The sequence below is a fragment of the Shewanella sp. SW24 genome (genome assembly GCF_025653395.1).
In the GTDB taxonomy this organism is placed as follows: domain Bacteria; phylum Pseudomonadota; class Gammaproteobacteria; order Enterobacterales; family Shewanellaceae; genus Shewanella; species Shewanella oncorhynchi.
This window is the reverse complement of the sequence record NZ_JAKKSH010000021.1, coordinates 1-57671: the sequence shown is the minus strand read 5'-3', so window position 1 is coordinate 57671 and position 57671 is coordinate 1. Positions and strand designations below refer to the sequence as shown.

General features: G+C 44.4%; 43 protein-coding genes, 12 tRNA genes and 1 pseudogene (1 of these 56 running past the window's edge). 41 read left to right on the top strand and 15 right to left on the bottom strand.

Annotated elements, in window-relative coordinates; translation table 11 throughout:
• The 9 genes from L5M17_RS16405 to L5M17_RS16365 all read left to right on the top strand — a co-directional run.
• Positions 1-541: the 3' portion of a DUF2063 domain-containing protein gene (locus L5M17_RS16405; RefSeq protein ID WP_263148530.1), read on the top strand. The gene continues 206 nt to the left of window position 1, outside the view; the window shows 541 of its 747 coding nt (coding positions 207-747); its start codon lies beyond the left edge, outside the window; the stop codon is at positions 539-541.
• Between the two features lie 150 nt (positions 542-691).
• A complete protein-coding gene (locus L5M17_RS16400) occupies positions 692-814 on the top strand; it encodes a hypothetical protein (RefSeq protein WP_006082086.1) in 123 nt (40 codons plus the stop codon).
• 81 nt (positions 815-895) lie between these two features.
• Complete coding sequence (locus tag L5M17_RS16395; RefSeq protein ID WP_263148529.1) at positions 896-1264, top strand: YbaN family protein; 369 nt, start codon at positions 896-898, stop codon at positions 1262-1264.
• A gap of 268 nt (positions 1265-1532) precedes the next feature.
• Positions 1533-2084: an adenine phosphoribosyltransferase gene (gene apt, locus L5M17_RS16390; protein ID WP_263148526.1), complete on the top strand. Its 552-nt coding sequence runs from the start codon at positions 1533-1535 to the stop codon at positions 2082-2084.
• A 37-nt stretch (positions 2085-2121) separates the two neighbouring features.
• Positions 2122-5436, top strand: coding sequence for a DNA polymerase III subunit gamma/tau (gene dnaX, locus L5M17_RS16385; protein WP_263148524.1), 3315 nt, complete (start codon positions 2122-2124; stop codon positions 5434-5436).
• 223 nt (positions 5437-5659) lie between these two features.
• Entirely contained in the window at positions 5660-5989 is a 330-nt protein-coding gene (locus tag L5M17_RS16380) for a YbaB/EbfC family nucleoid-associated protein (protein ID WP_028759630.1), read from the top strand.
• 12 nt (positions 5990-6001) lie between these two features.
• Positions 6002-6601 (top strand): recombination mediator RecR, encoded by a 600-nt coding sequence (gene recR / locus L5M17_RS16375; RefSeq protein WP_006082081.1) that lies wholly within the window; start codon positions 6002-6004, stop codon positions 6599-6601.
• Between the two features lie 437 nt (positions 6602-7038).
• Positions 7039-7530, top strand: a complete 492-nt coding sequence (locus L5M17_RS16370) for a GNAT family N-acetyltransferase (protein WP_113940894.1) — start codon at positions 7039-7041, stop codon at positions 7528-7530.
• 232 nt (positions 7531-7762) lie between these two features.
• Positions 7763-7972, top strand: coding sequence for a hypothetical protein (locus tag L5M17_RS16365; RefSeq protein ID WP_263148521.1), 210 nt, complete (start codon positions 7763-7765; stop codon positions 7970-7972).
• Positions 7973-8379: 407 nt separating this feature from the next.
• Here L5M17_RS16365 and L5M17_RS16360 read toward each other — a convergent pair.
• The 4 genes from L5M17_RS16360 to L5M17_RS16345 form a co-directional block, all read right to left on the bottom strand.
• A tRNA-Met gene (locus tag L5M17_RS16360) sits at positions 8380-8456 on the bottom strand.
• A gap of 145 nt (positions 8457-8601) precedes the next feature.
• A tRNA-Met gene (locus L5M17_RS16355) sits at positions 8602-8678 on the bottom strand.
• 156 nt (positions 8679-8834) lie between these two features.
• Positions 8835-8911, bottom strand: a tRNA-Met gene (locus L5M17_RS16350).
• Positions 8912-9056: 145 nt separating this feature from the next.
• A tRNA-Met gene (locus L5M17_RS16345) sits at positions 9057-9133 on the bottom strand.
• A gap of 257 nt (positions 9134-9390) precedes the next feature.
• On the opposite strand from L5M17_RS16345, the gene rlmKL reads away from it, so the two are divergent.
• From rlmKL to rmf, 5 genes are all read left to right on the top strand, one after another.
• Complete coding sequence (gene rlmKL, locus L5M17_RS16340; protein WP_263148520.1) at positions 9391-11520, top strand: bifunctional 23S rRNA (guanine(2069)-N(7))-methyltransferase RlmK/23S rRNA (guanine(2445)-N(2))-methyltransferase RlmL; 2130 nt, start codon at positions 9391-9393, stop codon at positions 11518-11520.
• On the top strand, positions 11513-11767 hold the full coding sequence (locus L5M17_RS16335) for a glutaredoxin family protein (RefSeq protein WP_168827464.1): 255 nt from the start codon (positions 11513-11515) through the stop codon (positions 11765-11767). The genes rlmKL and L5M17_RS16335 overlap by 8 nt, the downstream gene beginning before the upstream one ends.
• 1 nt (position 11768) lies before the next feature.
• A complete protein-coding gene (locus L5M17_RS16330; protein ID WP_173497384.1) occupies positions 11769-13694 on the top strand; it encodes an ABC transporter ATP-binding protein in 1926 nt (641 codons plus the stop codon).
• A gap of 28 nt (positions 13695-13722) precedes the next feature.
• Positions 13723-15555, top strand: coding sequence for a DUF3466 family protein (locus tag L5M17_RS16325; protein ID WP_173497385.1), 1833 nt, complete (start codon positions 13723-13725; stop codon positions 15553-15555).
• A 187-nt stretch (positions 15556-15742) separates the two neighbouring features.
• Positions 15743-15919 (top strand): ribosome modulation factor, encoded by a 177-nt coding sequence (gene rmf / locus L5M17_RS16320; RefSeq protein WP_006082074.1) that lies wholly within the window; start codon positions 15743-15745, stop codon positions 15917-15919.
• 107 nt (positions 15920-16026) lie between these two features.
• Here the strand turns inward: rmf and fabA are convergent, their stop codons facing one another.
• Entirely contained in the window at positions 16027-16542 is a 516-nt protein-coding gene (fabA, locus tag L5M17_RS16315) for a bifunctional 3-hydroxydecanoyl-ACP dehydratase/trans-2-decenoyl-ACP isomerase (protein WP_198574003.1), read from the bottom strand.
• Between the two features lie 74 nt (positions 16543-16616).
• Positions 16617-18350, bottom strand: a complete 1734-nt coding sequence (locus L5M17_RS16310) for an AAA family ATPase (RefSeq protein ID WP_113940941.1) — start codon at positions 18348-18350, stop codon at positions 16617-16619.
• Between the two features lie 221 nt (positions 18351-18571).
• On the opposite strand from L5M17_RS16310, the gene L5M17_RS16305 reads away from it, so the two are divergent.
• The 11 genes from L5M17_RS16305 (at position 18572) to L5M17_RS16255 (ending at position 26735) form a co-directional block, all read left to right on the top strand.
• Positions 18572-18662 (top strand) — tRNA-Ser (locus L5M17_RS16305).
• Positions 18663-19208: 546 nt separating this feature from the next.
• Positions 19209-21206: a methyl-accepting chemotaxis protein gene (locus L5M17_RS16300; RefSeq protein WP_263148517.1), complete on the top strand. Its 1998-nt coding sequence runs from the start codon at positions 19209-19211 to the stop codon at positions 21204-21206.
• Between the two features lie 178 nt (positions 21207-21384).
• Positions 21385-21475, top strand: a tRNA-Ser gene (locus L5M17_RS16295).
• Between the two features lie 748 nt (positions 21476-22223).
• A tRNA-Ser gene (locus L5M17_RS16290) sits at positions 22224-22314 on the top strand.
• Positions 22315-22793: 479 nt separating this feature from the next.
• Entirely contained in the window at positions 22794-23438 is a 645-nt protein-coding gene (uvrY, locus tag L5M17_RS16285) for a UvrY/SirA/GacA family response regulator transcription factor (RefSeq protein ID WP_006082070.1), read from the top strand.
• A 103-nt stretch (positions 23439-23541) separates the two neighbouring features.
• The gene (gene uvrC, locus L5M17_RS16280) at positions 23542-25374 is read left to right on the top strand and encodes an excinuclease ABC subunit UvrC (RefSeq protein WP_263148515.1); all 1833 of its coding nucleotides are present in this window, start codon (positions 23542-23544) and stop codon (positions 25372-25374) included.
• Between the two features lie 44 nt (positions 25375-25418).
• Entirely contained in the window at positions 25419-25967 is a 549-nt protein-coding gene (pgsA, locus tag L5M17_RS16275) for a CDP-diacylglycerol--glycerol-3-phosphate 3-phosphatidyltransferase (RefSeq protein WP_028759642.1), read from the top strand.
• Positions 25968-26181: 214 nt separating this feature from the next.
• A tRNA-Gly gene (locus L5M17_RS16270) sits at positions 26182-26257 on the top strand.
• 44 nt (positions 26258-26301) lie between these two features.
• A tRNA-Cys gene (locus L5M17_RS16265) sits at positions 26302-26375 on the top strand.
• 49 nt (positions 26376-26424) lie between these two features.
• Positions 26425-26511: transfer RNA gene (locus L5M17_RS16260), tRNA-Leu, on the top strand.
• A gap of 137 nt (positions 26512-26648) precedes the next feature.
• Positions 26649-26735: transfer RNA gene (locus tag L5M17_RS16255), tRNA-Leu, on the top strand.
• 468 nt (positions 26736-27203) lie between these two features.
• On the opposite strand, the gene L5M17_RS16250 is transcribed toward L5M17_RS16255, so the two are convergent.
• Positions 27204-28787, bottom strand: a complete 1584-nt coding sequence (locus L5M17_RS16250; RefSeq protein WP_263148514.1) for a glucan biosynthesis protein G — start codon at positions 28785-28787, stop codon at positions 27204-27206.
• 452 nt (positions 28788-29239) lie between these two features.
• On the bottom strand, positions 29240-29953 hold the full coding sequence (gene pepE, locus L5M17_RS16245) for a dipeptidase PepE (protein WP_219235326.1): 714 nt from the start codon (positions 29951-29953) through the stop codon (positions 29240-29242).
• 435 nt (positions 29954-30388) lie between these two features.
• Between pepE and htpX the strand changes: the two genes are divergently transcribed.
• Positions 30389-31252: a protease HtpX gene (gene htpX / locus L5M17_RS16240; RefSeq protein WP_006082065.1), complete on the top strand. Its 864-nt coding sequence runs from the start codon at positions 30389-30391 to the stop codon at positions 31250-31252.
• 124 nt (positions 31253-31376) lie between these two features.
• Here the strand turns inward: htpX and L5M17_RS16235 are convergent, their stop codons facing one another.
• Positions 31377-32312, bottom strand: a complete 936-nt coding sequence (locus tag L5M17_RS16235) for a LysR family transcriptional regulator ArgP (RefSeq protein ID WP_219235328.1) — start codon at positions 32310-32312, stop codon at positions 31377-31379.
• 125 nt (positions 32313-32437) lie between these two features.
• Here L5M17_RS16235 and L5M17_RS16230 point away from each other — a divergent pair, with 125 nt between their 5' ends.
• Positions 32438-33055 (top strand): LysE/ArgO family amino acid transporter, encoded by a 618-nt coding sequence (locus tag L5M17_RS16230; RefSeq protein WP_028759646.1) that lies wholly within the window; start codon positions 32438-32440, stop codon positions 33053-33055.
• Positions 33056-33300: 245 nt separating this feature from the next.
• Here the strand turns inward: L5M17_RS16230 and bcp are convergent, their stop codons facing one another.
• Positions 33301-33768: a thioredoxin-dependent thiol peroxidase gene (gene bcp / locus L5M17_RS16225; RefSeq protein WP_113940881.1), complete on the bottom strand. Its 468-nt coding sequence runs from the start codon at positions 33766-33768 to the stop codon at positions 33301-33303.
• A 3-nt stretch (positions 33769-33771) separates the two neighbouring features.
• Positions 33772-34323: a glycine cleavage system protein R gene (locus tag L5M17_RS16220; protein WP_028759648.1), complete on the bottom strand. Its 552-nt coding sequence runs from the start codon at positions 34321-34323 to the stop codon at positions 33772-33774.
• A gap of 172 nt (positions 34324-34495) precedes the next feature.
• Between L5M17_RS16220 and dapA the strand changes: the two genes are divergently transcribed.
• The 10 genes from dapA to nadE all read left to right on the top strand — a co-directional run bounded on the left by dapA (position 34496) and on the right by nadE (position 48569).
• On the top strand, positions 34496-35380 hold the full coding sequence (gene dapA, locus L5M17_RS16215) for a 4-hydroxy-tetrahydrodipicolinate synthase (protein ID WP_263148512.1): 885 nt from the start codon (positions 34496-34498) through the stop codon (positions 35378-35380).
• 3 nt (positions 35381-35383) lie between these two features.
• Positions 35384-36481: an outer membrane protein assembly factor BamC gene (gene bamC / locus L5M17_RS16210; protein ID WP_198572357.1), complete on the top strand. Its 1098-nt coding sequence runs from the start codon at positions 35384-35386 to the stop codon at positions 36479-36481.
• 368 nt (positions 36482-36849) lie between these two features.
• Entirely contained in the window at positions 36850-37932 is a 1083-nt protein-coding gene (locus L5M17_RS16205) for an efflux RND transporter periplasmic adaptor subunit (RefSeq protein WP_263148511.1), read from the top strand.
• Positions 37929-41024 (top strand): efflux RND transporter permease subunit, encoded by a 3096-nt coding sequence (locus tag L5M17_RS16200; RefSeq protein ID WP_131523289.1) that lies wholly within the window; start codon positions 37929-37931, stop codon positions 41022-41024. The genes L5M17_RS16205 and L5M17_RS16200 overlap by 4 nt, the downstream gene beginning before the upstream one ends.
• 181 nt (positions 41025-41205) lie before the next feature.
• On the top strand, positions 41206-43119 hold the full coding sequence (gene htpG, locus L5M17_RS16195) for a molecular chaperone HtpG (RefSeq protein ID WP_028759653.1): 1914 nt from the start codon (positions 41206-41208) through the stop codon (positions 43117-43119).
• Positions 43120-43303: 184 nt separating this feature from the next.
• A complete protein-coding gene (locus L5M17_RS16190; RefSeq protein WP_263148509.1) occupies positions 43304-44167 on the top strand; it encodes a co-chaperone YbbN in 864 nt (287 codons plus the stop codon).
• Positions 44168-44307: 140 nt separating this feature from the next.
• Complete coding sequence (gene adk / locus L5M17_RS16185; protein WP_028759655.1) at positions 44308-44952, top strand: adenylate kinase; 645 nt, start codon at positions 44308-44310, stop codon at positions 44950-44952.
• A gap of 112 nt (positions 44953-45064) precedes the next feature.
• Positions 45065-46069, top strand: coding sequence for a ferrochelatase (gene hemH, locus L5M17_RS16180; protein WP_263148507.1), 1005 nt, complete (start codon positions 45065-45067; stop codon positions 46067-46069).
• A gap of 163 nt (positions 46070-46232) precedes the next feature.
• Positions 46233-47537 carry an inosine/guanosine kinase gene (locus L5M17_RS16175; protein WP_028759658.1) on the top strand — a complete coding sequence of 435 codons (1305 nt, stop codon included), beginning with the start codon at positions 46233-46235 and terminating at the stop codon, positions 47535-47537.
• Positions 47538-47738: 201 nt separating this feature from the next.
• Entirely contained in the window at positions 47739-48569 is an 831-nt protein-coding gene (nadE, locus tag L5M17_RS16170; RefSeq protein ID WP_263148506.1) for an ammonia-dependent NAD(+) synthetase, read from the top strand.
• Positions 48570-48686: 117 nt separating this feature from the next.
• Here nadE and L5M17_RS16165 read toward each other — a convergent pair whose 3' ends face one another.
• Positions 48687-49187, bottom strand: coding sequence for a DUF6942 family protein (locus L5M17_RS16165; RefSeq protein WP_263148505.1), 501 nt, complete (start codon positions 49185-49187; stop codon positions 48687-48689).
• A gap of 221 nt (positions 49188-49408) precedes the next feature.
• On the opposite strand from L5M17_RS16165, the gene L5M17_RS16160 reads away from it, so the two are divergent.
• Both L5M17_RS16160 and L5M17_RS16155 read left to right on the top strand, forming a co-directional pair.
• Complete coding sequence (locus L5M17_RS16160; protein ID WP_263148504.1) at positions 49409-50938, top strand: alpha/beta hydrolase; 1530 nt, start codon at positions 49409-49411, stop codon at positions 50936-50938.
• A 311-nt stretch (positions 50939-51249) separates the two neighbouring features.
• Positions 51250-51326: transfer RNA gene (locus tag L5M17_RS16155), tRNA-Pro, on the top strand.
• A 353-nt stretch (positions 51327-51679) separates the two neighbouring features.
• Here L5M17_RS16155 and L5M17_RS16150 read toward each other — a convergent pair.
• The 3 genes from L5M17_RS16150 to L5M17_RS16140 form a co-directional block, all read right to left on the bottom strand.
• Positions 51680-52906 (bottom strand): DUF819 domain-containing protein, encoded by a 1227-nt coding sequence (locus L5M17_RS16150; protein ID WP_263148503.1) that lies wholly within the window; start codon positions 52904-52906, stop codon positions 51680-51682.
• 38 nt (positions 52907-52944) lie between these two features.
• Entirely contained in the window at positions 52945-53826 is an 882-nt protein-coding gene (locus L5M17_RS16145) for a LysR family transcriptional regulator (protein WP_028759678.1), read from the bottom strand.
• A 123-nt stretch (positions 53827-53949) separates the two neighbouring features.
• Positions 53950-54978 carry a porin gene (locus L5M17_RS16140; protein ID WP_028759679.1) on the bottom strand — a complete coding sequence of 343 codons (1029 nt, stop codon included), beginning with the start codon at positions 54976-54978 and terminating at the stop codon, positions 53950-53952.
• 227 nt (positions 54979-55205) lie between these two features.
• Between L5M17_RS16140 and L5M17_RS16135 the strand changes: the two genes are divergently transcribed.
• Positions 55206-56975: a flavocytochrome c gene (locus tag L5M17_RS16135; RefSeq protein ID WP_105252708.1), complete on the top strand. Its 1770-nt coding sequence runs from the start codon at positions 55206-55208 to the stop codon at positions 56973-56975.
• A gap of 557 nt (positions 56976-57532) precedes the next feature.
• Positions 57533-57671 (top strand): annotated as a pseudogene (locus L5M17_RS16130) (IS4 family transposase); the annotation flags it as partial.

The window sequence follows — 57671 nt, the reverse complement described above, 5'->3', positions numbered from 1 at the left end:
CAGTCAACATGATTGCCAATCGCCCATCTTTATCGATATCGCGGGTGAGTTTTTAGATTTTTTACAGCAGGAATATCAGCCCACGGCAAATGATCCTGTTTTTATGCTCGAATTAGCGCACTATGAATGGCTGGAGTTGGCCGTTGCGGTCGCACAGGCGAGTGGGGATGAATCTCAACTTAGCCTAGCGCAAATGTCGACGCAGGCTTTATGTTTGTCGCAGACGGCGAGGGTGGCGCAGTATCATTTTGAGGTGCAGCACATTCGTCAGGATTATTGGCCGCAGCAACGACTCGATACGCCAGTGTTTTTTTGTCTCTATCAAGATGCCGATTGTGAAGTGTGCTTCTTACAGTTAAATCCCTTAAGCGCGCAGGTGCTGGCATTTCTTCAAGCTCAAGGCCAAGCGGGTTTTAAAGAGATAGTTGATTGGTTAACAATCACTTACCCTCAAATGGCGCCAGAGATTATTGAGCAAGGTTGTATGCAGTTACTCGAGCAATTAGCGGCCAAAGGGATAGTGCGCGGACGTCAGTCTTAAGGTTGGGTTTATTGCCGAAATAAATGCAATAACCCTACATTTAGAGGGTTTTTATTAATTTGACAAACCGCTACAATGTCGGCCGTTTTGTGATCTCAATCACTGTACGATTCCTGCGCACTTATACTTGCACATACTAGAGGAGCTGTAATGAGTAGTCAGCCGTTTAAAGACCCATTTAATTTTTTGTATTTTATTGGTTTTATTTTAGTTTTACTGTTGCCGACTCTGCCAGCAAGTCTGTCTTGGTTAAAGCATTTAGGTTTAATTTAAGCGAGCGTTAATCTCTAGCGCGTAGCCTATTGGCCACTCTTCGAGTGGCTTTTGTTTTTCCGATAAAGGGCATTTAAACCTATGGTATTAAAGCGTGGATTATTTTTACTGTTAGGCTTAACCGCTTTAGTCTTAGGTTTAGTCGGTATCGTGCTACCGATATTACCGACCGTGCCTTTTATCTTGCTTGCTGCCTTCTGCTTTGCCCGCTCGAGTGAACGTTTACACCATTGGTTGATGACACATCCCTGGTTTGCCGATGCCTTAACCCAGTGGCAAGAGCAGCGAGCAATGCGTACGGGATTGAAACGCAAAGCCATGATAGTTAGCGCACTCAGTTTTAGTGTCAGTATTATTGTGGTCCCTATCCTTTGGGTAAAAGGTCTGCTGTTTGTCATGGCGTTGATCCTACTTTGGTATCTTAAAGGTATACCTGAAATAGAGGGATGATTGAGTGATTGAATGGGCTCAAGTGCTGTGACTGAAAGTTTAGTCGTGTTCTTGTTGAGGCGATTTAACTGAGAGCCAACAGGGTTTGATCTAAGGCACAAATTGATAACCTTTCCATCACTTGTGCATTGTGATTGTTGCAACTAAAACTAAAGCGGCATAAGCTTTGTCCGACTTTCGACAATGCGTCCACCCAGTGTGGACGTTTTGTTTTATACCGCCACCGCTAGGTTGGTGAATTGATTAAGTAACTTATTAAGCAAATATGATGGCTATGAATACAGAAACCTTATCCTTGATAAAGCAAAGCATTAAAACGATTCCTAATTATCCTAAGGAAGGGATTTTATTTCGAGATGTCACCAGTTTGCTTGAGAATGCAGCAGCCTATAAAGCGACCATCGACTTGTTAGTTGAACATTATCGTGGTCAAGGCTTTACCAAAATTGTGGGCACTGAAGCCCGTGGTTTCTTATTTGGTGCACCGTTGGCTTTGGAATTGGGTATCGGTTTTGTACCTGTGCGTAAACCGGGTAAATTACCGCGTGCGACTATCAGCCAAAGCTATGAACTGGAATACGGTCACGATAGCCTAGAAATTCATACTGATGCGATTAATCCAAATGACAAAGTGCTCGTTGTTGACGATTTACTCGCCACTGGCGGTACTATCGAAGCAACCGTTAAACTCATTCGCCAACTCGGCGGTGAAGTTAAACATGCGGCCTTTGTGATCTCATTACCTGATTTAGGCGGTGAAGCCCGTTTAACCGCATTAGGGCTTGAGTTGGTTAAACTTTGTGAGTTTGAAGGCGAATAAATCTGCAGCTAAAGGCGCCTTGGGATAGTTTGATGGCATGTCAAATCATGGCATGTTATCTTTCAAAGTTCTCGGGGCGCATGCTCCCGCTTTTGTATCACATACTCTGGGGAGTTCCATGTCATATCAGGTGTTAGCCAGAAAATGGCGCCCTGCCACATTTGATCAAATGGTTGGCCAAAGCCATGTTTTGCATGCCTTGACCAATGCGTTAAGCCAGCAGCGCTTACACCATGCTTACCTGTTTACGGGAACGCGCGGTGTCGGTAAAACCAGTTTAGCGCGACTCTTTGCCAAAGGCTTAAACTGTGAACAAGGTGTGACAGCGACTCCCTGCGGTGTTTGCGGCAGTTGTATGGAAATCGCCCAAGGTCGTTTTGTCGATTTGATTGAAGTCGATGCCGCATCTCGCACTAAGGTCGATGATACCCGTGAGCTGTTAGACAATGTGCAGTATCGTCCGACCCGTGGCCGTTTTAAGGTTTATCTCATCGACGAAGTGCACATGCTGTCGCGCAGCAGTTTTAACGCACTGCTAAAAACCTTAGAAGAACCCCCCGAGCACGTTAAATTTCTTTTGGCGACAACCGATCCACAGAAACTGCCCGTGACTGTGTTATCCCGTTGTTTGCAATTCAATTTAAAAAGCCTTACCCAAGGCGAAATTGGCACTCAGCTCAATCATATCTTGACCCAAGAGCAGTTTCCCTTTGATGCTGAAGCCTTAAAGCTTCTTGCCAAAGCCGCCAATGGCAGTATGCGTGATGCCTTGAGTTTGACCGATCAAGCGATCGCCTTTGGTGGCGGCAATGTGATGCTCACTCAAGTGCAAACTATGCTGGGCAGTATTGATGAGCAGCATGTAGTTGCCTTGCTTAAAGCCTTAACCGATGCCGATATTGGTGTGTTAATGCATACCTGTGCCCAAGTGCTCGCGTACGGCGCAGATGCCCAAGAAGTGCTACGCAGTTTACTTGAGTTGTTACATCAAATTACCTTGACCCAATTTGCCCCCGCTTGCGCGCAGCAATCCTTGTATAGCGCACAAATTCGCGCCTTTGCCGAACAGCTTAAGCCGGAACAAGTGCAGCTTTATTATCAGATTTTATTAACAGGCCGCAAAGACTTACCCCATGCACCGGATCCTAAATCGGGTCTTGAGATGGCGCTATTACGCGCTGTGGCGTTTGTGCCGGAAAAGCCAGTAAAGCGCTGGCAGCCTGATGCTGTCGCTGAGATCAGTTTACCCGCAGGGCAAATACCAGTTGCGGCAACTGCTGCAGCGCAAGCTCTTGATGTAAATGAACAACAGTTTGCTGAAACACATACTGCTGAATCACATACAGCTGAAAAAAAAACAGCATTAATTGAGCCTGCCGATACCGCAGAGCAGGCACTTGATGCTGAGCTCAAAGCGGATGCGGCATTAATTGTCGAACAGGCGGTGATTCTAAGTCAGGCGCAGAGTCAGGGATTTAACGCTGGCAGCTTAAACGTTGAGATAGTGAATGCTGAGGTCGAGCCACAAACTCAAACAGTATCAACCGCTCAAGCGTCTCTTATACACACTTCAGAATCTGTTGCTGGTATCGAGGTATCGGTCGCTAGTATTGATACTCAGAATATTCAAGGAATTGAATTAGTCACAACAGCTTCCGAACCGAGTCTAGTGAATACGGCAGAGCCTGAAACTGCTGTCAATTCAACAGTTGTTGAGTGTGGTGACAGTGTAGATAAAGCTCTTTTTGATAAAGACCTTGCTGCAGAGAACATCTTCGATAACAACATCGATAACAACGCGTTTGAGCTAGGGCATGATGCTAATCGCATTCATGGAAATGAAGCTGAGCATTCATATTCAGCGATGGAGGATTATGCCCTAGAGTCAGCTCCACTTGATTCCTATCAAGACGTTTATGCTGATTTTTCCTCTGGCGCTTATAATGATGATAACTTTAACCATGGCTTTGATTCGAAAGAGGCTATAAATTCTGTTGATGTTCAAAGTTCTGTAGGTGTTTCAAACGCTGCAGGCATGCAAGCTTCTGCTGATCGTCAGTCAGCACCTGTGGCTCAAGTCTTCACTCAATCACAGACCTCAGTATCAGATTCAATACAAGACCAAGCGCTACAACAAGCCGCTTCTGCATCCTTAGCCGATGATGATATTCTCTCAGCTGTGTTGGCGGCGCGGGATTCACTGTTATCGGATCTTGACGCCTTAAGTGCTAAGGACGGTGATGAAAAAAAGTCGTCATTGGACTCAAAACTTAAGACGCCAAACACTAAATCACATGGTGTAACCTTACCTAAATCGGTTACTAAAATTGAAGCGAGTCAGCCAAGTGTGGCATTTTCTGTTGATCCAGCATCTGATTTAGACCCTGATTTAGCGATAGATTTTGATGATGACTTCGACTTAGATCTTGAGCCTATCGATTTGCACCAAGCAGTATCTTCAGTCGTCATCTCAACTGGAATTGTCTCTGAGAAGCCTGTCAAACCGTCCGCTGCAGATGATCGTCCGCCTTGGGAGGCAGCGCCTGAAGCTGAATCTATCGAAGTGACGCAAGTCGATAGCAATAAGACTGACAGTGTTCAGCCGGTGAGCGCGCAAGCTGCTGATATAAAGAATGTTCAAGCCAGTCATGCTCAAGAGCTTTTAGGCGTGAGTTACGCACCTAATCATGCACAAGATGACACTCTATCCCTGAGTGACGGGCAGGTCGCAGCATCAAGTTTGAAGTCGGAAATACTTCAAAATCAGGCTGTACGTCAAGAAGAAATACCCGCCTCAGAGTTTGCTTTGGCTAGCACAACAGCACTGACAAATGCGTCAAATACAGTGGAACACACGCAGGAGACACAAGTCGCGCTCAGTTCGACTCAACCTATTAGCGGTCATCCATTAGATTTACATTGGTACAAGTTGATGGCGAGCTTAGAGATCGGCGGGCGAGTGCGGCAACTGGCGGTTAATTCTGTCTGCCAAACCTTGAGCGATCCTTTGCCGTTGCTGCTTAAACCAAACCAGAAGCATCTAGCGGCCGATGTTGCCATAGTGCAGCTTGAGCAAGCCTTAACTACCGCGCTCGGGAACCCAAGACGGGTACAAGTGGTCATAGGAATCGATGAACAGCGGGAAACGCCCTTAGAGTTACGTAAGCGTTTCCACCAAGAGTTGCTGCAACAAGCGCATCAATCATTGATTCATGATGACAATGTGCAATGGTTGATCCAACGTATGGGCGCCGAACTCGATGCCGATAGTCTAGTATATCCGCCAGAGTTGTTGAATTTACGCAGTCAGCAAATACAAGCGTTACCTGAGTTAACTGAGGCTGCGAGTTAGCCATTATTGGCGAGTCTTTGGGTAAAATTTTCATCGTTAATTTGTAACGCTGTGGTTTAAATTTAGGCTTCGAGTGCATATTTATAGTGATGCTGCTGAGAAACTCTGCATCGAGATCATAAGTTTATTAACAAGATAACGGCATTGATTGCCAATCCCATTTATTTAAGTAAGATTAGCCGCGTTAATGCTTGCGACTAACCCTAATAGAAGAGAAATGACTATGTTTGGAAAAGGCGGTATGGGCAATTTGATGAAACAGGCCCAGATGATGCAAGAAAAAATGGCCAAAATGCAGGAAGAAATCGCCCGTATGGAAATGGTGGGTGAATCTGGTGCTGGTTTGGTGAAAGTGACTATGACAGGCGCGCACACAGTGCGTAAAGTCGAAATCGACCCAAGTCTGATGGAAGACGACAAAGAAATGCTGGAAGATTTGATTGCTGCGGCCTGTAATGACGCTGCTCGTCGAATCGAAGAAAACCAAAAAACTAAAATGGCCGAAGTCACTGGTGGTATGCAATTACCTCCAGGCATGAAAATGCCATTTTAATTGAGATAGCCGATGAAATTTAGTCCACTGTTAGATGAGTTAATTCAGTCCCTGCGTTGTTTACCTGGGGTTGGGCCTAAATCGGCACAACGTATGGCGTTTCAGTTACTCGAGCGTGACAGAAAAGCAGGGCTTAAATTAGCCAGTGCGCTGTCCAGTGCTATGAGTGACGTCGGTCATTGTCAGTCTTGCCGAACCTACACTGAAGAAACCCTCTGTCCGATTTGTGCTAGCCATAAACGCGGCACGTCTTCCACCATCTGTGTGGTGGAAACGCCGGCCGATGTGTTAGCCATTGAGGCGGGTGGACATTTCACTGGTCGCTACTTTGTGCTTTTAGGTCATTTATCGCCACTCGATGGCGTGGGGCCAGAAGAGTTAGGCTTAGCGTTACTCGAGCGCCACTTGGCTTCGGGTGATGTTGCCGAGTTGATTTTAGCGACCAATCCGACGGTAGAAGGCGAGGCCACAGCGCATTTTATTGCTGATATGGCCAGACGCCATAAGGTGATGATCAGTCGCATCGCCCACGGCGTACCCGTTGGTGGAGAGCTTGAATACGTGGATAGCACAACGTTAGCCTTGTCATTTAATGGTCGTTTACCGCTCTAATTAAACAGTTTATATTAGATCCATACTATTGATTGTATTGGATTAATTGAAGGTTGAAGTATTCAACTCGATTATCACCTTAGTGCCTGAATCTTATAAACCCGCCAAGATCCTATCTTGAGCGGGTTTTTATTTGCCCAGAGTTGCAACCTAGGTGTTGAGGCTGGGTTATGGAGACAGGGCGGTGGTTGATTCAATTCCTATATTGATTGATATCTATATAAAATCCAGGTTTATCAATAGTTTTTTAAATTTCATACTTGTCTTATGTGAACTTCATCCGTAAAGTCGGTTTAATAATAATCGGGTTGAGTTGCATAATCACAGTGATCCACAGCATGCCTAAGTCAATTCGTTGGGCTTAGACCTGTGTGCTTAGCTTTGTGTACGTTGAATTGGTCACGTCTTTTTTATTTGAAAACCAGAGAGGGGACTCATTGGGAAATATTACGATTAGGCATGCAGAGAAGAGTGACGCTGCAGCCATTCAAGCAGTATATGCCTGTCCAAATGCCTATGCCGGTACCTTGCAATTACCTTTGCCATCGACCGATAAATGGGAGGCGCGTCTTGCAGCAACATCGAATCATGTTCATCGTTATGTCGCAGAGATTGAAGGTGAAATTGTCGGTGAGTTGGGTTTTGAAGTGTATGAGCAACCTCGCCGTAGGCATGTTGCCTCCTTTGGTATGGGTGTAAAAGACAGTTGGCAAGGCCGCGGTGTAGGCAGTGCCTTGATTAACGCGATGCTTGAGCTTACCGATAAATGGATGAATATAAAACGAATTGAATTAACGGTTTATACCGATAATCATGCCGCCATTGGTCTATATAAAAAGTTTGGCTTTGTAATGGAAGGTGAGTCGAAAGATTTTGCTTTTAGAAATGGTGAGTTTGTCAGTGTGTATCATATGGCGCGGTTAAAATAGCATGCTGATCTCGGTGCTATTTTAGCTGTTGCTTAAGGCGCTCACTCTAAGAACGAACTTTAAATACGCACTCCAAGTACTAACTTTAAGAATTTGTTCTAAGCGCTCAATTTAAGAACTTACTTCAAGATCTCACTTTACGAACCGAGATCTTGGAATAGTATTAAGCGCTCATTTTCAGAGCTCGCTTTAGGTGTTAAGTGTATGTCTATCTCAACTTTTAAGGATAAAAATGGGACTCATTTTATTGCCGCTGCTTATACTTTGGTTGGGTGTCGGTATTTATGCCATACGTATCGGCTATCAAGTATTGGCTAGGGCTTCTCAATTAAGCTATGCACTCAGTATTTGTACTCTCGCTATAGTGGCATTACTGCTTTATCTCTATTTCGGTTTCGCTCAATTTAAGGAAAATAAAGAGTTGTGGGCGTTCGAAATCTAGATGTTTTTTGCCGCGAATAAGTTCGCTTTTGGTGTCATGGTCCTTGGTTTATTACTGCACTGGTTCGGTCAAGGTGTTCTGACTTCCGCTTATTTGAAACCTCTACCTTTCATCATGATTTTCACCGTTTCCTTTGGTGCTATGGCAGGAGTCATATTGTCCGACACTTTTATGGCGAAATTTGACATCCAAAAAATGCATTGATGTCAGCTGAACAGTTTAAATCTTATTTTGGACGCTGTTGTTGAAGATGATTTGAACTGATGGCTTTCATCGGTTGTTTATAGGTCGTTGAATCCGATGAGCTACCATGGTGATCTGGTTAGGATTTTACAGAGGGTTATTACGAATTTTAGATACAAAAAAACCAGCTTGTGCTGGTTATTTTTCTCTTTCACAAAGAGAATTGGTTGCGGGAGCCGGATTTGAACCGACGACCTTCGGGTTATGAGCCCGACGAGCTACCATGCTGCTCCATCCCGCGTCCGATTGTTGCTGTTAATAACTGTTTTAATTCTGTCATCTAAGAATTGGTTGCGGTAGCCTGTTTTGAACTGACTACCTTCGCCTGTTGTTTATAAGGAGTTGAGCCCGATAAGCTGTTTCTCGTTATAAGCACATATATAAAGTGGTTGCGGGAGCCGGATTTGAACCGACGACCTTCGGGTTATGAGCCCGACGAGCTACCATGCTGCTCCATCCCGCGTCCGATTACTGCTGTTAATAACTGTTTTAATTCTGTCATCTAAGAATTGGTTGCGGAAGCCGGGTTGCTAATGTTAAATCAGCGACTACCTTCGCCTGTTGCTTATAAGGAGTTGAGGCTAATAAGCTGTTTCTCTTTATAAACACATGTAGAAAGTGGTTGCGGGAGCCGGATTTGAACCGACGACCTTCGGGTTATGAGCCCGACGAGCTACCATGCTGCTCCATCCCGCGTCCGATTGTTGCTGTTAATAACTATTTTAATTCTGTCATCTAAGAATTGGTTGCAAGAGTCGCATTTGAACTGACTACCTTCGCCTGTTGTTTATAAGGAGTTGGGCCCGATAAGCTGTTTCTCGTTATAAACACATATAGAAAGTGGTTGCGGGAGCCGGATTTGAACCGACGACCTTCGGGTTATGAGCCCGACGAGCTACCATGCTGCTCCATCCCGCGTCCGTCTTCAAAGCGGGGCAGACTATAACGGCAGCGCCTTGGCATTGCAAGGACGAAGATCGAAAAAGGTGGTGAACGCTTAAATATAAAGCGGAGTGGGGGGCTTTCATACAATTTAAACATAAGTTAGGGATTTTTCGTTGATTATCTTAAGTCGAGGATGAGACTAAATGGGGTTTCGACTAATAACTGTTTATCTTTTATGTATTCGAGCAGGTATAATGTCGCTTTGATTTTGACTGCGTACTGATTATCCCATGCTTAATTTTTTTGCCGCCGCCCCTAAGGGCTTTGAATATAGCTTAGCCCAAGAGCTGACAGAATTTGGTGCGACTGAAGTAAAAGAGAGTGTTGCTGGTGTGTATTTCACTGCCCCCTTAGCTTTAGCGTATCGGATTACTTTATGGACACGTTTAGCCAGCCGTATCGTGTTGGTTATCTATAAAGGTAGCTGCGAGTCGGCAGAGCAACTTTATAATGCCGCCTATTGTGTCGATTGGCCGGCGCATTTTTCCAATAAAAGCACTTTTAGTATCGATTTTCATGGTACGGGTGGTTTTATCAATAATACCCAGTTCGGCGCACTCAAGATTAAAGACGCGGTTGTGGATAGATTCCGGGACGATGACGTTGAGCGCCCAAATGTGTCACGCGTCGATGCTGACTTTAAAGTTGATGCCCATTTTCGTAATGGCGTAATCACGATTGCGATGAACTTCTCTGGTCCATCACTGCATCAACGTGGCTATCGTTCTACTACTGGTGAAGCACCACTGAAAGAAAACTTAGCCGCCAACATGTTAGTACGCAGTGGCTGGCAAGCAGCGCCTTCGACCTTGCTCGATCCTTTCTGTGGTAGTGGAACTGTGCTGATTGAAGCGGCTTTAATGGCGGCCGATATTGCCCCAGGCTTACAGCGTAGCCGTTTTGGGTTTGAACATTGGCGTCGTCATGATAAAGCTGTGTGGCAAGAAATCGTTGAAGAAGCGAAAGCGCGTGCCTCATTAGGCGTGAAACGTTGCGAGATTAAATTCTACGGCTCAGATATCGATTCTCGCTTAGTTGCGTTAGCCAAACGTAATGCCGAAAATGCCGGTGTACTCGAGTTAATTGAGTTTCAAGTTGCAGATGCGTTGACGATAACACCGCCTGCAGAAAGTGGATATTTGATCACTAACCCACCTTATGGTGAACGTTTAGGCAATGTGTCTGAGTTATTGCAGCTTTACTATCAGCTAGGCGACAAGTTTAAGAAAGAATTTGGCGGCTGGAAAGTGGCCATGCTGTGTAGTGATATCGAGCTGGTATCATCACTTAAGCTTAAAGCCGACAAACAGATGAAGATGTTCAACGGCGCCCTAGAATGTGCCTTTAACATTTATACCTTGCATGCGACCAGTACACGTCGCGATACACCAGTGCTGCCAGACGGCGTCGACATTGCCGATATCGCCCCTGCTTTTGCTAACCGCATTAAGAAAAATGCCAAGTTATTAGAGAAATGGGCCAAGAAAGAAGGCATCGACAGCTATCGTATTTATGATGCCGACATTCCTGAATATAACGTCGCAGTAGATAAATACTTAGATTACGTGATTATTCAAGAATATATGGCGCCAGCAACTATACCTGAAGCCGTAACCAAGCGTCGTTTAAGCGATGTTTTGTTAGCACTGCCGTCGGCCATTGGTATCAATCCGAATAAGATGATCATGAAGACGCGTGAGCGTCAAAAGGGCACGAGTCAGTATCAAAAGCTGGATGAGCGTAAGTTAGAGCTTATCACTACCGAATATGGCGCTAAGTTCAAACTGAACTTAACCGGTTATTTGGATACAGGTTTATTCCTCGATCACAGATTGACACGCCGTTTAGTCGGTCAAAAATCTAAGGGACGCCGGGTACTTAACCTGTTCTCTTACACAGGTTCTGCTTCTGTGCATGCGGCGCTTGGTGGGGCTAAATCGGTGACGACGGTGGATATGTCAAATACCTATATTGCTTGGGCGAAGGACAACTTTGCACTCAATGGACTGCAAGGTAAGCAGTATGAGTTTGTTCAATCTGACTGCATGCAGTGGATCCGTGATTGCCGTGAAAAGTACGATCTGATTTTTATCGATCCGCCGACCTTCTCAAATTCTAAGCGTATGGAAGATTCATTCGATGTGCAGAGAGACCATGTGAACTTACTGGCATCCTTAGTGAAACTGCTCAGCCCAACAGGCGAGCTAGTGTTCTCTAATAATAAACGTAAGTTTAAGATGGACATAGAGGCACTGACAAAGATGAACATTAATGTGAAGAACATTGATGACGTGACTTTGCCTATGGACTACAAACGTAATCCACATATCCATAATACCTGGCTTATCACCCATGCCTGAGTTGACTCAAGCAGAATTAGATAACAGGCATTATCTGCTATATCACACAGAGGGATGTCATCTGTGTGAACTGGCCGCGGCCTTACTGGACGCGGCTGACATTGGCTATCGGGCCATAGATATTTGTGACGATGAATACCTCGCGCAGCGTTATGGCGTATCGATCCCTGTGCTTAAAGCTTGGGATGGTAGAGAATTACATTGGCCATTTAACGCAACGCAATTACAAGAGTTTACAGGAGCTTAGTTTGAGTCTGGTTCGTATCAATAGTGGCTCTTTAGCCTATGGTTACACTCCGTTGTTACAAAAAGCGGATTTTACTATTCAACGCGGTGAGCGCGTGTGTATTGTTGGCCGTAATGGTGCTGGCAAGTCGAGTTTATTAAAAGTGTTATCTGGTGATGTACTGCTGGATGAAGGCGAATTCAACATCGCTGGTAATGTGACCGTTAGCCGTCTACAACAAGATCCGCCAAAGGCTGAGCAAGGCACGGTATACGCTTATATTGCTGCGGGATTAAAGGAAGTGGGCGAGGCGCTTGAGCGTTATCATCAACTGTCCCACGATGTGGCCCATGCCGATCCTGAGCAAATGGATCGTATGCTGAATGAAATGCAAGGTCTGCAAGAAACCTTAGACCACTATAATGGATGGCAGCTAGATTCTCGCATCCAACAAAACTGCGAATTATTAGGACTCGATCCTGACAAATCCTTGAGCGAGTTATCGGGTGGTTGGCAGCGTAAAGTGGCGTTAGCCAGAGCACTGGTGAGCGAGCCAGATCTGTTGTTACTTGATGAACCGACCAACCATTTAGACATAGACACTATCGAGTGGCTTGAAAAGTTTTTACTCGATTATCAAGGCGCTATCGTCTTTATCAGCCACGATAGGGGCTTTATTGCCCGTATGGCGACGCGGATTGTCGATTTAGACCGTGGTGTGGTGACCTCATGGCCGGGCAACTATCAAATGTATCTTGATGGTAAGCAAGAATGGTTGCGCGTCGAAGCCGAGAAAAATGCCTTGTTTGACAAGCGTCTCGCCGATGAAGAAGTATGGATCCGTCAAGGTGTTAAAGCCAGACGTACCCGTAACGAAGGTCGAGTTCGCGCACTTAAGGCTTTACGTGAAGAGCGAAGTGAACGTCTGAATCGTCAAGGCAATGCTAAAATGGCAGTATCGGATACTGAACGTTCTGGTAAGTTAGTCTTTGATGTGACCGATCTTAACTTCAATCTGCCCGATAAAAATCTGGTTAAAAACTTTAATACGACGGTTATCCGTGGTGACCGTATTGCGCTGATTGGGCCAAACGGTTGTGGTAAATCAACCTTGATCAAGCTGTTAATCGAGAAACTGCAACCGCAATCGGGCGAAATTAAAGTTGGTACTAAGTTAGAAATCGCCTATTTCGACCAATATCGCGAAGCGTTAGATCCTGAGCAAACCGTTGAAGATAACGTTGGTGAAGGTAAGAAGACCATCACGATCAATGGTCAAGACCGCCACATATTAAGTTATTTGCAGGACTTCTTGTTCTCGCCTATGCGCGCCAGAACGCCAGTGAAAGCGCTGTCGGGTGGTGAAAAGAACCGTTTGTTATTGGCTAAGTTATTAATTCGCCCTGCAAACTTAATCATTCTCGATGAGCCAACTAACGATCTTGATATTGAGACCTTAGAATTGCTAGAGTCGTTGCTCACTGAATACCAAGGTACGTTGTTGCTAGTGAGCCATGATAGGGCATTTATCGACAATACTGTGACCAGTAGCTGGTGGTATGCGGGTAATGGCCATTGGAGCGAGTATGTAGGTGGTTATCAAGATGCCGTGAACCAAGGGGCAAAGTTTTATTCTGAGGAACCTAGTTCGCAAAAGGCGGTCGAAGCTCCTGCGGTTGAAACTAAACCCGTTGAAGTTAAAACTGCAGAACCTGTGAAAGCGGTAAAAAAACTGTCGTATAAGCTACAGCGTGAGTTAGAGTCGCTACCTAATGTGATGGAGCAATTGGAGGCAGAAATTCTCGCATTGCAGACCACTATTGGACATTCAGACTTTTATAGTCAGGCGCAGGATAAAGTCAATCAGGTATTGAGTCAGTTGGCTGATAAAGAAAAGCAATTGGAAGTTTGCTTCGAGCGTTGGGAAGAGCTTGAGTCACTGAAGTAAACCAATAATAAAAATGGGAATAGAATTAATGAAGTCAAAGTTGGATAAAGCCCTTTCCTTGGTTGCCTTAGGTGTCCTTGGTGTATTAAACAGTGCCCATGCTGCACCTGTCTATGAAATCGTTAACATCGATAATTATGACCTGCAGGGCACGCTTGAAGGCACTCGTAACGGTTATGCTTTAGGTGTGAATGCTAGTGGTGAATTAGTCGGTATTTCAAAGGGTAAGAAAAAACTCAGCAGTTCAGATGTCGAAGGCGGCGTGATTGATGTTGCCGACGGTATCGCACCAGAAGAAACCATTACTTATTCTATTACCGCTGCCATTGTTGCAAATAACTTTGCTTTTATTGCTGCAGAAAATGGTGCAGCTGGGGCTTGGTTACCGACATTCGACAGCATTAATGGTACTACACCGCCAAATGATACTGCTGTGATTAACTCTGTTGATACCTTTTATTACGGTATTAATGATGCCGGTATTAAAGTGGGCAGCATGACTGCGCCTGAAAAGAAAACAGAGAACACTGCAACTACTGATGTTACCGATGATTATTGGTATTACCGCGACTATGAGTTCCGCGGTGTTGTAAAAGTGGGGAGCACTGAAATTCCATTAGTTCCTCCCTACACGCAATTTGTTAATGCTGATAAGACTAAAACCGCAGAGTTAGGTGGATGGTCTGCTGCTACAGCTATTAATAATAATAACTTAGTGGCTGGTTATGCCAGTACTGCTATCAGTAAATATGGTAGTGATCGTGTTAATTATTGTTTAGGCTCGGATAATACTTTGCCATTGGATGTTTGTGTACAACGTGAGCAATATCCGAACTCTACGGGTACGCGTAACATTCAGTACCAGACGCGTGCCTATGTATGGCAAATCGACAATAATATCGCTACGGGAATTGAGTTGCCTTTAGGGTTAACGCCTAAAGCTGATAACACCTTAACCTTTACTGCTCAGGCGCTCGGCGTGAATGATAACGGCGTGGTTGTTGGTCGTTCGCACGTTTATCGTAACAACAATACAGATAAGTTGCACCAAGATGCGGCTTATTGGGCTAAGGATGCCGAAGGTAATTATAAATACCACTGGATCCCAATGGGCGAATCGATTTCAAGTTCCATTGCCTATGACATCAATGATAGTGGTATTCTTGTCGGTAGTTATCGTAGCTATATTCAAGGTTATTTACGCGACAAGTTTTTCTATTTTGATACTAATACACCCGATGTTGGCTATGTAACCCCTAATGATTTTGCCTCAACGGCAACGGATCTTTCGAGTAAACCCAAGGATATTAACAATAAAGGTCAAGTAGTTGGTTACGTTGAAACGACTTACGATAAAGAGAAGCCACGCCCCAAAGCGGGTTTCCTGTATGAGAAGTCGACGGGTGAGTTTAGCAATATCAATAAATTGCTGACCTGCGAGTCTAAGGGGTATGAAAAATCAAACGATGGTAGCTGGGCACGTCATCAGGTCGAAGTTCAGGATGGCTCGGGTAAAATTCTTCAATATAACGCTGATATTTTAGTGGTTGAAGGTACGAGTATCAATGAAGATGGCACTATCGTAGGTACGGCTTTTATTCGTAAACCTTCTTATCAATTTGATAAAGATGGCAACATAGTTATTGGTGAAAATGGCTTACCGCTATTTGAGCTGAGTGGTAGTGGCGAGCCTGTAACGGCTTATGTTCCACGTATGGTTGTACTTAAACCGGCTACCAGTGGTGAAGCTTGTACTGTTGAAGATAGTACCGATACCGGTAATTTTGAGCGTTCTGGTGCAGCAACGTTAGCTTGGTTATTTGCCTTGCCATTGGTGTGGTTCCGTCGTCGAATTCGTTAAGTTTTAAGCTTCAATTCAGACTAAAAAAATCGAGGCGAAATGCCTCGATTTTTTTTCGCTAAGATCTCAATAGTTTAATAAATAGTCAGTATAATAGCCGATTTTTTGATTGATCTTGGCGTCAAAAAGCACTATTTCTATGGGTGAAGCTTTTGCTTCTATTTTATGTAGAACAGAGGACGCTTGCATGAAAAGACAAAAACGAGATCGTTTAGACAGAGCTTTTTCAAAAGGATTCCAAGCTGGGGTTGGTGGACGCTCTAAGGAGCTCTGTCCATATGCAAATCTTGATTCGCGATCGCAGTGGTTAGGCGGTTGGCGTGAAGGTGTGGATGGCCGAGTTAATGGGCTATTTAATAAATAATTGAGTTTTACTCATTAATTAAATAGCCCAGAACAAGCAAAGTAATGCAGCATATTGCCCTCAGATGAGGGCATTTTTATATCTTCAGTGTATTGGAGTAAGACTGATCAGAATGTAGACGTATCGCTAAAGACACCGACTTTAAGATCGGTTGCACTGTAGATTTGACGGCCATCAACTTCAAGGATTGCATCGGCAATACCCATCACCAGTTTACGGTGAATAGTACGTTTAATATTGAGTTTATAAGTGACTTTCTTAGCGCCTGGTAATACTTGACCCGTAAACTTCACTTCACCTACACCCAGAGCACGTCCTTTGCCTTCCGCGCCTTCCCAGCCTAAATAGAAGCCAACGAGTTGCCACATGGCATCTAGCCCTAAACAACCAGGCATTACCGGGTCGGTAATAAAGTGGCAGTCAAAAAACCATAAGTCTGGATTAATATCGAGTTCAGCGACAATTTCACCTTTGCCAAACTCACCGCCATTATCATTGATAGTAACGATTCTATCTATCATCAGCATGTTATCGACAGGCAGACGAGGTGAGTTTGGACTAAATAATTTCCCATGGCCACAGGCGATGAGTTCTTCTTTATTGAAACTGTTTGCTTTGTTCATTGTTTTACTACTCCAGCAATAAGAGCCGCCAAGATTAGCGAACACGTGTAAGCTAAACAACTCCGATCAGCTAATTAGCGGCGAAAAAATCCCAATTTTGCGAGTAATCTCGTGATTATGCCGATTTCCTCCTCGCCATTTCCTGCGAGCTTGTCTAATCGTTCCTGTACAAGGCCGTATAATGAATCATGTGGAAAATCATTATCTTCATCGGCTACACCCGCAGGCATTTGCATTAATAGCTCAACAGCTTGGTCCATATGCTCGATTGCATAGAGGTGAAATAAGCCTTTGCCTACAGCTGTAATCACTTTGGGATTGAGGTTAAGCTGTAACACGTTCGATTTGGGCATAATAACGCCTTGTTCTCCCGTGAGACCACGACGTTCACACAGATTAAAAAAGCCTTCAATTTTCTCGTTGATGCCACCAATCGCTTGCACATTACCAAATTGATCCAATGCACCAGTTATTGCCAGTGACTGAATAATGGGTTGTTCAGCAATCGCTGACATCAAACAGCAGTATTCGGCGAGTGATGCGCTATCACCATCAATTTCTTGATAGGATTGCTCGAAAACGATATTGGCATTTAGGTGTAATGGTGCATCTCGCCCAAAGATACGGTACAAGCAGGCAGAAAGGATCATCATTCCTTTGGCATGTATATTGCCACCAAGTTCAGATTTTCTTTCGATATCGGCGACTTCACCATCACCATAGTGAACAGATGCCGTGATCCGCGCAGGCTCACCATAACTGTAATCGATGGCATCAATGACAGTTAAACCATTGATCTGACCAACCATAGCACCCGAAGTTGGCAGATTTATGAAGTTGTCATCGAAGCTTTGACCTGAATACTCTTCCGAGCTGTTATGACGATAGTTGGCTTGGGCTAACGCGAGCTCAATACTGCTCGCATTGATACTCGGTTTACCACAATAGGCTTTAGCTTGTACCATCAGTTGGGCAAACTCGAGCATAGACAAACTGAGGCGGCGCTGATGTTCGGTTAGCCGTGCACTATAACGAAAAAGTGGCGCTAGGCTTGATTGTTCTAGAGTGACCTCGACACTTTGTGCAACCGCTTGTAACCATGCGACGTATTGTGACTCTGTATAACGGACCAAGTCGATTTCGCTAGCGAGTTCTGCTAGTAGGGTAAAGTGACGTTGAAATTGCCAATCCTCAGTTCTGACTTGGCTATAAATCATTCCTGCACCGATAAGGACAATTTTACAATTGAGCGGGATAGGACTTAGGTTATTGCTAATCTGATACGCTTTATGGGTGAGGATTTGCATCACTAATTCCCATAAACCTTCACGTTTCCAAAGTGACTCGGCGCAAATAAATACATAATGACATTCGGCCAGAGCACCAGCTTGATACTGGCTTGTTGTTCCTGTTTGTGCCATACGGCCAATGAGGTCTACACGGCGAATATTACCACTGAGGTAGCGATAGCGAGTCGTTTTTTCGGCAATACTGACCTGATTTTCCTGTGGTTTCTCTGATTGCCACTGAAATGTTGCCGCTTTGTCAGTCGGGCGTGTTGCCACTAAATAAGCTGGAGATAACGGCGCTAGGCTATCAATACAGGCTTGGATCATTAATTGGCGGTCAATGCTCGGGAAATCAGCCAGATACAAGTGCTGATCGACAATAGCTTGGTGGAGTTTAAACGCATCCACAGCACGCTCTTGTCCTAAGAGTAATGCGCTTAGATTGTCAGCCGTTTCGGGAAGGGTTGGCAGGCTAAATTCAGGTGCGAGTGAAGACGTGGGTATCAAGAGTGAATTCATATAAGCATTTACCGTGAAAAGTTGCAGTGATTTTACCATACCAAGACGACAAGTCTCTCACTGTATAGGTGTTTTTACCTCTGTTTACTCGATTATTCGTTGAAACTGGCCATGTATTTGTTGTAAAAAACATCGGGGTGAACATAAGTTGAGCATTTGACTCGATATTTAAAAATTGAGGTTTACAAGTTAGCGGTATACTTATATTATTTTCGGCGTTCGGAGGGGTGGCAGAGTGGTTTAATGCACCGGTCTTGAAAACCGGCGTGGGTTTATAGCCCACCCAGGGTTCAAATCCCTGCTCCTCCGCCATTTTTAGTCAAAAAGCCGCTAAGCAATTAGCGGCTTTTTGCATTTATACAGTTTGAACCCTTGGGTTCCTGATTTGAAGCGCAGCTCCTGCGCCATATTCACGAGAAAGGCCATCAGTAATAATGGCCTTTTTTGTTTATGCAATTTGAACCAAGGTTCCTCATTCTAAGTTCTGCTCTTGCGCCATATTTAGTTAAAATGCCGCTAAGCAATTAGCGGCGTTTTGCATTTGTGCTATTTCCGCTCTTAGGTTTTGACCCTAAACGTGGCGTCAGTGCCATGCTTTAGGGAAAGACTATCTGTCATGATTGTTCATTGTGTTAACCCTAGATTCTTCATTCTGATATCAGTGACTGCTACTGATTAATGGGCTTTTTTATCCGCGCTTCTCGTTTATGGTCTACACTAAGTTTGTGGCCAAGTTAATGGTTTTTATGGTCTTTAAAATTTGCACTAGGATGGTGCGACGTATGATTCTCGACAGTCTTGGATCATACGGCCGAACAATTCTCCCATCAGGGTGACTTATTTTAAGTAGAGAAAGCTATGTTGTTACCTACACGTATTTCGCAGCGGCTCACAATGGGCAGCGTAGTGCTGCTTCTACTGACTGGGCTCGCGGTTTTTGGTGTGATGTCACTTCGAGGGCAGCCTCGAGTGGTGGCGGCGAGTCAAGAGTTAATTGAGCAAACGGGGAGCAGTATCGTAAGGCAACTCGCACTTAAGTTGGCAAGCATTGAGGGGATTACTTTAAGCCTTGCACACCTCGCCGAAGTGTTGCCCCACGAGCAAGCTCTTTATCTTAACTCCTTACCTAATTTGATTGATAACAATGGCGATCTCACTATCGCTGGGGGCGGGATCTGGCCTGAGCCAGATAAATTCGTCGCTGGGAGTATCCTCCACAGTTTCTTCTGGGCCCGTGGTAGCGATAATCTACTGGCTTATTCGGATGACTATAATGCGCCATCTGGCCCTGGGTATCATAATGATCCTTGGTATACGGGCGCGCGGACTAGCTCAGTATCTCAATGTTTATGGTCAGAGGCTTATCAAGATCCCGTCACAAAGGTGGCTATGGTGACATGCAGTGTGCCATATCGTCTCACGGGGACATTTGCAGGGGTCGCAACGATAGATTTAAAACTTGATGATTTAGCCAAATTTTTAACAGAACATGGCAATGTAACTGACGGTTATGCTTTCGCTTTAGACCAAGCGGGCAATATCTTACATTTTCCTGAAACGAATAAGTCCGACACTATGTTGCGTTTTACGGATCTCGTCGGGCAGTTACCTTGGCTTGCCCCCGTTGAAACTGCACTTAAGCAAACCTCAATCAACAAAGTGGTGTCTGTAAGCTTAAATAAGGATGGAAGACTTAATCAGGCGAGTGAGGTGAGCCTTTTTGTAATGCCTGATACTGGATGGGTGATTGGCCTTGTGACGCCTAAAACGCGAGTCACAGGGCTTGCCCGTGAGCTGACATTTGATATTTTATTGTTTTTATTACCATTACTCGCCATTTTACTTTCTCTGGCTTGGTTATCGGGAAAAAAACTGTTGGCGCAACTTGAGGAAACCACAGATCAAATTGCTTCCCTTGGGAGCGGTAGTTTGGGGGCGAATGTTGAACTGCAAATTCAGCGGGATGATGAGATTGGTGCTTTGCGCCGAGCCGTAAACACCTATGCAGGGACGTTAAGGGCAATGTTAGATCTGATCACTCAAGAAGCGAAGAAAATTCAATTTGAGGCAACGCAATTAAGCGGACTTAGCCGTAAGTTAGCTCAGCGCGCAGAGCAACAGCGGCTGGAGAGTGCACAATTAGCCGCTGCGATAACGCAAATGTCTTCAAGCGCTATGGAAGTCGCGAATAATACCAATGACTGTGCTGCAACTGCGCAATCGTCTTTGATTGTAGTGCGAGAAGGGCAAACCCGTGTTGCAGCCAGCAATACTTCTATTGAGGCATTATCAGGAGAAATTGCCAACGCAACTAAGGTGATATCCCAATTGGCCCAAGACAGTCAAAAGGTGGGCGCTGTATTAGATGTGATTAAGGCGATTTCTGAGCAGACTAATTTGCTCGCTCTCAATGCGGCAATTGAGGCGGCTAGAGCGGGCGATCAGGGCCGCGGTTTTGCAGTCGTTGCTGATGAAGTTCGAACTCTTGCGGGGCGAACTCAAGATTCGGCCAATGAAATTAGTACCATGATTAACGCTTTGCAATCGGCTTCGCGGCTCGCTGTGCAAGCAATGCAAGCTGGGGAGTCCCGCACTGTCCATGCAGTTGCGGAGGCTGAGGGCGCTGCCAATTCTCTATCGAGTACCGTACAAAGTTTCGATGATATTTCACAGCGTGCCCAACAAATCGCGTTAGCTGCTCAGCAGCAAAGCCAAGTCACTCAAGAAATTAATGAGTTGGCGGTGCGAATAAATAGCATCAGTGAAGATAACTCTCTCGATGCAACGGCGCTTGATGTGTTAAGCCTTGAGATGCAGAAACTATCTGACCGTTTAATCAATATCAATCGAGCTTAGTCTTAATATAGTGTGAAGTGTGCCACCTTAAAATGGCGCTTCAACTGACAAGGGTGTCAAAGATAAGTTGAATAACGCGATATTTTTAAGCGGATTGGATGTAGATTGACCATGTAGATTGCTTCTTTAAATTAAGGGTTTACAGCAGAGTAGTAGATAGCTATTATCTCGCTCGTTCGGAGGGGTGGCAGAGTGGTTTAATGCACCGGTCTTGAAAACCGGCGTGGGTTTATAGCCCACCCAGGGTTCAAATCCCTGCTCCTCCGCCATATTTACGAGAAAGGCCATCAGTAATGATGGCCTTTTTTGTTTGTGCAATTTGAACCAAGGTTCCTCATTCTAAGTTCAGCTCCTGCGGCATATTTAGTCAAAATGTTGCTAAGCAATTAGCGGCATTTTGCATTCATATCGTTTGAACCCTTGGGTTCCTGATTTGAAGCGCAGCTCCTCCGCTATATTCACGGAAAAGGCCATCAGTAATGATGGCCTTTTTTGTTTGTGCAATTTGAACCAAGGTTCCTCATTCTAAGTTCAGCTCCTCCGCCATATTTAGTCAAAATGCCGCTAAGCAATTAGCGGCATTTTGCATTCATATAGTTTGAACCCTTGGGTTCCTGATTTGAAGCGCAGCTCCTCCGCTATATTCACGGAAAAGGCCATCAGTAATGATGGCCTTTTTTGTTTGTGCAATTTGAACCAAGGTTCCTCATTCTAAATTCAGCTCCTGCGACATATTTAGTCAAAATGCCGCTAAGCAATTAGCGGCATTTTGCATTCATACCGTTTGAACCCTTGGGTTCCTGATTTGAAGCGCAGCTCCTGCGCCATATTCACGGGAAAGGTCATCAGTAATGATGGCCTTTTTTGTTTGTGCAATTTTCATTTCAGTTTTCTCATTCTAATCCCTTTGTTATTCACGGCTTTCGATTTAAGTGAATATGAAATAGTCAATCAACACGATTAACCATAAATTTAAGTTTACAGTGGCGACAGAGATAGCTATTATCTCGCTCGTTCGGAGGGGTGGCAGAGTGGTTTAATGCACCGGTCTTGAAAACCGGCGTGGGTTTATAGCCCACCCAGGGTTCAAATCCCTGCTCCTCCGCCATATTTTTACAAAAAAGGCCATGTTTATTCATGGCCTTTTTTGTGTGTGAAATTTGAGCTAGGGTTCTCCATTCTAAGCGCAGTTCTTACGCCTTTTTGCATTTAGCTATTTAAAAACCTTAGGTTCCTGATTCTAAGCGTATCTCTTCTGCTATATTCACGTGAAAGGCTAACAGTAATGATGGCCTTTTTGTTTTTCTTGAACTGAAAAATTGCCTATATTTGCTGGATACTTTGATATCGATTTAACAGGGATTTTAGGCTGGTCATTCTGGGGTTATTGCTTCGTTTTTAAACGCTTTTTATTGGTATGCTATTCTGGAATCCTTCCTTTAAATATCATCTAGTTAACAATGTTGAATTTATGCTTTGCGAAATGGGGTTGTTGGGCTAAATTAGCCCTATGAACTCGTTATCCGTTTGCCATGTTGCTTTTTCTAACACACGGATCGAGCTGTAAATTGTAAAAGGTGGGTTAAGTTGATTTCGATATATTTGGTTGACGATCATGAGCTTGTGAGAACTGGGATCCGCCGCATCTTGGAAGATGAACGTGGGATCAAAGTCGTGGGCGAAGCCCCTGATGGTGAGACTGCGGTGCAGTGGGCTCGCCAAAATGAAGCGGATGTGATCTTAATGGATATGAATATGCCTGGGATGGGCGGATTGGAAGCCACTCGAAAAATTTTACGATATCAACCCCATGCAAAAATTATTGTATTAACTGTACACACGGAAGATCCGTTCCCAAGTAAGGTGATGCAGGCTGGCGCTTCGGGCTATTTAACAAAAGGAGCGACGCCACCAGAAGTATTGCAAGCGATACGTCAGGTCTCTCGCGGACAACGCTATTTGTCCCCAGAAATTGCCCAACAGATGGCGCTGAGTCAGTTTAATCCTGCCGATGAAAACCCGTTTAAGTCTTTGTCCGAGCGAGAGTTACAGATCATGTTGATGATCACTAATGGCGAGAAGGTTAACGATATTTCTGAGCAACTGAACTTAAGTCCTAAAACCGTTAACAGTTACCGTTATCGTTTATTTGCTAAGCTGGGGATCAGTGGTGATGTCGAACTAACGCGGTTAGCTATTCGCTATAAGATGTTGGATGCTGGCCATTTTTAATGGGAAGTGGATTGCGTTGGTCGATGACTTTAATCTAGCGAGTTCTTGGATTACATGTTCCTATGTTGTTTGTGTTAAGTCTCCAAAACTGTGGGTGTGAATGATGTCTAATGAATTTAACGCCCAAAGTTTCTTACGTACTGTTTCATCCTCCGCTGGGGTTTATCGCATGTATGACGTCAAAAATGACGTCATTTATGTGGGTAAAGCCAAAGATCTTAAAAAACGGCTTAGCTCGTATTTTCGTAAAAACCTCGGTAATGTTAAGACCCAAGCCTTAGTTTCACATATTCACCATATTGATGTGACGCTGACCCACAGTGAAACAGATGCTCTGTTGCTTGAGAATGATTACATCAAGCAATACATGCCAAAATACAATGTGTTATTGCGTGATGACAAATCTTATCCTTACATCTTATTAAGCCAGCACGAACACCCAAGGCTCGCCTATCATCGCGGTCCGCAGCGGGAAAAAGGCCACTATTTTGGTCCTTATCCCAATGGCGGCGCCGTGCGTGAAAGCCTGCATTTGATGCAGAAGCTGTTTCCTATTCGTCAATGTGACGATCTTTACTACAAATCGCGCTCACGCCCCTGTTTGCAATATCAACTGTCTCGCTGTAGCGCGCCCTGCGTGGGCAAAGTCAGTAACGCTGATTATGATGAGCAAGTGAAATTAGCCAGCCTGTTTTTAAAGGGGAAAGATCAGCAAGTGATCAGCGCCTTGGTTGATAAAATGGAACTTGCGGCCGAGCAGCAGGCCTATGAACAGGCTGCACGATTTCGCGATCAGATCATGGCGCTGCGTAAAGTTGCCGAGCAACAGGAAGTCTCTAATAATAAAGGCGATATGGATGTTATTGGGGTGCATTATGCGTCAGGCATCGCCTGTTTCCACCTGCTATTTATCCGCGAAGGTAAAATTTTTGGTAGTCGTAGTTATTATCCTTCAGTGCCAGCTCAAACTGATATGGATGAGGTGCTGCGCTCCTTTATCCTACAGTTTTATTTAAATGCAGATATTCAACGCACTATTCCAAAAGAAGTGGTGATTAGCCATAGTTTTGAAGAATTACATGAACTTGAAGCGGCGATTTCAGAGGCGCTAGATAAAAAGTTTTCGATTAAGACTAATGTTCGCGCCGACAGGGCGAGCTTCTTACGTTTAGCCGTGACTAATGCGACGAATGCAGTGGTTACGCGCCTGTCCCATAAGAACACCGTCGAACAGCGTTTTGTGTTACTCGAAGAAATCTTAGAGTTGAATGGGCCTATCCAGCGAATGGAATGTTTCGATATCAGTCATACCATGGGAGAGAGCACCGTTGCCTCCTGTGTGGTGTTTAATCGAGAAGGGCCGCACAAAGGTGAGTATCGTCGTTATAATATTGACGGTATTACACCGGGTGATGATTATGCGGCGATGAAGCAAGCGGTGAGCCGACGTTTCGATAAAATTGAAGCAGGCGGTAAAATCCCTGACATTCTGTTTATCGATGGTGGACTCGGGCAGTTGCGTATTGCCCAAAAGATAGTGGATGAAAAGTTTGTTCATTTGGATAAAGCGCCGCAGCTTATTGGGGTGGCGAAAGGTGAGGGCCGTAAACCTGGGCTTGAAACCTTGATCTTAGGGGATACCGAAACCAGCTTTTCCCTCGAAGGGGATTCGCCAGCACTGCACCTTATCCAACATATTCGTGATGAATCCCATCGATTTGCAATCACTGGCCACCGTAACCGTCGCCAGAAAACCCGTAATACTTCAACACTGGAATCTATTCCTGGTATTGGTCCTAAACGTCGTAAAGCTTTGTTACAGCATTTAGGAGGATTGCAGGAAGTGAAAGGGGCAAGTGTGGCGGAATTAGTCAAAGTACCAGGGATCAGCATAGAAATGGCACAAACCATTCATGATGCATTGCGAGGGGGATAAAATTAAGGCAAGATTGGCGCTGCTTTTGACTAACTGGTTTGATCATGCCGTTTAACTTACCTATAGCATTAACTCTTTTCAGGCTTTTTTTACTGCCCATTTTTGTGGTGCTGTTTTATTTACCCTATGACTGGACCCCTTTTGTTGCCGCATTTACCTTTTGGCTTGCGGCGTTAACGGATGCATTAGATGGTTATGCTGCCCGTAAATTGAAACAATTAACTCGTTTTGGCGCTTTTCTTGACCCAGTCGCTGATAAGTTGATGGTGATTACAGCTTTAGTTTTGTTGGTCGATCAATACGCGAATATCTGGCTGACGTTGCCCGCCCTGTTTATGATAGGTCGCGAGATTGTCATTTCAGCGTTGAGGGAATGGATGGCTGAAATTGGTAAACGTGGTACTGTCGCCGTGTCTTGGATTGGTAAATACAAGACGGCTGCACAAATGGTGGCAATTATTGGGCTGATTTGGCAATACAATCCTTTAATGACTAATGCCGCATTTGTACTGTTATATATCGCCGCTGTATTAACGTTTTGGTCAATGATGAGTTACATTTTAGCCGCTTGGAAAGATCTTACCGCTGAATAGTGCAATAAAAAATCAAAGAGATTATTTAGTGTGCAAGCAGTAAGTTATCGATAAAACAGCGGTTGACACTGGGTGGTAAATCGGTAGAATGCCACCCCGTAGACAAGAGGCAATGTGAAAATAAAGTCTTAACGTTACCAAATATTGACGTTTGATATTAGCTAGATAATAAAGTGAAATGCTTTGTTTATCTGAGTGAATAGTAAAACAAGATGCGACATTAGCTCAGTTGGTAGAGCGATACCTTGCCAAGGTATAGGTCATCGGTTCGAACCCGATATGTCGCTCCAATATTTTTAAAGTCTAATTCTACACAACATGAGTTAGCAACTATGGCGCGATGGCAGAATGGCTATGCTGCGGATTGCAAATCCGTCGATCTCGGTTCGACTCCGGGTCGCGCCTCCATAGATTAAAGTATTAATGACACGATTCCCGTCGTTAATATCAAGAGTTTGCCCGAGTGGTGGAATCGGTAGACACAAGGGATTTAAAATCCCTCGCTGGTAACAGCGTGCCAGTTCAAGTCTGGCCTCGGGTACCATTATTTTGGTCGTGATGGTAAAAATAAAGTCCGAATCTTCAATAGGCTTTATTAAATAGATTTATTAGTGTTAAGCGTTAATGATGTAGAGTTAATAATATTTTTGACATGATTCCCGTCATTAATATTCAGCGTTTGCCCGAGTGGTGGAATCGGTAGACACAAGGGATTTAAAATCCCTCGCTGGTAACAGCGTGCCAGTTCAAGTCTGGCCTCGGGTACCAAAAAAGAAAAAGCCTCGATATTTATATCGAGGCTTTTTTGCATTTAGATTTCTACTTTTAGTCAGCATTCTTCGTGAGGGGTTTAAGGTCAAACTTGACTGACGCACTTAACGTACTGCTTACTTTAGTTCGCAGAGGTCTTTGCTGCTACGCACATCAGGAAAGGCTAATAACCCTAAAATCACACAATAGTGCTATGTTTTAAGCTGATAGTGTCATTTTGAAGTAAGCCTGTAGTTATGCTGGCAGAGAAGTCGAGCGATAAGGTATGGGATTATGTTTGCTGAAAAGCAGGTCGTGAGTTTTTAGCCTTGGCTTGTTCTATTTATGCTAGAGATAAAACCTATAAATAGTAAGCCTATAAATAAAACCCTAGGTATAAAAAAGCGCCAGTAAATACTGGCGCTTTTTATTCACTTTACTCGGTCAGTTTATGCTTGTTAGACAGTGATACTAGTGAATATCAGCTTATTGCCAATCATCGCTATTCCAGCGGTACAGCCAAGTCGCTGCAAGTGGTTTATCATCTTTCTTAAGCTGTATTCTCAGTTCGGCTACATTGGTACTTTCTGGTTCGAAGCTGATAAATACTCGAGCGCCATTGATGTCCGGGTGGGTGACAATCCGAGACGACAGGATTTTACCTTTGCTGATGCTGGCATCGATGCTAATTTTATCAATATCTTGCGGCTTGATGTTACTGAAATCGATAAGTAATTCTTTGCCTTTTGCTAACACTTGCCCCTTAGTGCTGCGGACAACACGTGCTTTTGACGCCGTAGAAGGGCTGTCGTTTGAGGCCGTTATGCGATAGGAGTATTTATAGGGCTGATCCTTTTTCAGTCCGCCTTGCGGCTCCCAATAGGCAACTATGTTGTCGTTGGTTTCAGCATTAGAGGGAATTTCAAGCAACACCAGTTGGCCTTGGCCCCAATCATTGAGGGGTTCAATCCATGCTGAAGGTCGAAGTTGATAGTTTGCACTCAGATCTTGATAGTCTTCAAATTTACGATGGCGCTGTATAAGACCAAATCCCTTTATATCTTCATCGCCAAAAGCACTGATCTGCAGTTTGTTAGGATTATTTAATGGGCGCCATAGGCGCTCGCCATTACCGCGATCGATTTGTAGGCCGTCGGAGTTATGTACTTGTGGGCGGTAATCGGGTTTATCTGAGTTATCGAGTCCGCCAAAGAGGAACATAGAGGTCAGCGGTGCAAGACCCACATGCTGGATATCTTTGCGTGGGAATAAGGTTACATCCACTTCGACACGTGATGGTGCACCGGGATAAATACCAAAACGATAGGCGCCAGTGACACTTTGGCTATCTAGCAGAGCATGAACCACAATTGCCGTCTGATATTTAGATGGACGCTCGACCCAGAAACGCTTAAACAGGGGATATTCTTCACCTTTTGGCTGAGCGACATCAATCGCTAAACCACGATTAGACAAGCCATAGGTTTGCCCTTTAGAGAGCACGCGAAAATAGCTCGCACCTTGAAACATGATGAATTCATCTTTTATTTCATCATCATTGATAGGGTAATGTAAACGCACACCCGCGTATTGGCCCACTTGAGTGATGAGTTTTTCAATGGTGTCGTTAGGGACATCGAACGAAGCTTCTGTTAGCTCAATTGGAATAGCTTTGCTGTTTTCGACCACGTCGATATCGACAAGGTTTTTATAGAGAAAGCCTGGAGCAAAAAGTTGTACCGAAAATTTGGTCGGTGTTCCGCCCCAAATCGCGGCATTTTCTTGGTAATTGATTTTGCCATAGGTCGCGAAATCGAGATCAACCAGCTCTTTAGGTGCTTTTTTCGCTTCTTTAAATGGCTTTTGCGACAGTTGTTGAGCGAGTTCAATAACTGTGTCTTGGGAGAATTTTTTAGATTTCTTCTCTGGTGCAGGCGTTGGTGTTGTCTCTGCCGCTGCGGCATTGACGTTGTTTATGCCGACGACATAGACGATGGCGGTCAAGATGACAAAAGGTAGTTTTTTGAGTAATGCCGGATAACCGGTAGGGTAATTCATCATAAGATTCATTCGCAAAATGGAAACTCCTTACTAAAATGACGCTGATTCATAGGCACAATATATGCTTCAGTCTATCTAATCCCTAAATATTAATAACTTGTCTGCTATAAAATCCTCAGTCGTGGGATTCGAGTAGCTGAGGTGAGGGATAATTTTACCTGCGTAGCTAGAGATTTGTAACATAAATTATGCTTGGCGCTATTTTAGGTGTAGTTCTCAATACTTTGCGGTGTGATTTTACGATAAATAATCGCAATTGGTACTGCAGTAAAAACTGTCTTGGCTGAGCTAACACTGTTCTCATTGAATTCAGTGGCATTTTTACACAAAATTGGCGCAGTTGAATCGAGAGTGTTAATTAAAAACTTACAATATCAAATAGTTAATCTTAATTATTGCTAATGAGTGATTCAGGCTCACGGTGTTAACTGTGAGCCCATTTAGATATGCTAACGTGGATATTAGGACTTGAGTAAGTGCGATAGGTCACTGCCCACAGGAATTAGGATCTCTTGCTGCTCACCACAGAATAAATACGCAGGTTTGTCACCTAAGAGTGATAGTGTGTCTCCTTGTCGCCACAAAGCTGAGCCTTCAACTATGCCGATCACTGGGGTTAATGGGTCGACTTTAGTGAATTCTAATAATCGCTGGGCACGGGTTTCACCATTGTGGCCCGGTGCTTGGTAATTGGAATAGTGTGGATTGAGCTGGAACGGCACTAAGTTTAATGCGTTGAACGAAGGCGGTTCGATGATCGGCATATCATTAGTGGTGCGAATACTCAGTCCCGATACGTTTGAACCCGCACTCCAGCCGATATAAGGTTTACCAAGGGCGACTTGCTCACGAATAAGCGCGACCAGATCATAATGATATAGTTGGTGTAACAGGTGAAAGGTGTTACCCCCACCGATTAAAATTCCATCGGCATCTTTTATTGCTTGTTTAGGGTCTGGATGCTGATGAATACCACTGATATCGAGTTCAAGCTCAGCTAACCCAGTCACGACAGACGCTAAATAAGTGTCATAACTCATGCTAACCCCTGCATAGGGGATAAAAATCCATTTTTGTGCGTTGGCGGTGAGCGGTTTAATAAAAGGGATCGCGTGGGCAAGATAAGGCGTATCACCGACACGAGAGCTGCTCAGTAGTAGGGCGTTGATTGTCATTTTGTATCCTGAAATCTCGGAGTGTATTGGTATGTTAACAAAGATTAATTCCGATAAACATAGAGAGTTAAAGCAGAATTGCGCTCTAGCACGGCTAGCGGCGGTGTTTTTCAAGATAGTGATCCCCACCAAGATAGAGCGTTCGGGGCATTCTACTTCTGTATTGCATCAATGCAAAAGTCAGTGATTGATGCGCCTTGAATTAAAGCTCTCAGAACGCGATGAAACTCGTCTCTTGAGGTTGCTTGGGCATAAGTTTAAGTTTCGATTAATATACTGTCCCTAGACTCTCGGCCATGAAAGGCAGTGTCTATATACGAGAAAGATAACCTATTTTAAAAACTCTTTTCTTTTACCACTTGAATTTCGATGATTTGGACATATTATGTCTTTGAACAAAGTTAAATGGCCTATTCTTGCCCTAAAGGAGCTGAAATGAAGCGTATATTTCTATTGATTGCGACTAACCTAGCTGTGTTGCTAGTAGCCTCAATTGTGATGTCTATTCTAGGCGTGAACACGTCTACTATGGGTGGACTGCTGGTGTTCGCTGCCATTTTTGGATTCGGTGGGGCCTTTATCAGCTTAGCCATTTCAAAATGGATGGCGAAAAAGACCATGGGTTGTGAAGTCATCACCACCCCACGTGACAGTACCGAACGTTGGTTAGTGGAGACGGTTGCCCGTCAAGCTAAGCAAGCGGGGATTAAAATGCCAGAAGTGGCGATTTATCAATCGCCTGACATGAATGCGTTCGCTACTGGTCCAAGTAAAGACAATTCATTAGTGGCTGTGAGTACGGGTCTGTTATATGGCATGAGCCAAGATGAAATTGAAGGCGTATTAGCCCACGAAGTGAGCCACGTTGCTAACGGTGACATGGTGACCTTGACACTGATCCAAGGTGTGGTTAACACATTCGTGATCTTCGCGGCCCGCGTGGTTGCTGGTATTATCAACAACTTCGTGTCGAGTAATGATGAAGAAGGCGAAGGTTTAGGTATGTTCGCTTACATGGCCGTTGTTTTCGTACTGGATATGCTATTCGGTATCTTGGCTTCAATTATCGTCGCTTACTTCTCACGTATTCGTGAGTACAAAGCCGATGAAGGTGCGGCACGTTTAGCGGGTAAAGGCAAGATGATTGCTGCGCTTGAGCGTTTACGCCAAGGCCCTGAAAGTACGGCAATGCCTGCACAAATGTCAGCCTTCGGTATTAACGGCAAACGTTCAATGGCAGAAATGATGATGAGTCATCCTCCATTAGAGAAACGTATTGCTGCGTTAAGAGCGAGCTAATAAAAGAGTGAGTTAACTCTTAACTCTTAACTCTTAAATGTCAAATCTGAGTGCTTAAGACTCACTTGATATTAGATTTAAGACTTTTAACATCGGGCTCAAACTTTGGTTTGAGCCCGATTTTTTATGCCTGCAGCAAATTATGCTGCGCGGTTGCCGCAAGGGCACGGTAAACCAGTGTCGTTTGTTTTGCTTTGATATTCCAATGCTGCCAAAACAGCGGTACGCGCATGCGCCGTTCTGGGGTGATCTCAATCAGTATCCCTTTATCGATTAATGGTTTAGCTTGTAAATGCCCAACGAGCCCATAACCTAAACTCAAGTTAATCGCTTCTAAAAAGCTCTCGGAAGAGGGGATAGTATGTTGCCACCATTGCCCTGGGGTCATATTGAAATACTGGGCGAGAAACTTCTCATGCAACTTATCTTTGGTGGAGAACACTACTGCTGGCGCCTTTGCTAACTGAACTTGGTTGATGGCGTTGAATGACGAGGTGTCACTAAATGATGGAGTATCGCTCAGATCGCTAAAATAGCGTGCGGCAAATTCGGGCGTGGCCACACACAAATATTCCATCGTGCCTAAAAATTCACTGCTGCAACCCGCCATCGGCACTTCTGTTGTGGTGACACATCCGACCGCTTCACCATTTTTCAATAGATGATGGGTGTAGGACTCATCATCGACAATTAATTCCAATAACCAAGCGTGGCGACTGAACATGCCTGCTAGCGCAGGTAAAAACCACGTGGCCAAACTGTCGGCATTTACAGCGATGCGCACTGTGGTTGGATGGTTGGGATCGTCGGCGTCCATCTCAGCTCTTAATTCACTTTCGAGTAATTGTACCTGTGAATAGTGACGCAGCAGACGCTTACCTGTGGGCGTTGCGACCACAGGATTGGAGCGAATAAGCAGTGACTGACCGACTTTTTCTTCAAGTTGTCGAATGCGCTGTGATACAGCCGACTGAGTAATGTGCAGCACTTTAGCGGCGCGATCGAAACCGCCTTCCGAGACCACAACGGCGAGCGCTTTGAGATTGGCGTATTCCAGCATAGTCATCCTTAATCGATCTGTGTTTGATGGTTATTAATTTTACTTATGATACATAAAAAACATTAGTTATATTAATTTTATTGTTTTGACTATGCTAGCGCCTTCTTCGAACATGAGAGGTGGTTATGCAAGCGGCATTTATACAGGGTATGGGGATTGGTGGGAGTTTGATTATTGCTGTGGGCGCGCAAAATGCCTTTGTGCTCAAGCAAGGCATCAAGCGCTCATACCCGTTACCGATTGCCTTGCTCTGCTCTATCATTGATGCGCTGATGATCACTGCGGGTGTGGCGGGGCTGGGGCACATTATTGAATCTTTCCCGACCATTAAGCATGTGGCGAGTTTCGGTGGCGCCGCGTTTCTACTCTGGTATGGTGCGAATGCGCTAAAGGCGTCGTTTGTGGCTAAGGGCATTGAGATGGATCAGGCCGATAATGCGGACACATTTAAGAAAGCCGTACTGACGACGCTTGGGATCAGTTTGCTTAATCCGCATTTGTATCTTGATACTGTGGTGTTGCTCGGCAGCATTAGCACTCAATTTGATGATTTTGATCGGCCTTGGTTTGGCGCGGGTGCCGTACTGGCATCATTTATTTGGTTTTTTGGTTTAAGTTTTGGTGCGCGTTTGTTAGCGCCCATTTTTACTCGCCCAGCGGCATGGCGTTACCTTGACCGTTTTATTTGGTTAACCATGTGGAGCATTGCCGCTGCGATTATTTGGCCCTATGTGGCAGGATAAACCGACGTTGTGATGCCATAGAATACGGGCATAGCTGAATGCTTTTGCGGATTTTTTGCTCGGTTTGACTGCATCTTGTGATATGAAAGTGAAAATTTTTCATGAAAAAGGTCCTGATTTCAGGACCTTTTCGTTATCGATTGCCGATTATTTATTCAGGCTGCCAAGTTCAACTCACGACGTTTACACTTTTGTGCCGATTAAAGCAGCGGCTTGAAGCCTTGTATTCGTCGTCATATCTGTCATTAACCCGCGATTTGCGCGAGTACGACTTCATGGTGATCTTTGGTTTTAAACTTATCGAATACGTGGGCGATGGTGCCGTCGGTATTGATAAGGAAGCTTAATCTATGAATGCCATCATAGGTTTTTCCCATGAATTTCTTTTCACCCCAGACCCCAAAAGCGTCGGCGACACTGTGGTCTTCATCGCTCAGCAAAGTGAAGTTGAGTGCTTGTTTCTCTGCAAATTTAGCCAGTTTAGCCACAGGATCTGGGCTAATGCCAAATACAGTGACATTATGACTATCGAGCTCGGCTTTACTGTCACGTAGGCCGCAGGCTTGAACTGTGCAACCCGGCGTTGATGCTTTCGGGTAAAAATACACTAAAACAGGGCCTTGCTTAAGGCTGTCAGCCAGCGATACTGAGTTGCCATGTTGATCTTGCAGTGTAAAGTGAGGCGCTTTTGCCCCAGCCGTTAAGGTATTCATCTATTATCCTCTGTCCTCTAAGATGGCAGTGCCTTCCATACGACGAATAGTACAATCTAAGGTCATATCTTGGGCGAGCTGATAGATACTCTGTTCGAGCTTTTCTAGTTCAACTTTTTCAGGAATATTAATGGTTAGCGACACATTTTGCGTTTGTTCACCACCGGGGAGTTCCTCAGAAAATGAACGAACTGCGGCAAGATCTAATGACCTGTCAGCAAGGAACTGGGTAATGCGTTTAATGGTGCCGCGTTGGTCTTTACCCGTGAAGCGTACTTCGAGGCGAGAAAGGTAGTTTTGTGGTGTGTGTTTAGAGGTGCGTTTCATCACCGTCAGCAGTTCTAACTCAACGCTGAGACTGGGGAACATACTTTCAATTTTCGTTATTGATGCCCACGAGCCAGACAACATCATGATCAGGGTAAATTCGTTACCAAATAATGCCATACGGCTGTCGACGATATCGCAGTCACAGTCACTGGCAAGTCGAGCTAGTTTACTTACAAGTCCAGGACGGTCGAGACCCATCGCTGTTACGACCAGGAAATTGGTCATGAATTTTCCTCACTTTTTCGATATCATAGAGCGAAAACTCAGGGTTAAAGCTGAGTTTTTGTGCGGGATGTAATGCTACCATAACTAATTCAATTTGAGAGCCCCGTTAATGCTTGTCATTAGTGGTTGGCATCAGTACCATAGCGAATCCTGAAATCTTGGGGAAAGTCAGATGATAAACGGAAGCATCGTAGCCTTAATCACGCCAATGAACAGTGATGGCTCAGTAGATTTTGCAAGTCTTGAAAGGTTAGTCGAATTCCATATTGACCAAGGCACAGATGCCATTGTGGCCGTTGGTACTACTGGCGAGTCAGCGACTCTGCCTATGCCTGAGCATGTAGCGGTCGTTTCACAAACCGTTAAATTTGCTGCGGGACGTGTTCCTGTCATTGGTGGCAATGGCGCCAATGCCACATCTGAAGCCGTTGAGCTCACCAAGTCCTTATCTAAGGTGGGTGTTGCCGCTATGCTTGGTGTAACGCCATATTATAATAAGCCAACGCCTAAGGGATTGATTGCGCATTATAAAGCCGTGGCTGCTAGCACAGATATTCCACAAATTCTTTATAATGTTCCAGGCCGTACTGCCGTTGATATGCTGCCAGAAACTGTTGCCGAGCTTGTTAGCGTGAGCAACATTATTGGTGTAAAAGAGGCGACCGGTGACTTATCCCGTGTAAAACGTCTGCGCGAACTGTGTGGCGACGATTTCCTCTTGTATAGCGGTGATGATGCCACTGCCAGAGCGTTTTTACTCTTAGGTGGAAATGGCGTAATTTCTGTGGCTAACAACATAGTACCAAAGGCTTTTAAAGCTATGTGTGATGCGGCGCTCGCGGGCAATGCCGAGTTGGCTCAGAGCATAGATACCCCGCTGCGCGGTTTGTATAGCACACTGTTTTGTGAAGCCAACCCTATCCCAGTAAAATGGGCTGCCCATCGTATGGGTTTGATTGAATGTGGCCATATTCGTTTACCTTTGACTGAACTTTCTGAGCAATGTCATGGTCTGTTGATAGAAGCAATGACTCGTGCCCAGATAGAGGTTAAATAATTAATGTTAAAGAAAGTCACTCCACTGATCTTAGTTGCTGCTGTTGCAGCCTGTAGTTCGCCACTTGATCGCCGCCAAGCGAACGGTAACGACGACTATGTTCAGGCCGAGCAAGCGCCTTTGCTTAAGATCCCCGCGGGATTAAAAACGCCACCCTACAATAAAGAATTCGATGTACCAGCACTGGGTTCTAAAGTGAATGCTTCGCTGTATGGCAAAAACTTAGATATCCGTCCGCCACTGCAAGTACTGCCAATGGCGGAAGGTACTCATGTGGAAGAGGGCAGTGACAACATTAAAATCGTGGTTGAATCCATCGACAATGCTGTGGATTTGAAACAAGAAATCTTCACAAACTTAGATGGTTTCTTTGCTCAAAAAGGTATTGCTGTTCGTAGCCGTGATTTTGACAAAGGCAACGTAGAAACCGATTGGATTGAAAGTCGTGAAGTGATTGAATCGAGCATGTGGGGTGCGGATAAAGTTTATCTGTTGCGCCAACGCTATCGTTTTGACGTGGAAACGCGTCCACATGGTCGTACTGCAAATATCGTTATTCACTTAGTTGAACACGAAGAGTTCTACGACGATAAAGCGCAACAAGTTTTATTAAGCGGTGAAGATAAGCAAAGATACACTATTGATATGCTGAACAGCGCCATTGCGTATATCAGCGTTAAGCGCGACCAAGCGATCCAATCGAATCGTTTGAAGCAAACCTTAGGTATTAATGTTGATCTCGTGACGCCTGAAGAAGGTAAGGCTTACTGGTCTGCTAAAGCCTCTTACAAGCAAGTGTGGGATCGTCTACGCATAGTGCTACCAGAAATGGGCTTTGAAATTGCCGATATGGATAGTGCTAAAGGATTGTACTTTATCAAGTTTGACGATAACTCTGGTTTCTGGAGTTCATTGTGGGGCGAAGATAAGTTAGCACTGAAAGAAGGTAGCTACCGTTTACTGCTTGAAGATGGTGATACTCCAGAAGAAACGAAAATCTTCCTTCGCGATAACGAAGATCAGCCATTAAGCGATGAAGTGGTTAGCAATGTGTACCAGTCACTGTCAAACCTGATGAAAGAAGAACGTCAAATACGTTAATTTCAGCAGTTGACTAGAAAAGGGCGAATTATCGCCCTTTTTTATTGGCTGCGATTTGAGTTTTAAGCAGGGGATTGTCGATTATCTAGGCGATCTGTGTTTCAGAATTAAATTATCTATATACCAATCTTTTTCAAATGGTTTTAGTGATAAATGTTGAGTTACTGGTGATAAGTAAAATTAATCACTTAACAACCTTGTTATCGTACTGCATTCTGGCAACTCAACCATTGATATCGCCAAAGACACTTAATCATACATATTTTGCGCTATCAGCGTAATTTGTAAGAAAAAGTAAAACGTATTGATGCGATGATGTGAGTGAGTAAACTAGCCGTCATTAATGCGAGTCATTCCTTGGAAGCCCGATGAAAAAAATTATTCTAATAATCGCCATATTGGCCGCGGCATGGTTTGGATACCAAGCCATGCAACCGCAAGAGATTACTGCAGCCCAGATTAAACTCATACCTAATGTAGTGATTGCCACTGCAGCTATGGCGCCCATTCGCGATGAAGTTGAAGCTATTGGTAGCAATAAAGCAGCAGAATCTGTAACGATAACGCCTAAAGTCACCGACATAGTGATAGCGCTTAAATTTGACGACGGCGATATTGTTAACAAGGGCGAGTTATTAGTCCAACTGCAAAATGCTGAGCAGATCGCTAAGGTTAAAGCCGCGCAAGTCAAAGTCAGTGATAATCAACGTGAATTAGCTCGTATCAGTTCGTTGGTGACTAGCCGCACTGTGGCCGAGTTAGAACGCGACAGATTACAAACCCTTATTGATACCACCCGTGCCGAGCTCGAACAGGCGCAATCATCACTCAATGATCGCAGTATTCTGGCGCCTTTTAATGGCCGTTTAGGTTTACGTCAAATCAGTGTGGGCAGCTTAGTGTCGCCCGGCACTGTGATTACGACATTGGATGATATTTCTACCATTAAGCTCGATTTTTCAGTGCCAGAGCGCTTTATTCAAGATTTAGAGCCAGGTAAAAAGGTTGAAGCCAAAGCGGTCGCTTTCCCTGATGTGACTTTCAAAGGTGTGGTGACATCGATTGATAGCCGCGTGAATCCAACCACTCGCACAGTGATCGTTCGCGCCGAAATCCCCAATCCTGAGCTGCGTTTATTACCGGGCATGTTGATGAAGGTCAAACTCATCAAGCGTAGCCGCGAGGCCTTGATGTTGCCTGAATCTGCCATTATCCCGATCCAAAACAGCCATTATGTTTATAGCGTCAATGCCGACAAGGTGATTGAACGTAAACAAGTCACTATTGGTATTCGCACCCGTGGCTGGGTGGAGATCTTAGACGGTTTAGCCTTGGGCGAAAACGTGGTGATCCGCGGCTTACTGAAAGTTCATCCTGGGGATAAAGTGCAAACTGAGTTCGCGGAAAAGTTTAGTTATCTTGCCGATACGAACGCGGAGCCAAGTGTATGATCCTTACTGATCTCTCGGTCAAACGTCCCGTATTTGCCTCAGTGATCAGCTTGCTGCTGGTTGCTTTCGGGCTTGTCTCCTTTGATAAATTACCCCTGCGCGAATACCCAAACATAGATCCGCCAGTGGTATCTATCGACACGAATTACCGCGGTGCCAGTGCTGCTGTGGTGGAAAGCCGCATTACCCAATTGATTGAAGACAGGATCAGTGGCGTCGAAGGGATTCGTCACGTGAGTTCATCGAGCAGTGATGGCCGCTCATCGGTTACCTTAGAGTTTGATATTAGTCGTAATATTGAAGATGCAGCTAACGATGTGCGCGACAGGATATCAGGTTTACTCGACAATTTACCCGATGAAGCTGATCCCCCAGAAGTACAAAAGGCCAATGGCAGTGATGAAGTGATCATGTGGCTCAATCTCGTGTCGGATCAAATGACGACCCTAGAATTGACCGATTACACCAACCGTTATTTGTCGGACCGCTTTTCGGTGGTCGATGGTGTGGCGCGGATGCGTATTGGTGGCGGTAAGGTTTACGCCATGCGCGTTTGGCTTGACAGACAAGCCTTGGCCTCTCGCAGTTTAACGGTTGCCGATGTTGAGGCCGCGCTCAGAGCTGAGAACGTCGAGTTACCTGCAGGTTCGATAGAGTCGAAGGAGCGGCACTTTACAGTGCGACTGGAGCGGGGTTATCGCACTGCCGAAGATTTCGCAAACTTAGTGATCACCCAAGGGGAAGACGGTTATTTAGTCAAACTGAGCGATGTCGCACGGGTGGAAATTGGCTCTGATGAAGAGCGGATTATGTTCCGTGGCAACAAAGAGGCAATGATAGGTTTAGGCGTGTCTAAACAGTCAACCGCCAATACGTTAGAAGTGGCGCGCGCAGTGAATGCGCTGGTTGACAAAATCAACCCGACCTTGCCAGCGGGGATGTCGATTAAACGCAGCTACGATAGCTCAGTGTTTATCGAAGCCTCGATTAAAGAAGTGTATCAAACCCTGTTCACAGCGATGATTTTAGTGATTATCGTGATTTATCTGTTCCTTGGCAGCGTGCGCGCTATGTTAATCCCCGCGATCACTGTGCCAGTATCTTTGCTCGGCACCTTTATTGTGCTGTATGCGCTAGGTTATACCATTAACCTCTTGACCTTATTGGCGATGATCCTCGCCATCGGTATGGTGGTGGATGATGCGATTGTGATGCTGGAAAACATCCATAGACGTATCGAAGAAGGAGATTCCCCACTCAAAGCTGCTTTCCTCGGTGCGCGTGAAGTGGCTTTTGCTGTTATCGCGACCACACTCGTGTTGGTCGCGGTATTTATGCCAATCACTTTCCTTGAGGGTGATTTAGGTAAATTATTTAAAGAGTTTGCCGTGACCATGAGTGCGGCGGTGCTGTTCTCTAGCCTAGTAGCGCTCACACTCACGCCCATGATGTGCTCTAAGTTGCTTAAGCCGAGCTCGCAGGATTCTTGGTTGGTGCGTAAGGTCGACGGCATAATGACAAAAGTGTCAAACCGGTATCAATTGTCCTTAAAATCCGCCATGGCCCACCCGATATTGGTGTCGATTCTGGTGTTAGTCGCATTAGGTTCTAGTGTCTATTTAGTCCAAAAAGTACCGCAAGAATTTGCGCCACAGGAAGACCGTGGTTCGTTATTCTTGATGGTCAACGGGCCACAGGGCGCGAGTTACGAATACATAGAATCCTATATGAATGAAGTGGAAAACCGCTTGATGCCATTGGTCGAAACGGGTGATATCAAACGTCTGCTCATTCGTGCCCCCCGTGGCTTTGGCCGCGCGGCGGATTTCTCTAACGGTATGGCAATCATAGTACTGGAAGACTGGGGCAAACGTCGTCCAGTAAAGGAAGTTATCGTCGACATTAATAAGCGTCTTGCCAATCTCGCCGGAGTGCAAGCGTTCCCTGTAATGCGCCAAGCCTTTGGTCGCGGTGTAGGTAAACCTGTGCAATTTGTGATTGGTGGTCCTAGCTACGAAGAGCTTGCCCGCTGGCGCGATATCATGATGCAAAAGGCGGCACAGAATCCCAAATTATTAGGATTAGATCACGATTATAAAGAGACTAAGCCTCAACTTCGAGTCGTCATCGACAGAGACAGAGCCGCGAGCCTTGGAGTGTCGATTTCAAACATTGGCCGTACGTTGGAATCCATGCTGGGCTCACGCTTAGTGACGACGTTTATGCGTGACGGTGAAGAATACGATGTGATCGTTGAAGGCGAGCGCGATAATCAAAATACGGCGGCGGATCTGCAAAATATCTATGTTCGTTCCGAGCGCAGTCAGGAGCTTATTCCGCTGTCTAACTTAGTGACTGTGGAGGAGTTTGCCGACGCCAGTTCGCTGAACCGTTACAACCGTATGCGCGCGATCACCATAGAAGCCAGTTTGGAAGATGGTTATAGTCTAGGTGAAGCCCTTGATTATATGAATCAATTGGCGCGTACCTATTTACCAGCGGAAGCGGTGATTAGCTACAAGGGCCAATCCCTCGATTATCAAGAGTCGGGTAGCTCTATGTACTTCGTATTCATCCTTGCACTGGGGATTGTATTCCTCGTGCTCGCGGCGCAGTTTGAGAGTTATATCCACCCTGTGGTGATCATGCTTACTGTGCCGCTGGCTACCGTCGGCGCCTTAATTGGTTTGTGGCTTACGGGGCAGAGTCTTAATATTTACAGTCAGATAGGCATTATTATGCTGGTCGGGTTAGCCGCGAAAAATGGCATCTTGATTGTCGAGTTTGCTAACCAATTACGGGATAAAGGCGTTGATTTTGATAAGGCCATTATCCAAGCGTCAGCGCAGCGGTTACGACCTATCTTAATGACAGGGATCACCACTGCCGCTGGTGCCGTGCCATTGGTGTTGGCGGTAGGCGCAGGTGCTGAAACTCGTTTTGTGATTGGTGTGGTTGTGCTATCGGGGATTTTACTGGCAACCCTATTCACTATCTTCGTGATCCCAGCCGCCTATGGACTCTTTGCCCGCAACAGCGGATCGCCCGAAGCTATCGCCCAACAGTTAGAAAAAGAATTAGCCCAAGACTAACGCCTCGTGCAGGTTGATGTTGAAAGCATACATATAGGCGCTTGGTATTCATCAAGCGCCTTATTTTTCGCCATTCGAACCTCGTTTTAGCCCTTGCCCTTGAAAAGCAAATTTGGAGCCCCATTTAGTAAACACTAAGCGTTACTTTTACCAAATTGCGTAACAAATAAAGGAAAATTTCATGTCACAACAAGAAACTCATGGTTTTCAAACAGAAGTCAAACAGCTGTTGCATTTGATGATCCATTCTTTGTATTCCAACAAAGAAATTTTCTTGCGTGAACTGGTCTCCAACGCTGCGGATGCGGCGGACAAGCTGCGTTATCTGGCGTTGACCAATGACGCACTCTATGAAGGCGACGGTGAACTGCGAGTCCGTATCAGTGCCGATAAAGAAAAAGGCACTGTGACCATCGAAGATAACGGCGTGGGTATGACCCGCGACGGCGTGATTGAGCATTTAGGCACGATCGCAAAATCAGGCACCGCTGATTTCTTTAAGAATCTATCGGGCGAATCCTCAAAGGATTCACAGCTAATCGGTCAGTTCGGTGTCGGTTTCTATTCAGCCTTTATCGTGGCGAAAAAAGTCACTGTTCGCACTCGCGCTGCCGGTCATAAGGCCGATGAAGCCGTATTGTGGGAATCAGAAGGCGAGGGTAACTTCACCGTTGATACCATCACTAAGGCGAGCCGTGGTACTGAAATTACGCTGCACCTGCGTGACGAAGAAAAAGAATTTGCCGATGATTGGCGCCTGCGTTCGATTATCACTAAATACTCAGATCATATCTCTGTGCCAGTCGAAATGTGGCAAGAAGGCTCGCCAGAGCGTGATGGTCCTGATGGCGAAAAAATTCCTGCGACCGAAGGTCAATGGAAAGTCATGAACAAAGCCACGGCTTTGTGGATGCGCAATAAAGCTGACATCAGTGATGAAGAGTATCAAGAGTTTTACAAACACATTTCCCACGATTATACCGATGCACTACTGTGGAGTCATAATCGGGTAGAAGGTAAGCAAGAATACACTAACCTATTGTATATTCCTGCAAAAGCGCCTTGGGATATGTGGAATCGCGACCGTAAACACGGCCTAAAACTGTTTGTGCAACGTGTGTTCATCATGGATGACGCTGAGCAATTTATGCCATCTTATCTGCGCTTCGTGCAGGGCTTAATTGACTCAAACGATCTGCCGCTGAACGTATCCCGCGAAATTCTGCAGGATAACCACGTGACCAAAGCGATGCGTACTGGTATCACCAAACGTGTGCTTGGCATGCTGGAAAAACTGGCGAAAGACGATGCGGAAAAATATCAACAGTTCTGGGCTGAATTTGGTCAAGTGCTGAAAGAAGGGCCTGCGGAAGATTTCGCTAACCGTGAGCGTATTGCTGGCTTATTGCGTTTTGCCTCGACCCACACGGGCAGTGCGGCGCCGACTGTGTCACTTGATGACTACATCAGCCGCATGAAAGAAGGCCAAACTAAGATTTATTACATTGTTGCCGACAGCCATGAAGCCGCAGCTAACAGCCCACATTTAGAGTTGCTACGTAAGAAAGGCATTGAAGTCTTACTGATGTCAGAGCGTATCGACGAGTGGCTAATCAACCACTTAACTGAGTACAAAGAGAAACAACTGCACTCAGTGACCCGTGGTGATTTAGAACTTGGTGAGCTGGAAGATGCATCTGAAAAAGAAGCGCAAGAAAAGCTTGAGCAAGAATCGGTAGCTTTAGTTGAACGCATTAAAGCGGCATTAGGCTCAACCGTTGCGGATGTGAAAGTCACGTCACGCTTAACTGACACCCCAGCCTGTGTGGTGGCGGGTGAAGGCGAAATGTCGACTCAGATGATTAAGCTGATGCAAGCTGCGGGTCAACCTGTGCCAGAAGTGAAGCCGACATTTGAGATCAACCCAGCGCACCCATTAGTATCGCGCTTAAATGATCTTCAAGATGAAGCCGCCTTTGCGGATTGGTCAAATCTGCTGCTGCAACAGGCGCAATTATCTGAAAAAGGTAGCCTTGCGGACCCATCGGCCTTTATCAAGCTGATGAACCAAATGTTACTGGCTAACATGAAGTAAATGACTATCGGGGCCCTTCTTTGAACGGCCCCGATATTGTTTCTAGTGCAGGAAGAGTGGTTTGCGCCTAGCCTGTCACTCAATCCGTTAGCGGTAAGACTCGATTTTAAGACTTGGTTCTAACGCTTAGTTTTAAAAGAATAAGGCCTCCCATGATAGAGGCCTTAAATGTTAAGGGAATACTATGGACAATATCCTCAGTCTGACTAAAGACAATATTCAGCAAGTGGTTGACGCCTCGATGCAACAGATCGTGGTGTTAGCATTTTGGGCACAGCCACAGGAACAAAGTGTGGCAATGCTGCGCACCTTAGAGCAAATTGCCGCGCAAAATGCGGGTCGATTCGTGCTCGCAAAAGTTGACTGTGAAGCCGAATTAGAAATTGCCAATTACTTTCGGATTCAAAGTCTACCGACCACGTTAGTATTGGATAAAGGTCAGCCTGTAGATGGTTTTGCGGGGGTGCAAGATGCGGCGCAAGTCACGGCTATGCTGGATAAATATTTACCGCCTATGTGGCAGTTACAGTTAGCACAGGCCAAAGCATTACTCGCCCTGAGTCAAGTTAGCGCAGAGGATCTTGCCACTGCAGCTGTGTTGCTTAAAGACGCGCATGCGGGGTCAAATCAAGCGGGTGAGGTGAGTCTAGTGCTTGCCGATGTGTATCTTATGCAGGGCGAATTAGTGTTAGCACAAGCCATGCTTGAGAAGGTAGGGCTTGCTGACCAAGATGGTTACTACCAGAGTTTAAAAGCTAAGCTCGCACTTGCCTTAGATGCGGCGGATACCCCTGAAATTCGCGATTTGCAGCAAAAGTTTGAGCAAAATCCAACAGATTTAGTGTTATTACTCGAGCTGAGTAAGGCATTGCATGCTGCCCACCGCGATGATGAAGCATTAGAACTATTATTCGGTGTGCTCAGTAAAGATTTAGGTGCTGAAAATGGCACAGTAAAACAAGTATTTATGGAAGTATTAACGGCACTTGGCCAAGGTAATCCCATAGCCAATCAATACCGCCGTAAGCTCTATACTTTGCTCTATTAATGAAAAAAATCGCTTAGTAACCGCAGTTTATTTGCTGTTTCTGAGGCTAAAGTCGAAGCTAAAACCCTTCTCAATGGCGGCCAGATGTGCGAAGATCGCCGCCCTAAGAAGAATATCAATGCGAAAAGAGGACTCTTGAGATGCGCATTATCCTATTGGGCGCCCCAGGTGCCGGTAAAGGTACCCAGGCCCAGTTCATTATGGAACAGTATGGTATCCCACAAATTTCCACTGGTGATATGTTACGTGCCGCGGTAAAAGCGGGTACTCCACTGGGCTTGGAAGCGAAAAAAGTGATGGATGCTGGCCAACTGGTTTCTGATGATCTGATCATCGGTCTGGTTAAAGAGCGTATCGCACAGGAAGACTGTGTTAAAGGTTTCTTGTTAGACGGTTTCCCACGTACCATCCCACAGGCGGATGCGATGGCAGCAAACGGTATTAGCATTGATCACGTGATTGAAATCGACGTGCCAGACGAAGAAATCGTTAAGCGCATGAGCGGTCGCCGTGTTCACCCAGGTTCTGGCCGTGTTTACCATGTGGTTTTTAATCCACCTAAAGTGGAAGGTAAAGACGACGTGACGGGCGAAGATTTAGCTATTCGTCCAGATGACGAAGAAAGCACAGTGCGTAAACGTCTTGCGATTTACCACGAGCAAACTAAGCCGCTGGTTGAATACTACGGTAAAGTGGCTGCCGCTGGCCAAACTCAATACAACAAGTTTGACGGTACTCAATCGGTTGCGGCCGTGAGTGAGCAGTTAGCTAGAGTGTTGAAATAACCGAATAAAGGTTAATTTACGAGAACAAGTTCTCATATTAAGAAAAAGCCTGCCGATGCAGGCTTTTTTTATGGGTATCGCAATGTTAGCCTCCAAGTGAACTTCATTAACCATGAGCTTAACGTTGAATCCTTCCCCTGCTTTTGGTGTGTTATTGGTTAACCTCGGCACGCCTGATCAACCTAGTCCTAAGGCCGTTAAACGCTTTTTAAGGCAGTTTTTAAGTGATCCGCGTGTCGTCGATTTATCGCCGTGGATTTGGCAACCGCTACTGAACGGCATTATCCTCAACACCCGTCCGGCGAAAGTCGCCAAACTCTACCAAAGCGTGTGGACGCCAGAAGGTTCGCCCTTGATGGTGATAAGTGAGCGCCAAGCACAAAAACTGGCGGTGGACTTAAGCGCTACGTTTAACCAGATCATTCCGGTTGAACTGGGCATGAGTTACGGCAATCCCTCCATCGATGTGGGATTTGAACGCCTGAAAGCCCAAGGGGCAGAGCGTATTGTCGTACTGCCTTTGTATCCCCAATATTCCTGCTCGACGGTGGCAAGTGTGTTCGATGCCGTTGCCCGTTATCTTAAAACTGTGCGTGACATGCCGCAGGTTCGCTTTAATAAAGACTATTTTGACCATAGCGCTTATATTGCTGCGCTGGCACACAGTGTGACGCGCCACTGGAAAACCCATGGGCAGGCCGACAAGTTGCTCTTGTCATTTCATGGTATTCCACTGCGTTATGTGAAAGAGGGCGATCCATACCGCGAGCAGTGTTTTGTCACGGCTAAACTGTTGGCGCAAAAACTTGAGCTGAGCGAGTCGCAATGGCAAGTGTGCTTCCAATCGCGCTTTGGCCGCGAAGAATGGTTAACGCCCTACGCCGATAAATTACTGTCCGAGTTACCTGCGCAAGGGATCAAAAGTGTCGATGTGATTTGCCCTGCGTTTGCGACCGATTGCCTCGAAACCTTAGAAGAAATCTCCATTGGCGCTAAGGAAACCTTTTTGCATGCGGGTGGCAGCGACTATCGGTTTATCCCTTGTTTGAACGACGATGAGTTACACATTGAATTATTACGGCAATTAATCCAAGAACAAGCGGTATCTTGGATATAGAAGCACTGGCTTCGAACTGATTTTGTGATAGAATCTGCGCCCTTCCGGCTAAGGGGTGGTTTTTTTGTCTCGCTAGCCTAGACTCAATATTTTTAGGATGCTGCTTGGCTTGACCGCCTCGGCAGACGCCAATTAGCATGGATGCCAGGAAAAGAGAGCCACTATGAAGTTTCCCGGTCAGCGTAAATCTAAACATTATTTTCCGGTTAAAACCCGAGATCCGCTGCTTGAACAGCTGACTCAACAGCCTCAGCCGTTTGCGACTTATATCAGCGGTATTGATCAAACCTTAGTGGATATCGAAGCGAAAGTGGAAGACGAATTGCTGAGCCGTTATGGCTTGCCCAAAGGCAATTCTACCTTGATCAATGATGAACAGGCCCACAGACTCTACACTGAGTTAAAAATTCATGGTTTGATTAGCGATGAATTTGCTGGTGGCACTATTGGTAACACAGTGCACAACTATTCTATTCTGGCCGATGACCGTTCAGTGCTGTTTGGAGTAATGAGTCAAAATATCGAAGTGGGCAGTTACGCCTACCGCTATTTATGTAATACCTCTTCTAAAGTCGACCTTAACTTTCTACAACCTGTAGATGGTCCTATCGGTCGCTGTTTTACCCTGATTTCTGAGTGCGGCGAGCGAACATTTGCGATCAGCAAAGGCGCTATGGATAAACTCACACCTGAATTTATCGATAAAGACGTAGTTCAGGGCAGTTCAGCCTTAGTGTTGACCGCATATTTGATGCGCGCCAGTGATGGCGACCGTATTACCGATGCGGCCATGTGCGCTATCGAATATGCAAAAGCCGCCGAAGTTCCCGTGGTATTAACCTTAGGCACGCGTTTCTTGATTGAAGAAGATCCACAATGGTGGCAAAACTTCATCAAAGAACATGTCACCATTTTGGCGATGAATGAAGATGAAGGTGAAGCCTTAACGGGTTCACGGGATCCTCTGCTTGCCAGTGAAAAAGCCTTGGAATGGTGCGACATGGTATTAACCACAGCGGGTCCAATCGGGCTTTATACTGCGGGTTATACCGAGGACTCAGAAAAACGCGAAACGACTCACACGCTGTTACCGGGTGCGATTCCTGAATTTAACCGTTATGAATTTTCCCGTCCAAAGCTTAAAAGTGACTGTGAAACACCAATCAAAGTGTTTGCCCACATTTCACCTTACATGGGCGGCCCAGAAAAAATCGGTAACACTAATGGCGCTGGCGATGGTGCATTATCGGCATTATTGCACGATCTGGCGGCCAATACTTTCCACAAGACTAACGTGCCAGGCTCAAGTAAACATAAGCGCGATGGCCTATGTTATTCCTCGTTTTCTCAAGTGTGTAAGTACGCTAACCGCGTCGCCTACGAAGTTTTAGCCCAGCATAGCCCGCGTTTATCCCGCGGTTTACCTGAGCGCGAAGACAGCTTAGAAGAATCCTACTGGGAAAGATAAGTCGATAGCTGTATTGGTATTAAGCTAACTGATTTACGCTAGGGCAATAATGGCAAACCGTTGTTGCCCTTATTTTTATGGCGTTTATCAATAATCAATCAGCCAAGCGCTAATTTTAACTACAGGCAGTTGCGAATAAATGTTAACGTTAGTCGGGTTCAGGTAGTCCAAATACAGCGATGATTTAAGGTGGAATTTTCGGTGAAAGCGCAAATCTTAAGAGAAATGAAGGTACTCACGGCTATAGAGCCTGAGTTCGAAGTGCAACGTCGTGTCGCGTTTATTAAAACCAAACTAAAAGAAGCGCGTAGCAAGGCATTGGTATTAGGGATCAGCGGTGGGGTGGATTCTTCTACTGCTGGGCGTTTGTGTCAGTTAGCGGTGGACAGTTTAAACCAAGAAAATAGCCAAGGCGGTTACCAGTTTATCGCTGTGCGATTACCTTATCAGATCCAAAAAGATGAGCATGAGGCGCAATTAGCCTGTCAGTTTATTCAGCCCTCTAAGTTGGTCACTGTGAATGTGCATCAAGGCGTTGATGGCGTGCACAACGCTGCTGTTGCCGCGTTAGTCGAAGCTGGATTGCCTTTGCCCGATGTGGCGAAGGTTGATTTTGTGAAGGGTAACGTCAAAGCCCGTATGCGGATGATAGCTCAATACGAACTCGCTGGACTCGTAGGTGGGTTAGTGGTGGGGACAGATCACAGCGCCGAAAATATCACAGGTTTTTACACTAAATGGGGCGATGGCGCTTGCGATCTGGCACCTTTATTTGGCCTTAACAAGCGCCAAGTTCGTCAACTTGCCGCGTACCTTGGTGCGCCAGAATCGTTAGTCTATAAAGCGCCGACCGCGGATTTAGAAGACAATAAACCGTTACTCGAAGATGAAGTCGCGCTTGGTTTAACCTATGCGCAAATCGATGATTTTCTTGAGGGTAAGGACGTTGGCAAGGCGGTTGAGGACAAGTTGATTGGTATTTATAAGGCGACGCAGCATAAACGTCAGCCTATTCCAACCATTTACGACTAACCCTGAATCGTCCTTGAATATGCACTCGTTTGAACTCTGTTCACGAGTGCTTTTTTATGCCTTTGTTATTTGGTGACTAATGCTGTGGTGACAGCCGTTACCACAATCATAATGGAATTATTTACTGTGTTGGGGCTCTGGCGTTGCTAAGTGTTGCCGTGTCAGGGCGATCAGCTGGTTTGGGTATTGGCGATAATCCAAATAGGGCGTGAGTAAAAAATGCTGTCCTAGCGAAGATGGCAGCTTAAGTGCAGTTATGGATTTATTTTGGGCAGTTAAATGCTGCGCACCGGAATCGTTCACGGACATGGTGAGCCCTAAAGCATTTGCGACCACTTGCCCCGCAATGAGATGAATCTTAGCGTTTGCCATCAGCTCTATAGCGCCTATGCAGATCATTTCATTTTGCTTGAGTAACACTTGGTCACGATAGCTGCGCCAGTCATCTCCAACCGTACTTATTTTGGCCATAATAGTGAAGATCTTACGCCAATGATTGCCATTTAACGCTATGAGAGCCCCGACAGCGTCTGGTTGAGTGTAATGCCAGTTCTCAGGTACCAGCGGCGCGGTAGGAAGATAGTAGGCGAACCTAGCGTGTGGATTACCGATTATCATCGAGAGTGTATAAGTTTCGTTGGAATAAGACTATTTTCGATCCTAACCCGATTAAGGCCTATGCGGCTAATAAAATTGCGAGATGAGTAAATTGGGGTGACTAAATTGGAGTGATTAAATTGTACTGCTTAAGTGGTTTTTATCGCGGTAAAACGTTTGAAGGATGTTTTTATCTACCCGTATAATCTAGTTGCACATTTTATCTTCATGTAGGAACAGCGATGAAGGCTATCATCATAGGTTCGACAAAACACCTATTTTTAGCTGCAGTGTATGCGAGTACTGGCATAGTGGTGGCGTTACTCGCGACAGGGATCTATTTTCTTAATGCGCGCCCTGAGCTGTCACTTTGGCATACGGTTGAGCTAAAAAATGAGTTCCATTATAATACTAAACTCGCTAATTTTAATGAGTACTTAGCGTTAGAAGACCGCTTATTCGCCGAAGTTGAGCACAAAGTTGTACAGAAAATTCCTGCCTCTGAACTATCTCCCGTGAACCGCTATGTCAAAAATAGCTTATCTGATCCTGCACATTGGCCACAAAACTGGAATCGCAGTTATGAATGGCCTGTGGCTAATGCCGAATTTGGAGTATTACTGCTCCACGGTATGTCGGATTCGCCCTATGCTCTATCCAATGTGGCAGTGCACTTTAAAGGTAAAGCTCATGTGCTCGGTTTAAGACTGCCAGGACATGGCACGATTCCAAGTGGATTGACTGAGCTTTATTGGCAAGATCTGGCCGCAGCGGTTAATTTAGCCACAGCGCATATGCGGCAAATTCTGAAAGATAAACCATTATTTGTGGTGGCTTTTTCGACGGGTGCCGCCGTCGCGCTGAACCATGAGTTAGAACGTATCAGCCATAATAAAACCCCAGATTATGATGGAATGATTTTTATCTCTCCCGCGATAGGGCTAGCGCCATCTGCGGCGGCCGCACGCTGGCAGAGTTGGATAGGACGATTGTTGGAGCTGGATAAACTGCAATGGAACAGTATTCAAGTAGAGTACGATCCCTTTAAATATACCTCTTTTGCGGTTAATGCGGGCGATGTAGTTTATCAATTAGCCCTGCGTAACCAAGGTTTATTGGCAGGATTAACGCCGAAGCAACGGGTGCAAGTTCCGTCGATACTCACTTTTCAGTCAGTGGTGGACGCAACGGTTTCAACTGCGGCGGTGGTGAATAATCTGTATCAAACATTACCTGAAAAAGGTCATGAGCTAGTGCTGTTTGATATGAACCGACTCGATGTGAATGCCAAGATGGTGTCCAATGATCCACTTGCGGGCTTGTTGGCGAACATTAATAACCCTGAGTTACATTATCGCGGCACTGTGGTGGAAAATATCAGTAATGAAACCACGCAGGTTCAGGCGCGATACTTTGGTTTAGATGAACTGGGTTTAAATGAACAGAATTTAGATACACAGGATATAGACGCACAGGGTAAAGTGCTCACTCAGCTCAGTGAAAACGTGCGAATATTAGATTTATATTGGCCTGCAGGCGTGTATTCCTTATCCCATGTTGCGCTACCTTTTGGCATAGATGATGGGCTTTATGGCGCAGTGATCCAGCCTGATTTACATAGGATCCAAATCGGAGCCTCAGCTTCGCGGGGAGAGCGCGGCTTGTATAGTGTGTCAGCATCTGAAATGTTACGACAGAAATGGAATCCCTTTTTCCCATATCTACTCGAGCGCATGGATGAGTACCGACTCGCCCATATGCACTCGCATTGAATGATGATTGAGTAAACGGGTGTCATTATGTCTGTTCTGCAGCTAAATCCTGTTTGAGTATGGACGTAATCAGTATCGAGCAATCATTATCGACGAAAATTGTGTCATTCAGAACATAAACTAAGCAGTTGATCAAAGAGATGTAATGAAGCCCTTGCGCAGTTGCGAGGCAATTGCTACAGTTCTGGCTCGCTTAAGATAAACCCCATAAACAGTATCTTAGGTGATAAGTAATTGAGCAAAAACCGTAAAGATTATCGCTAAACAATATTTAGCTAAGTCAGCACAGGTATGCAATATACTTAAAAATTCGGTATGTAGCGCAGCCCGGTAGCGCACTGTCATGGGGTGTCAGGGGTCGGAGGTTCGAATCCTCTCATACCGACCAAATTCCTCTTTTTATAAGAGTTAAAAAGCCTGCAAACTTAATCGTTTGCAGGCTTTTTTATTTTTATGCGATTTTTAAGTTCTATTTAAGCATGCCAAAAGACTTCGTTATATGCATGGTAAAGTGTCCTAGCTTGAATCATGAAAAAACATAACAAATATGGGCAGGCTGCGCGTAGCTGCGACTTTATCCCAGTGTTGAATCACCCCGAGGTTTGATTGATTGGGGGGGGGTAATGGATAAGTTGTATCGTTAAATAGAAATTTGCTGAAAGCTTTGGGTAGTGCTTTGAAGATTCAGAAGTGGCATTTATTGGGAGCAAAAAATTAGTTGGACACACTTTTGTTCCCATCTTATGGTTGAATAAACTGCATTAAAAAACCCAAATACCACGCCAACAAAGACGCCCAAGTATAACCCCAAACTGCCATCAATAAAGCAGCGGAAGCCAGCCTTGGGTGAAAAGCGCTGGCGATAACTGGTGCAGAAGCCGCACCACCAATATTACACTGACTCGCGATCGCGAAGTACATGATAGGTAATCGAAAACATACAGTAAAAATAAATAAGATAATAATGTGTATAGAGAACCAAATAAGAGCGATACAAACGTAATAGGGCGCGGCGCTCAATGCGCTAATATCAAAGTTCAACCCCATCAACATTATCATGATATAGATAAAAAAAAGAGCTGCCTGCTGAGTTTCCTTGACTAACACATGTCTTGCATTTGTTAATGAAAATAATAATCCTAAAAAAGTTGCAATTAATACTGACCAAAAAAATTCAGAAGTAAGATTGTATTTAAATAAGTGTGGGAAACTATTAGCGATTCTTGTTGCAAGGAAGGATGATAATTTTTCACTGAAGAAAATTACAATGAAAAAAGTCAAGCTCAATATCAGAATCCAATAATAGCTTGTTTGTTTTCCTATCACTTTACGTTTGATGTCAGTGCAAAATATCGGTCTATAGCTTTTATCAGCTTTCAAGAAATCATCGATTTTATCTTGGCGTTCTGCAATGAAAAGTAATATAACCATCCATATACCGGAAAAAAGAATATTAATAGCCATCATTACCGCAAATACGGCATCACCGACACTGTGGATTTCTTTTACAGCCAATTGATTGGCGGTTCCGCCAAGCCAGTTTGCCATCAGTGTTGACATGCCTTTCCAGGCAGCATTATCTCCCTGCCAGACGAGTTCGTTCGGAAAAAATATAGAGCCTAACCATAGGCTTAATGGACCGCCAATACAGATGCTCACAGCACCTAGCACGTACATACCGAGAAGTTTTTTTCCCACTAAACTGAGAGCAAAGAAATCGGTACCTAAAATCAGCAAAAATAAACAACCGGGCATTAAGTGTGTTTTTGCTATTTCGCTAAGTTGACTATGACTTGCATCAATAATATTTAGCGAGCTAAAGATGGCAGGTAAGGTGTAGCACATTAGCATCAGTGGAAAAATACGATAAAATTGCTTAAAAAGTGTAATAGAGGATGTGTGTGTATAAAATAAACCACATAGTAAAAAGACTAAAAAAAATCCTATTCCAAGATCTGATGATATCAATTAAATTCACCTAGTAAGAATAGCTGGTATACATTATTTTACAGTAGCTTACTAAAGGCTAGGAAACTCATGCTTAATGCAGATAATTCTTCTCCTTCACGCTGAATTGACCAATAAGTTCGTTTATAATCCCATCCATCCACAGGTAATAAAATAAGGTCTTTTCTTGCTAATTCAGCGTCAATCGCTAATAGGGGTAATACACTCAAACCTATACCTGTTCCAATTGCCCTTTTAATAGAGCCAATGGTTGACATACAGATTTCATCACGAACGTGTATATTTAAGCTTTTTAATAACTGAATTGCACGAATTCGAGAGAACGATGATTCATGGTCGAATATCCACAATTGTTCACTAAGCCAAGATTTTGTATTTAAACCATTTGCAGCAGGATGAGTTACGCCACTCACAATGCAAAGATTATCTTGTAACCAATGCTCACAAATGAGATTTTTACTCGCGGGTTTAGCATCAATAAAGCCTAAGTCTAGTTCTTTTTCTGAAACCATTTTTTCAATAACTAAACTATTATCAATGACTAGTTTTATTTTTACATCGGGATATTGGTTCTTAAATAATGGAATTTTTTTAGATAATACATAGTTGCCAGCAGTCTTACTGCTCCCAATGGTTAACGTCCCCTTAATGCCATGTTCAGGGAATGAAAATATATTTTCTAACTCTTTTCCCTTGGACAGCATTTCATTAGCATAAGGTAATATTATTTCTCCATGCGCATTTACAACCAAACCTCCCGCCACTCGCTCAAATAATCTGCAGCCTAAAGAACTTTCTAATTCTTTAAGTGCCATACTTACAGCAGGCGTTGACATATGAAGTACTTTTGCCGCTTTTGAGATCTGCCTCTCAGAATGTATGGCTTTAAAGATCATCAATTGTCTTAATGTTATCCGCATCAAATGCTCCGCGAGGGGGAAATCAGTTATACTAGCAGTATAATAGTTTAAAACGATAAATAATTAACATGATAAATATCTGATTTTTATAAAGCGGCTATTTAGCCGCTTTATCCATAGAGGTTAAAATAGATATCTTGTAGATACAAAAATGAGAGTGTCATCAAACTCAGTATGTCCTTTGACGTCAGTATAGTCACCATCAAAATAGGAAATACCTACCCCAAAAGTCAAATCCTTTTGAGCCTTAAAATCAACGCCTACTGAATATTGACTTGCATCACTCTCTCTTAGTGTTTTTAGATCTGCTCCGGCATTTTTTGTCACTTTACCCAGCCCAGCATCATCTTTTAAATATTGAAATTTTATATCATATTTATTAATAGGAACAACCATACTTAACAGGTAGGAGTTACCTTTAATATTATCATAAATACTTGACTCAGAGCGCTGGTACATAGCCCCCAATTTTACGGATGAAATAGCAACACCACCCACCAGTCTTGTTGCCTCTAACTGGTTCAATCCATCAGCATAGGCTATTGAAATATAGTGACTATTCTTTTTAAATGCAGCATCGCCTAGGGAAAAACTAATTGCATAATTGTTTTGTTTATCAGAAAGTTCTGGATTTTTTTGATTAAAATCCTTTTCAAAAACATAACTAATACCCATAGTAACACCTGCGACCTTAGCGCTATTTAATGTTACCGAATCGCCTAATCTATCGTTACCTGCAATGATCATATTCATATCGCTTGAGGTAATATTAAATAAATCCACTTTACCTTCAGCACTTTTAAAAACGGTATCATTTCTTCCGAAAACAGCTGAACCATAGTTAGTTTTAAAACCTAAGTATGAGTTTCTCGGTTTGAAAATATTAGAATCATCGTTATCAAAGCTTTCTATCCCTGCTTCAAATTTATATAACAAGCTAAAATTATCATATACACTATACTCACCTTTAACGCCTAAATATGATGCATAATTTTCAAGGGAAAATCCATCAACTTTTTCGTTACCAGAAAGACCATTACTTGAGTTGGCCACACCAAGCCACAGTCTTCCATAAAAATCTAGTGGCTCAGATAAAGCTGGAGTTGAACAAATTAAAATTAAACTAAAACCAATATATTTAGTGTTTTTCATCGACATCACCTTTTTAGAATGTAAAAGCAATGCCATATTAGAGATTTAAGCAAACACATCTCCGCTTTAGATCACATCTAATCAAAAAAAATATCGAGTTAAGCATGACTTAAAGTGTGTTAAGTTATATTTAACAATTTCAATTTATTGCTCAATGTCACTATTTAAAAAAAATTAAGAAACTATCATCACGCCAAATCTTACCAAAATAAAAACTGGAGAATTGCATGAAGATAAAATACTTGAGTATTATTGTCTGTTCGATTTTAACTGCGTCATCATGGGCTGCTGATAATAAAAATGATTTAGCATCATTCCATAAAGATGTTAATGGTTGTAAAACCTGCCATACAGCACCTAATAAAGTGAGCGATAGCGAGACATTTGAAAATAAGCAATGTAAATCCTGCCATGGTGATTATGGGAAACTAGCAAATCCTAAACTAGAAATTGACCCACATTCTTCACACTTAGGTGATATTAATTGTACGTCTTGTCATAAAGGACATGAACAACCAAAGTTATATTGTAATGAATGCCATTCATTTAAAGGGCTTGACATGCCTTTTAATAAAGCAAAATCTAAAGAACCGTGGGACAAAGGTTGGGATAATGAAGCAATAAATAAAGCGATAGCTGCAGGTCCTAAAGAAACAACGGATGTGATTGTTGTTGGAGCCGGTAGTGCTGGGTTTAATGCTGCGATTGCAGCTAAAAAGGCGGGGGCTAACGTTATATTGCTTGATAAAGCACCATTTAGTGGTGGTAACTCTATGCTCGCCGCAGGCGGGTATAATGCTGTGGGTACAGTTCAGCAAAAAGATCATAAAGTCGATGATAAAATCGAATGGTATGTCGAAGATACAATGAAAGGCGGTCGATATGCTAACGACCCTAAATTGGTACAAATATTAGCGGAGCAATCGGCTGATGGCATTAAATGGTTAGAATCTTTAGGCGCCAATATGGATGATTTAAAACGCTCTGGCGGCGCTAGAGTCGATAGAACACATCGTCCATCTGGTGGTTTAAGTGTTGGTCCACACATTATTGATGTACTAAGAAAAGCATCGGATAAAGAAGGGGTTGATACAAGACTCAACTCCAAAGTTGTTAAACTGGTTGTTGATGATGAACAAAAAATTGTGGGTGTTGTCATCCACGGTAAACACTCTGGTCACTATATGGTTGCAGCTAAGTCGGTTGTTTTAGCCACAGGTGGTTATGGGTTTAACAAAGAAATGATTGCTTTTTATCGCCCTACATTTAAAGGCATGACAAGTTCAAATAATATCACTTCAACTGGGGATGGTATTGAACTTGCTAAAGCAGTCGGTGCAAGTATGACTGATATTGATTGGATCCAGACACATCCAACAGTCGGAAAAGATAGCCGTATATTAATTTCAGAAACGGTTCGAGGTGTCGGAGCCATAATGGTTAATAAAGAAGGCGATCGCTTTATCAATGAATTAACAACTAGAGATAAAGCCTCCGATGCCATTCTAAAACAGCCTGAACAATATGCTTGGCTAGTATTTGATAATGAATTATATAAAAAAGCTAAAATGGTTCAGGGGTATGATCATTTAGAAATGCTTGAAAAGGCCAATACTGTTGCAGAGCTTGCAAAAATAACAGGAATGACTCCAAGTGTTTTAGACAAAACTATCACAAACTACAACCATTATTTCAAACAGGGTAAAGATGAGGCATTTAACCGTGAGCAGATGCCGCTATCAATAGAAAAATCTCCTTATTATGCCGTAAAAGTTGCTCCTGGCATCCATCATACTATGGGGGGAGTTGCCATTGACACTAAAGCTGAAGTACTCGATATACAAAGCCAACCGCTTAAAGGTTTATTTGCGGCGGGAGAGGTGACTGGTGGTGTTCATGGGTATAATCGACTAGGGGGTAATGCTGTCGCTGATACTGTGATTTTCGGTAAAATCGCAGGGACAAATGCTGCCAAACATGCTCTAAATACAAAGTAACGCTAAATCAGTGAGAGACTCGTTATTGTCTCTCACAACATCTCAAGTTTTATTCATCGTAAATATTAGCAATAAAATTATTGCTTGAGTTAAAGTACTCCCCTGCTATTTTTTGAGAGGCTAATGTAGCCTCTCTTTTTTATTTGTCGGCAGAATTAGATTCGATGGATTTTGCTCACTTTTCGATGGCTTCATCTTTTTAGATCGCGCGGGAATATTGGCGAAATGTACTTACTCTTTCCATGAATCGAATAATACACTGTAGGCGAGTCCAGCATCGCACCACTTCTTAGAGAACCAATTACAGATTTGAACGTCTGAACCTTAAGCCGGATACGCAGTAACGATTACTATCACTGAACCTACATTTCCAGCGTTTAAAATTATTACACATATATTGATCAGCTTTAATGCTCAATAGGATTGTGTTGGTAGACTTTCCTACAGAGCACTGAAGAATCCCCTGATGATTTACAAATAAATCATCAAATTAGGGTGGAAGCGCATCTTGTTGCATGATCAAATGGTTTCGCTAAAAACTACACTTGGACAACAAGATGCGCGAAGCCAATATCCTACAACATTCTTTACACCAATACTGCCCAGAACTTCACCTAAAACGATTAAACAGCTTGATGCTGGCCTCTAAGGCACTGATTGAATGTAAGACACTGACCTTGACTGAGTTAGGTCGAA

What these genes read in the sequence shown, in the direction of transcription:
- dapA (WP_263148512.1), top strand. Translation starts at nt 34,496, where the DNA reads ATGATAAACGGAAGCATCGTAGCCTTAATCACGCCAATGAACAGTGAT.
- L5M17_RS16135 (WP_105252708.1), top strand. Translation starts at nt 55,206, where the DNA reads ATGAAGATAAAATACTTGAGTATTATTGTCTGTTCGATTTTAACTGCG.
- L5M17_RS16145 (WP_028759678.1), bottom strand. Translation starts at nt 53,826, where the DNA reads ATGCGGATAACATTAAGACAATTGATGATCTTTAAAGCCATACATTCT.
- L5M17_RS16165 (WP_263148505.1), bottom strand. Translation starts at nt 49,187, where the DNA reads ATGATAATCGGTAATCCACACGCTAGGTTCGCCTACTATCTTCCTACC.
- L5M17_RS16310 (WP_113940941.1), bottom strand. Translation starts at nt 18,350, where the DNA reads ATGAATTCACTCTTGATACCCACGTCTTCACTCGCACCTGAATTTAGC.
- L5M17_RS16335 (WP_168827464.1), top strand. Translation starts at nt 11,513, where the DNA reads ATGCCTGAGTTGACTCAAGCAGAATTAGATAACAGGCATTATCTGCTA.
- uvrC (WP_263148515.1), top strand. Translation starts at nt 23,542, where the DNA reads ATGTCTAATGAATTTAACGCCCAAAGTTTCTTACGTACTGTTTCATCC.
- L5M17_RS16175 (WP_028759658.1), top strand. Translation starts at nt 46,233, where the DNA reads ATGAAGTTTCCCGGTCAGCGTAAATCTAAACATTATTTTCCGGTTAAA.
- hemH (WP_263148507.1), top strand. Translation starts at nt 45,065, where the DNA reads ATGAGCTTAACGTTGAATCCTTCCCCTGCTTTTGGTGTGTTATTGGTT.
- L5M17_RS16235 (WP_219235328.1), bottom strand. Translation starts at nt 32,312, where the DNA reads ATGCTGGAATACGCCAATCTCAAAGCGCTCGCCGTTGTGGTCTCGGAA.
- fabA (WP_198574003.1), bottom strand. Translation starts at nt 16,542, where the DNA reads ATGAACAAAGCAAACAGTTTCAATAAAGAAGAACTCATCGCCTGTGGC.
- pgsA (WP_028759642.1), top strand. Translation starts at nt 25,419, where the DNA reads ATGCCGTTTAACTTACCTATAGCATTAACTCTTTTCAGGCTTTTTTTA.
- L5M17_RS16400 (WP_006082086.1), top strand. Translation starts at nt 692, where the DNA reads ATGAGTAGTCAGCCGTTTAAAGACCCATTTAATTTTTTGTATTTTATT.
- rmf (WP_006082074.1), top strand. Translation starts at nt 15,743, where the DNA reads ATGAAAAGACAAAAACGAGATCGTTTAGACAGAGCTTTTTCAAAAGGA.
- L5M17_RS16250 (WP_263148514.1), bottom strand. Translation starts at nt 28,787, where the DNA reads ATGAATCTTATGATGAATTACCCTACCGGTTATCCGGCATTACTCAAA.
- L5M17_RS16200 (WP_131523289.1), top strand. Translation starts at nt 37,929, where the DNA reads ATGATCCTTACTGATCTCTCGGTCAAACGTCCCGTATTTGCCTCAGTG.
- recR (WP_006082081.1), top strand. Translation starts at nt 6,002, where the DNA reads ATGAAATTTAGTCCACTGTTAGATGAGTTAATTCAGTCCCTGCGTTGT.
- L5M17_RS16230 (WP_028759646.1), top strand. Translation starts at nt 32,438, where the DNA reads ATGCAAGCGGCATTTATACAGGGTATGGGGATTGGTGGGAGTTTGATT.
- L5M17_RS16395 (WP_263148529.1), top strand. Translation starts at nt 896, where the DNA reads ATGGTATTAAAGCGTGGATTATTTTTACTGTTAGGCTTAACCGCTTTA.
- L5M17_RS16300 (WP_263148517.1), top strand. Translation starts at nt 19,209, where the DNA reads ATGTTGTTACCTACACGTATTTCGCAGCGGCTCACAATGGGCAGCGTA.
- L5M17_RS16325 (WP_173497385.1), top strand. Translation starts at nt 13,723, where the DNA reads ATGAAGTCAAAGTTGGATAAAGCCCTTTCCTTGGTTGCCTTAGGTGTC.
- L5M17_RS16205 (WP_263148511.1), top strand. Translation starts at nt 36,850, where the DNA reads ATGAAAAAAATTATTCTAATAATCGCCATATTGGCCGCGGCATGGTTT.
- apt (WP_263148526.1), top strand. Translation starts at nt 1,533, where the DNA reads ATGGCTATGAATACAGAAACCTTATCCTTGATAAAGCAAAGCATTAAA.
- rlmKL (WP_263148520.1), top strand. Translation starts at nt 9,391, where the DNA reads ATGCTTAATTTTTTTGCCGCCGCCCCTAAGGGCTTTGAATATAGCTTA.
- bcp (WP_113940881.1), bottom strand. Translation starts at nt 33,768, where the DNA reads ATGAATACCTTAACGGCTGGGGCAAAAGCGCCTCACTTTACACTGCAA.
- bamC (WP_198572357.1), top strand. Translation starts at nt 35,384, where the DNA reads ATGTTAAAGAAAGTCACTCCACTGATCTTAGTTGCTGCTGTTGCAGCC.
- L5M17_RS16365 (WP_263148521.1), top strand. Translation starts at nt 7,763, where the DNA reads ATGGGACTCATTTTATTGCCGCTGCTTATACTTTGGTTGGGTGTCGGT.
- adk (WP_028759655.1), top strand. Translation starts at nt 44,308, where the DNA reads ATGCGCATTATCCTATTGGGCGCCCCAGGTGCCGGTAAAGGTACCCAG.
- L5M17_RS16140 (WP_028759679.1), bottom strand. Translation starts at nt 54,978, where the DNA reads ATGAAAAACACTAAATATATTGGTTTTAGTTTAATTTTAATTTGTTCA.
- pepE (WP_219235326.1), bottom strand. Translation starts at nt 29,953, where the DNA reads ATGACAATCAACGCCCTACTACTGAGCAGCTCTCGTGTCGGTGATACG.
- L5M17_RS16380 (WP_028759630.1), top strand. Translation starts at nt 5,660, where the DNA reads ATGTTTGGAAAAGGCGGTATGGGCAATTTGATGAAACAGGCCCAGATG.
- dnaX (WP_263148524.1), top strand. Translation starts at nt 2,122, where the DNA reads ATGTCAAATCATGGCATGTTATCTTTCAAAGTTCTCGGGGCGCATGCT.
- L5M17_RS16160 (WP_263148504.1), top strand. Translation starts at nt 49,409, where the DNA reads ATGAAGGCTATCATCATAGGTTCGACAAAACACCTATTTTTAGCTGCA.
- htpX (WP_006082065.1), top strand. Translation starts at nt 30,389, where the DNA reads ATGAAGCGTATATTTCTATTGATTGCGACTAACCTAGCTGTGTTGCTA.
- htpG (WP_028759653.1), top strand. Translation starts at nt 41,206, where the DNA reads ATGTCACAACAAGAAACTCATGGTTTTCAAACAGAAGTCAAACAGCTG.
- L5M17_RS16220 (WP_028759648.1), bottom strand. Translation starts at nt 34,323, where the DNA reads ATGACCAATTTCCTGGTCGTAACAGCGATGGGTCTCGACCGTCCTGGA.
- L5M17_RS16190 (WP_263148509.1), top strand. Translation starts at nt 43,304, where the DNA reads ATGGACAATATCCTCAGTCTGACTAAAGACAATATTCAGCAAGTGGTT.